Origin of the sequence: Halorubrum vacuolatum (genome assembly GCF_900188065.1) — an archaeon.
Classification (GTDB): Archaea; Halobacteriota; Halobacteria; order Halobacteriales; family Haloferacaceae; genus Halorubrum; species Halorubrum vacuolatum.
On the sequence record NZ_FZNQ01000007.1, the window covers coordinates 55,991 to 111,827 of the forward strand.

At 66.1% G+C, this 55,837-nt stretch carries 53 protein-coding genes, 2 tRNA genes and 1 pseudogene (2 of these 56 cut by a window edge); 26 read left to right on the forward strand and 30 right to left on the reverse strand.

All coding sequences use genetic code 11. From position 1 onward, the window contains the following. From pheS to CHB65_RS08325, 3 genes are all read right to left on the reverse strand, one after another. Window positions 1-1,264: the 5' portion of a phenylalanine--tRNA ligase subunit alpha gene (gene pheS, locus CHB65_RS08315; protein ID WP_089384600.1), read on the reverse strand. 260 nt of this gene lie to the left of the window's left edge; 1,264 of the gene's 1,524 nt are visible here — the first part of the coding sequence; its start codon is at window positions 1,262-1,264; the stop codon falls past the left edge of the window. 93 nt (window positions 1,265-1,357) lie between these two features. Then, window positions 1,358-2,011, reverse strand: coding sequence for a M48 family metalloprotease (locus CHB65_RS08320; RefSeq protein ID WP_089384601.1), 654 nt, complete (start codon window positions 2,009-2,011; stop codon window positions 1,358-1,360). Window positions 2,012-2,095: 84 nt separating this feature from the next. After that, on the reverse strand, window positions 2,096-2,587 hold the full coding sequence (locus CHB65_RS08325) for a zinc ribbon domain-containing protein (RefSeq protein ID WP_089384602.1): 492 nt from the start codon (window positions 2,585-2,587) through the stop codon (window positions 2,096-2,098). A 2,534-nt stretch (window positions 2,588-5,121) separates the two neighbouring features. Between CHB65_RS08325 and CHB65_RS08330 the strand changes: the two genes are divergently transcribed. The 7 genes from CHB65_RS08330 to CHB65_RS08360 all read left to right on the forward strand — a co-directional run bounded on the left by CHB65_RS08330 (window position 5,122) and on the right by CHB65_RS08360 (window position 12,791). Further along, the gene (locus CHB65_RS08330) at window positions 5,122-6,639 is read left to right on the forward strand and encodes a FlaD/FlaE family flagellar protein (RefSeq protein ID WP_394335413.1); all 1,518 of its coding nucleotides are present in this window, start codon (window positions 5,122-5,124) and stop codon (window positions 6,637-6,639) included. Continuing rightward, window positions 6,629-7,141, forward strand: coding sequence for a flagellin (locus tag CHB65_RS08335; RefSeq protein WP_089384604.1), 513 nt, complete (start codon window positions 6,629-6,631; stop codon window positions 7,139-7,141). Before CHB65_RS08330 ends, CHB65_RS08335 begins: the two co-directional genes overlap by 11 nt. Before the next feature lies 1 nt (window position 7,142). Beyond that, window positions 7,143-7,637 carry a flagellar protein G gene (locus CHB65_RS08340; protein WP_089384605.1) on the forward strand — a complete coding sequence of 165 codons (495 nt, stop codon included), beginning with the start codon at window positions 7,143-7,145 and terminating at the stop codon, window positions 7,635-7,637. A 2-nt stretch (window positions 7,638-7,639) separates the two neighbouring features. Further along, window positions 7,640-8,392 (forward strand): ATPase domain-containing protein, encoded by a 753-nt coding sequence (locus CHB65_RS08345; protein WP_089384606.1) that lies wholly within the window; start codon window positions 7,640-7,642, stop codon window positions 8,390-8,392. 103 nt (window positions 8,393-8,495) lie between these two features. Further along, on the forward strand, window positions 8,496-10,169 hold the full coding sequence (locus CHB65_RS08350; protein ID WP_089384607.1) for a type II/IV secretion system ATPase subunit: 1,674 nt from the start codon (window positions 8,496-8,498) through the stop codon (window positions 10,167-10,169). A 41-nt stretch (window positions 10,170-10,210) separates the two neighbouring features. Continuing rightward, complete coding sequence (gene flaJ / locus CHB65_RS08355; protein ID WP_089384608.1) at window positions 10,211-11,947, forward strand: archaellar assembly protein FlaJ; 1,737 nt, start codon at window positions 10,211-10,213, stop codon at window positions 11,945-11,947. Between the two features lie 112 nt (window positions 11,948-12,059). Continuing rightward, window positions 12,060-12,791 (forward strand): hypothetical protein, encoded by a 732-nt coding sequence (locus tag CHB65_RS08360; RefSeq protein WP_089384609.1) that lies wholly within the window; start codon window positions 12,060-12,062, stop codon window positions 12,789-12,791. A 13-nt stretch (window positions 12,792-12,804) separates the two neighbouring features. Here the strand turns inward: CHB65_RS08360 and CHB65_RS08365 are convergent, their stop codons facing one another. Then, window positions 12,805-13,983 carry a CBS domain-containing protein gene (locus CHB65_RS08365; RefSeq protein WP_089384610.1) on the reverse strand — a complete coding sequence of 393 codons (1,179 nt, stop codon included), beginning with the start codon at window positions 13,981-13,983 and terminating at the stop codon, window positions 12,805-12,807. 78 nt (window positions 13,984-14,061) lie between these two features. On the opposite strand from CHB65_RS08365, the gene CHB65_RS08370 reads away from it, so the two are divergent. Beyond that, window positions 14,062-14,448 (forward strand): cupin domain-containing protein, encoded by a 387-nt coding sequence (locus tag CHB65_RS08370; RefSeq protein ID WP_089384611.1) that lies wholly within the window; start codon window positions 14,062-14,064, stop codon window positions 14,446-14,448. 82 nt (window positions 14,449-14,530) lie between these two features. On the opposite strand, the pseudogene CHB65_RS08375 reads toward CHB65_RS08370, so the two are convergent. Continuing rightward, a pseudogene (locus CHB65_RS08375) lies at window positions 14,531-14,920 on the reverse strand (YegP family protein); the annotation flags it as partial. Between the two features lie 320 nt (window positions 14,921-15,240). Between CHB65_RS08375 and CHB65_RS08380 the strand changes: the two are divergent. The 5 genes from CHB65_RS08380 (at window position 15,241) to CHB65_RS08400 (ending at window position 20,267) form a co-directional block, all read left to right on the forward strand. Continuing rightward, on the forward strand, window positions 15,241-16,425 hold the full coding sequence (locus tag CHB65_RS08380) for a metal-dependent hydrolase family protein (protein ID WP_179213620.1): 1,185 nt from the start codon (window positions 15,241-15,243) through the stop codon (window positions 16,423-16,425). Between the two features lie 133 nt (window positions 16,426-16,558). Next, entirely contained in the window at window positions 16,559-18,214 is a 1,656-nt protein-coding gene (locus CHB65_RS08385) for a CTP synthase (RefSeq protein WP_089384613.1), read from the forward strand. Further along, window positions 18,214-19,131 carry a glutamine-hydrolyzing GMP synthase gene (gene guaA, locus CHB65_RS08390; RefSeq protein ID WP_089384614.1) on the forward strand — a complete coding sequence of 306 codons (918 nt, stop codon included), beginning with the start codon at window positions 18,214-18,216 and terminating at the stop codon, window positions 19,129-19,131. The genes CHB65_RS08385 and guaA overlap by 1 nt, the downstream gene beginning before the upstream one ends. Continuing rightward, on the forward strand, window positions 19,131-19,508 hold the full coding sequence (locus CHB65_RS08395) for a DUF7126 family protein (RefSeq protein ID WP_089384615.1): 378 nt from the start codon (window positions 19,131-19,133) through the stop codon (window positions 19,506-19,508). Before guaA ends, CHB65_RS08395 begins: the two co-directional genes overlap by 1 nt. Before the next feature lie 96 nt (window positions 19,509-19,604). After that, window positions 19,605-20,267, forward strand: coding sequence for a DUF7119 family protein (locus CHB65_RS08400; RefSeq protein WP_089384616.1), 663 nt, complete (start codon window positions 19,605-19,607; stop codon window positions 20,265-20,267). 23 nt (window positions 20,268-20,290) lie between these two features. Here CHB65_RS08400 and CHB65_RS08405 read toward each other — a convergent pair whose 3' ends face one another. Beyond that, window positions 20,291-21,655 (reverse strand): M20/M25/M40 family metallo-hydrolase, encoded by a 1,365-nt coding sequence (locus CHB65_RS08405; RefSeq protein ID WP_089384617.1) that lies wholly within the window; start codon window positions 21,653-21,655, stop codon window positions 20,291-20,293. A gap of 121 nt (window positions 21,656-21,776) precedes the next feature. On the opposite strand from CHB65_RS08405, the gene CHB65_RS08410 reads away from it, so the two are divergent. Further along, window positions 21,777-21,850 (forward strand) — tRNA-Lys (locus CHB65_RS08410). A 240-nt stretch (window positions 21,851-22,090) separates the two neighbouring features. On the opposite strand, the gene CHB65_RS08415 is transcribed toward CHB65_RS08410, so the two are convergent. Continuing rightward, entirely contained in the window at window positions 22,091-22,273 is a 183-nt protein-coding gene (locus CHB65_RS08415) for a hypothetical protein (protein WP_089384618.1), read from the reverse strand. 385 nt (window positions 22,274-22,658) lie between these two features. On the opposite strand from CHB65_RS08415, the gene CHB65_RS08420 reads away from it, so the two are divergent. Further along, complete coding sequence (locus CHB65_RS08420; protein WP_089384619.1) at window positions 22,659-24,839, forward strand: S9 family peptidase; 2,181 nt, start codon at window positions 22,659-22,661, stop codon at window positions 24,837-24,839. Window positions 24,840-24,845: 6 nt separating this feature from the next. Here the strand turns inward: CHB65_RS08420 and CHB65_RS08425 are convergent, their stop codons facing one another. The 3 genes from CHB65_RS08425 to larE all read right to left on the reverse strand — a co-directional run bounded on the left by CHB65_RS08425 (window position 24,846) and on the right by larE (window position 26,384). After that, window positions 24,846-25,106, reverse strand: a complete 261-nt coding sequence (locus CHB65_RS08425) for a glutaredoxin family protein (protein WP_089384620.1) — start codon at window positions 25,104-25,106, stop codon at window positions 24,846-24,848. A gap of 81 nt (window positions 25,107-25,187) precedes the next feature. Then, window positions 25,188-25,391, reverse strand: coding sequence for a hypothetical protein (locus CHB65_RS08430; RefSeq protein ID WP_089384621.1), 204 nt, complete (start codon window positions 25,389-25,391; stop codon window positions 25,188-25,190). A gap of 84 nt (window positions 25,392-25,475) precedes the next feature. Next, complete coding sequence (gene larE / locus CHB65_RS08435) at window positions 25,476-26,384, reverse strand: ATP-dependent sacrificial sulfur transferase LarE (protein WP_089384622.1); 909 nt, start codon at window positions 26,382-26,384, stop codon at window positions 25,476-25,478. Between the two features lie 176 nt (window positions 26,385-26,560). On the opposite strand from larE, the gene CHB65_RS08440 reads away from it, so the two are divergent. Further along, window positions 26,561-28,597 carry a MutS-related protein gene (locus tag CHB65_RS08440; RefSeq protein WP_089384623.1) on the forward strand — a complete coding sequence of 679 codons (2,037 nt, stop codon included), beginning with the start codon at window positions 26,561-26,563 and terminating at the stop codon, window positions 28,595-28,597. A 2-nt stretch (window positions 28,598-28,599) separates the two neighbouring features. Here the strand turns inward: CHB65_RS08440 and CHB65_RS08445 are convergent, their stop codons facing one another. The 6 genes from CHB65_RS08445 to CHB65_RS08470 form a co-directional block, all read right to left on the reverse strand. After that, window positions 28,600-29,238, reverse strand: a complete 639-nt coding sequence (locus CHB65_RS08445) for a DUF7500 family protein (protein ID WP_089384624.1) — start codon at window positions 29,236-29,238, stop codon at window positions 28,600-28,602. Between the two features lie 51 nt (window positions 29,239-29,289). Further along, entirely contained in the window at window positions 29,290-30,072 is a 783-nt protein-coding gene (locus CHB65_RS08450; protein WP_089384625.1) for an archaellin/type IV pilin N-terminal domain-containing protein, read from the reverse strand. A gap of 202 nt (window positions 30,073-30,274) precedes the next feature. Further along, complete coding sequence (locus tag CHB65_RS08455) at window positions 30,275-30,994, reverse strand: archaellin/type IV pilin N-terminal domain-containing protein (RefSeq protein WP_089384684.1); 720 nt, start codon at window positions 30,992-30,994, stop codon at window positions 30,275-30,277. Between the two features lie 182 nt (window positions 30,995-31,176). Next, window positions 31,177-31,977 carry an archaellin/type IV pilin N-terminal domain-containing protein gene (locus CHB65_RS08460; RefSeq protein WP_089384626.1) on the reverse strand — a complete coding sequence of 267 codons (801 nt, stop codon included), beginning with the start codon at window positions 31,975-31,977 and terminating at the stop codon, window positions 31,177-31,179. 4 nt (window positions 31,978-31,981) lie between these two features. Beyond that, entirely contained in the window at window positions 31,982-32,689 is a 708-nt protein-coding gene (locus tag CHB65_RS08465) for an archaellin/type IV pilin N-terminal domain-containing protein (RefSeq protein WP_089384627.1), read from the reverse strand. A gap of 179 nt (window positions 32,690-32,868) precedes the next feature. Then, window positions 32,869-33,204 carry a hypothetical protein gene (locus CHB65_RS08470; protein ID WP_089384628.1) on the reverse strand — a complete coding sequence of 112 codons (336 nt, stop codon included), beginning with the start codon at window positions 33,202-33,204 and terminating at the stop codon, window positions 32,869-32,871. Window positions 33,205-33,392: 188 nt separating this feature from the next. On the opposite strand from CHB65_RS08470, the gene CHB65_RS08475 reads away from it, so the two are divergent. Continuing rightward, a complete protein-coding gene (locus tag CHB65_RS08475) occupies window positions 33,393-33,731 on the forward strand; it encodes a helix-turn-helix domain-containing protein (RefSeq protein WP_089384629.1) in 339 nt (112 codons plus the stop codon). Window positions 33,732-33,815: 84 nt separating this feature from the next. Here CHB65_RS08475 and CHB65_RS08480 read toward each other — a convergent pair whose 3' ends face one another. Further along, window positions 33,816-34,544, reverse strand: coding sequence for an RAD55 family ATPase (locus CHB65_RS08480; RefSeq protein WP_089384630.1), 729 nt, complete (start codon window positions 34,542-34,544; stop codon window positions 33,816-33,818). 248 nt (window positions 34,545-34,792) lie between these two features. Between CHB65_RS08480 and CHB65_RS08485 the strand changes: the two genes are divergently transcribed. Next, on the forward strand, window positions 34,793-35,356 hold the full coding sequence (locus CHB65_RS08485) for a HalX domain-containing protein (RefSeq protein WP_089384631.1): 564 nt from the start codon (window positions 34,793-34,795) through the stop codon (window positions 35,354-35,356). A gap of 93 nt (window positions 35,357-35,449) precedes the next feature. Here the strand turns inward: CHB65_RS08485 and CHB65_RS08490 are convergent, their stop codons facing one another. Further along, window positions 35,450-36,913: a DHH family phosphoesterase gene (locus CHB65_RS08490; protein ID WP_089384632.1), complete on the reverse strand. Its 1,464-nt coding sequence runs from the start codon at window positions 36,911-36,913 to the stop codon at window positions 35,450-35,452. Between the two features lie 144 nt (window positions 36,914-37,057). On the opposite strand from CHB65_RS08490, the gene CHB65_RS08495 reads away from it, so the two are divergent. The 3 genes from CHB65_RS08495 (at window position 37,058) to CHB65_RS08505 (ending at window position 39,912) form a co-directional block, all read left to right on the forward strand. Further along, window positions 37,058-38,353: an O-acetylhomoserine aminocarboxypropyltransferase/cysteine synthase family protein gene (locus CHB65_RS08495; RefSeq protein WP_089384633.1), complete on the forward strand. Its 1,296-nt coding sequence runs from the start codon at window positions 37,058-37,060 to the stop codon at window positions 38,351-38,353. After that, window positions 38,350-39,624 carry a homoserine O-acetyltransferase MetX gene (gene metX, locus CHB65_RS08500; RefSeq protein WP_089384634.1) on the forward strand — a complete coding sequence of 425 codons (1,275 nt, stop codon included), beginning with the start codon at window positions 38,350-38,352 and terminating at the stop codon, window positions 39,622-39,624. Before CHB65_RS08495 ends, metX begins: the two co-directional genes overlap by 4 nt. Before the next feature lie 72 nt (window positions 39,625-39,696). Next, a complete protein-coding gene (locus CHB65_RS08505; RefSeq protein WP_089384685.1) occupies window positions 39,697-39,912 on the forward strand; it encodes a hypothetical protein in 216 nt (71 codons plus the stop codon). 49 nt (window positions 39,913-39,961) lie between these two features. Here CHB65_RS08505 and CHB65_RS08510 read toward each other — a convergent pair whose 3' ends face one another. The 5 genes from CHB65_RS08510 to CHB65_RS08530 all read right to left on the reverse strand — a co-directional run bounded on the left by CHB65_RS08510 (window position 39,962) and on the right by CHB65_RS08530 (window position 43,350). Continuing rightward, complete coding sequence (locus CHB65_RS08510; RefSeq protein WP_089384635.1) at window positions 39,962-40,192, reverse strand: hypothetical protein; 231 nt, start codon at window positions 40,190-40,192, stop codon at window positions 39,962-39,964. Between the two features lie 53 nt (window positions 40,193-40,245). Further along, on the reverse strand, window positions 40,246-41,376 hold the full coding sequence (locus CHB65_RS08515) for a glycosyltransferase family 4 protein (RefSeq protein ID WP_321166745.1): 1,131 nt from the start codon (window positions 41,374-41,376) through the stop codon (window positions 40,246-40,248). A gap of 2 nt (window positions 41,377-41,378) precedes the next feature. Then, a complete protein-coding gene (locus CHB65_RS08520) occupies window positions 41,379-42,149 on the reverse strand; it encodes a GTP cyclohydrolase III (RefSeq protein WP_089384636.1) in 771 nt (256 codons plus the stop codon). Between the two features lie 139 nt (window positions 42,150-42,288). Next, window positions 42,289-42,975, reverse strand: a complete 687-nt coding sequence (locus CHB65_RS08525; protein ID WP_089384637.1) for a DUF5828 family protein — start codon at window positions 42,973-42,975, stop codon at window positions 42,289-42,291. A gap of 150 nt (window positions 42,976-43,125) precedes the next feature. Beyond that, window positions 43,126-43,350: a hypothetical protein gene (locus CHB65_RS08530; RefSeq protein WP_089384638.1), complete on the reverse strand. Its 225-nt coding sequence runs from the start codon at window positions 43,348-43,350 to the stop codon at window positions 43,126-43,128. Between the two features lie 209 nt (window positions 43,351-43,559). Between CHB65_RS08530 and CHB65_RS08535 the strand changes: the two genes are divergently transcribed. After that, entirely contained in the window at window positions 43,560-44,252 is a 693-nt protein-coding gene (locus tag CHB65_RS08535; RefSeq protein ID WP_394335414.1) for a hypothetical protein, read from the forward strand. Between the two features lie 54 nt (window positions 44,253-44,306). Here CHB65_RS08535 and CHB65_RS08540 read toward each other — a convergent pair whose 3' ends face one another. From CHB65_RS08540 to CHB65_RS08555, 4 genes are all read right to left on the reverse strand, one after another. Next, a complete protein-coding gene (locus CHB65_RS08540) occupies window positions 44,307-46,187 on the reverse strand; it encodes a carbon starvation CstA family protein (protein ID WP_089384639.1) in 1,881 nt (626 codons plus the stop codon). Window positions 46,188-46,376: 189 nt separating this feature from the next. Next, window positions 46,377-47,336: an ArsA family ATPase gene (locus tag CHB65_RS08545; RefSeq protein ID WP_089384640.1), complete on the reverse strand. Its 960-nt coding sequence runs from the start codon at window positions 47,334-47,336 to the stop codon at window positions 46,377-46,379. Beyond that, complete coding sequence (locus CHB65_RS08550; RefSeq protein WP_089384641.1) at window positions 47,336-47,632, reverse strand: hypothetical protein; 297 nt, start codon at window positions 47,630-47,632, stop codon at window positions 47,336-47,338. The genes CHB65_RS08545 and CHB65_RS08550 overlap by 1 nt, the downstream gene beginning before the upstream one ends. A gap of 89 nt (window positions 47,633-47,721) precedes the next feature. Then, a complete protein-coding gene (locus tag CHB65_RS08555) occupies window positions 47,722-48,318 on the reverse strand; it encodes an IMP cyclohydrolase (protein ID WP_089384642.1) in 597 nt (198 codons plus the stop codon). 143 nt (window positions 48,319-48,461) lie between these two features. Between CHB65_RS08555 and CHB65_RS08560 the strand changes: the two genes are divergently transcribed. Beyond that, window positions 48,462-48,534 (forward strand) — tRNA-Gln (locus CHB65_RS08560). A 125-nt stretch (window positions 48,535-48,659) separates the two neighbouring features. On the opposite strand, the gene cgi121 is transcribed toward CHB65_RS08560, so the two are convergent. The 3 genes from cgi121 to thrC form a co-directional block, all read right to left on the reverse strand. After that, complete coding sequence (gene cgi121, locus CHB65_RS08565; protein ID WP_089384643.1) at window positions 48,660-49,250, reverse strand: KEOPS complex subunit Cgi121; 591 nt, start codon at window positions 49,248-49,250, stop codon at window positions 48,660-48,662. Beyond that, entirely contained in the window at window positions 49,247-51,751 is a 2,505-nt protein-coding gene (locus CHB65_RS08570) for an ATP-dependent DNA helicase (protein WP_089384644.1), read from the reverse strand. The genes cgi121 and CHB65_RS08570 overlap by 4 nt, the downstream gene beginning before the upstream one ends. A 359-nt stretch (window positions 51,752-52,110) precedes the next feature. Next, entirely contained in the window at window positions 52,111-53,394 is a 1,284-nt protein-coding gene (thrC, locus tag CHB65_RS08575; RefSeq protein WP_089384645.1) for a threonine synthase, read from the reverse strand. A gap of 113 nt (window positions 53,395-53,507) precedes the next feature. Here thrC and CHB65_RS08580 point away from each other — a divergent pair, with 113 nt between their 5' ends. The 3 genes from CHB65_RS08580 to CHB65_RS08590 form a co-directional block, all read left to right on the forward strand. After that, window positions 53,508-53,765: a DUF7561 family protein gene (locus CHB65_RS08580; protein WP_089384646.1), complete on the forward strand. Its 258-nt coding sequence runs from the start codon at window positions 53,508-53,510 to the stop codon at window positions 53,763-53,765. A 237-nt stretch (window positions 53,766-54,002) separates the two neighbouring features. After that, a complete protein-coding gene (locus CHB65_RS08585; RefSeq protein WP_089384647.1) occupies window positions 54,003-55,118 on the forward strand; it encodes a pyridoxal-phosphate-dependent aminotransferase family protein in 1,116 nt (371 codons plus the stop codon). Window positions 55,119-55,314: 196 nt separating this feature from the next. Further along, window positions 55,315-55,837, forward strand: the beginning of a protein-coding gene (locus CHB65_RS08590) for a DUF2157 domain-containing protein (RefSeq protein ID WP_089384648.1). It continues 704 nt past the right edge of the window; the window shows 523 of its 1,227 coding nt (coding positions 1-523); the start codon lies at window positions 55,315-55,317; the stop codon falls past the right edge of the window.

Genomic DNA, 55,837 nt, shown 5'->3' on the forward strand with positions numbered 1-55,837 from the left:
GCTTAAACCGGATGTCGGTGATGCCGAACTGCCGGTAGAATTCCTCGAAGGTGCCCATCAGGTCCCGCACCGAGAGGTCCTCGGCCATCACCCACCCCTCGATCTGGAAGAATTCAAGCAGGTGTGTCGGATCGAGCGTGTCGTTCCGGTAGACCTTCTCGACGGAAAAGTATCGTTGCGGTGGCTCCAGCTCCGCACCGGCGTACCCCGAGAGGTAACGCATCGACAGCGACGTGGTGTGTCCACGGAGCGCAATCTCGCGGGCGAACGTCTCCGACCATGGTGAGTGGTACCCATCCCCGTCAGGTCCGACACCCTCACGATGGGCGGCCTCAACCCGTTCAAGCAGTGCCTCGGGGATCTCCGCCATCGGATCCACATCGAGCCCGAACCGGTCCCAGTGGGTCCGTGCCGGGTGGTCCTGCGGCATGAACAGGCAGTCGTTGATCCAGAAGTCGGCGTCGGCGTGTGGCCCCTCCATCTCCTTGAACCCCATGCCGACGAGGACGTCCTTTACGCGGTCGGCGGTCGCCCGCAGGACGTGTTTTCGCCCGCCGGTCACCGTCGGCGCGTCGGCTTCCACGTCGTACTCGGCGAACTCGACGTCGCGCCACTCGCCGCTCGCGAGCAACTCGGGCGTGAGCGCTCCCACCGTCTCGGCGGCCTCGACACCTTTCATGAGCGCGTCGACACCTGCGTCGGTCAGCGTTACGGCGCGGGTCGTCCGCTCGATGACCTCGATGAGCCCGCGGGAGGCGAGCCGGTCGCGGACGTCGTCGTCGATCGTGGTCCGGTCATCGTCGGCGTCGCGGTCACCGGCGAGCGCGGCGAGCGCGGCCGCCTCCGGGTCGGCGTCCGGCTCCGCGTCGGGGTCGATCGATAGCTCGCCGGCGTCGATCGATCCGAAGCCCTTTCGCGAGAAGTTCGCGAGCGCGATGTCGACCTCGTGGCCGTCGAGGTCGGCCGATCCGATCGCCTGTCCCATCGGTACGGAGTCGTCGGTGGCTCCACGCTCCCGGGCGGCTCGATAGAGCCGTACCTCGGGCAGCGCTTCCTCCACGTATTGCCGCCCCTCAGCGGTCAAATCGGCGGTTTCAGTGGTCGTCTCCGTTACCGAGACCAATCCCGCATCACGGAGGTCGAACGCGGCACCCGTAACCGTCTCGGGTTTGAGGTCCGTCTCCGTCGCGAGGTCGTCGATCGTCCGTTTGTCCGTCGCGCTCGCGGCTTCGAGGACCGCGAGTTGTCGTTTCGGGAGTCGCATTCGAGTTGTGTTACTACGTGCGTGGCTGGTTGGTAATGGTTCCGGGACGTCGCGGCGGCGTCGCCTTCGAAGTCGGCGTTCGGCCGGTGGGCCTCAGCGATCCCCCCGCTCCCGCAACGCCGCGATCCGATCGCCGAGCGGCGGCTGGACCTCGAACCACGTCGACCAGTCGCCGGTCTCCGGTTCCACGCCCCGCAACGCGGCCACGCGCTCGAAGGCGTCCGCGACACGGTCGGCGCCGACCGCGTCGGCCGCCCGGTCGTCGGCGACGTACTGCACCCGTCGCCCGGCCCAGAAGGACGCGAGTCCGACGAGGATGACGGCGAAGAAGCCGGAATCGAACGGGATGATCGTCGTCACGATGCCCGCGAGCAGCGCGACGACGACCGCCACGGCGACCGCGCGAAACTCGCCGTAGTACGTCTCGACGCGGCCGGCTTCCGCGGCGAGCAGACCGAGCGCGACGTCCTCGTCCATCCCGTCGAGCACGTAATCGGTCACGAAGAGAACTCGGCGACGTGGCGGTCCGCGGACCGCGACGTCGACGGAGTCGTCGCCCTCCGTCTCGACGACCGCGACCCGATCGACATCGAGACCGGTCTCCGCGCGGAGCGCGTCGAGATACGCGCGCTCCGTGCTCGTCGGCGTTCGGAGGTCGCGGAATCGGTCGTTCACGTAGAGCGGTCCGATCTCGACCGCGAGGAAGGCGACGACCCCGACGACGGCGACGAACGCGACCGTAAGCATCACGTTCCGGTCCGACGCCGAGCGGGTAAAAGGGACCGATCGGGCGCGTCCCGGCGTGTTCCTCCGTCCTGACGGGCCGCGGGCTCACAGCAACACGAGCAGGAGGATACCGAGGACGACGAGGATCGCGTAGAGGCCGACCATCACCTCGCGTTTTAACGGGCTCCCGAGCGGCTCGGCGGTGAGCCGCCTGATCGGCGGGAGGATCGCGATCCCACCGAGCAGCAGCAACCACGCACCGGGACGGGTGATCTGGGTAAACGCGACGGCGACGGTCCCGTATCCGAGCACGTAACAGGCCCGTCGCCAGAGCCGTTCGCGATCGGATAGCTCCGCTTCGACGGCGGCTTTTACCCCGTCGGCTCCCCCCGTCGCGGTTCCGCCAGAACCGCTGCCGTCCGTCGCGGCCGATCCCCTGCCAGTGTCCATCCCGGACTCCGCGATCACCTGTTCGGCCTGTCGCTGGACGTATGTATCGAGTTCCTTGGCCGCGTCCTCGGTCTGTGGTGCGCCGCACTCGATGCAGTATCGAGCCGAGTCGTCGATCGACGCGCTACATCGGGGACAGGCCTTCATCCTCATCGTGAGGGGGGTTCGCGGCGGGCTTAATTCTTCCTCACGCGTTCAGCGGGTCGATCCCCTCGACGTCAGGCGATCGTTCGGAACCGGCGGGTCGGAAGCCGCTGTTTCCTTCTCCCGACTGATAATCGGGGAGGCACGCTTTAGTCCCGGACGGCTGGAGCCACAGGTGAACACGGTTCGCCGGTTCCGGTGTCGCGTTGACGACGCGTCGTCGATAATTCCGGACCGGCGACCTCAAAGACGATGGCAGGCACTCACCACTCAGATGACACACGCCGGCGAGGACCCCGTGGTCCCGCTTTCCCCTCGACCGCCGGCCGCCGCCTTCGCCGGTTCCTGACCGTCACGGTCGTGATCGGGTTCGCGATCCTCCTCGCCGCCGCGACGCTCGCACCCGTCGTCGCGGCGGAGAACGTCTCCGTCACGCTCGACGACGGTGACGACGTCGCCGGCGCGGGGACGACCGAGACCCACAATTTCACCGTTGACGCCGCCGAGTTGAACGGGTCGACGACGGTGACGCTTGATTTCGGGGAGGCGTTCGACGGCGATGGGTCCGGCTCGATCGATGACGTGGAGGCGGTGTCGGCGACGGGCGACGAACACAACGCTTCCACGCTCGCCTCGTCCGACGGAAACGTGACCGTCGAGGTCGATCCCGCTACCGGGGACGGGAACGTCTCCCTCACGATCCCAGTTGAGGTGACACACCCCTCCGCCGGCGACGAGCACGCCATCGACGTAACCGTCGAGGACGGCGACGGGACGCGTACGGCGGAGACGACCCTGATCACGCACGAGCTCTCGGTGACCGTCGGCGACGACGAGGTTGCGGCCGACGGGGACGACGCGAACACGACGCTCACCATCGAGTCCGTCGGCTCCGACGTGGACTCGACGCCCGCGATCGTCTCGACCCGAAACGACGCCCTCTCGGAGCGTGCGCTCTTTCGGGTCCTGACCGGCGGCGCGGATCCGGCGGAGATGGAGGATGTCAACAAGAGTGAGCTACAAGACAAGCCATCTGCGGGGAGCGTCGACGACCTCAACTGGACGTTCGGACCGGACGACGAACTGGGGGTCATGGGGTATGCGGACGAGAGCGACAGCGTCGTCGTCTTCAGCAACGAATCGACCGCCGGGGGAACGATCACCTTCGACGTCTCGGCCGTCGACCCGCCGAACGCGTACGACTTCGACGTCGAAACCGTCGAGACGGAGGCGACGGCGACGGAGACGGTGACCGTCGCGGAGGTCGATCGCTCCGGCTCCTTCTCCGCGGACCGGTATGAAGCGCCGGCCGGCGAGCTGGTCGAGTTCTCGGTGAGCCTCGACGGTGCGGACGAGGGCTACGTCGTCCTCGGCGGGGACCGCCTCAGCGATCCCGACGTGCCGACGGGCTACCTCGACGTGCTTCACGTCGAGGACGGCGCCACGATCGAGGCGAACACCCGGCTCATCGGTACGGACGCAAGCAGCGAGGACGTCTATGGCGACGACGGCGTCGTCAGCTACGCCCAGGAGTACGGCCCCGACGTCGACGCGGACGACACGGACACCTTCGATGGGCTTCGGTTCGAGGATGCCGACGGCGACTCGGTCGGCCGCTCGCTCACTGATTTCAGGGGCGCAGCCGCGAGCGGCGGGATCGTCGGGCCGTTGACCCCACAGCGCTATCGGCTCACGCTCGGGACGGGCGACGCCATCACCGTTCGCTCCGACGACATCGTCGCGCCCGAACACTCGCTCGACCGGTCCCATCTCGTCTTGACCGAGCCAGAGTTCGGCGAGACGGTGTCGATCGCCACCGCCCCGGGTGGCCCCGCCGGCGCGGACGCCGCCGAGGACGACCCGCTTTCGGACGCGATCAACCGTTCGCAGATCACCGAGGGCGATCGACTCGTCATCGAGTTCGAGGCGACCGGCTTCGGCGGCGCGTTGACACAGCTCGCCGAGGAACATCCGGATCACGAGGACGGACGGGAGGCGGTCCACGAGGACGGCGAGCTCCGTGCGGACGTGTTCAACGACCTCCTTGAGGCAGAAGAGGGGCTCTCGTTATCGGTTACCCAGACGAACCCCGGGCGGAACGAGCCGCGGTCACGGCTCGACCTCTCGTCGGTCTCCAGCGGGGACGCCTTCCTGTTCGTCGAGGAACCGGACGGTGGTGCCTCCGGGGATGCGTCCGCCATCGGTACGTACACGCTCGTGATCGACACCCGTGGCAACGCCTTCGACAGGACGCCCTCGGCGGGCGAGGAGTTCGAGGTCGAACTCGCCGTCGAGGGCGACTCGGACGAGCGATACAAGTTCGACTCCTCCGACGGCAGTCCCCCCGGTCCCTTCGCCGCGCAGTCGGCGACCGACGACGATGTCGACCAGCAGTTCCCGTACTTCGGGCCGAAGGACGCCGGATCGACGGCGACGGCGACGATGCCGGCGGATTCGATGGCGGTGATGACCTCTTCGGTGGCGGCGGGTCGGGCGGTTCCGGCGGCTCCGGAGGCGGTTTCGACGACTTCGACGGCATGGACGAGTGGGACGACGGCTTCGAGGACGACGAGGGTGGCGCCGACACCGACGAGCTGGAGAAACGTATCGACGACCTCGAAGCGGAGGTCGCCTCGCTTTCCTCGACGGTTTCGACCGTTCGCTCCGAAAACGAGGAGATCTCCGGGACGGTCGCGGACATCGAGGAGGACGTCCGAAACCTCCTCGACATCTACGAGATGGTGACGCGAGGGATCAACCCCTTCGTCGACGAGTCGAGCGGCTTCGACGAACTCGGCGGTGGCGGCTCCTTCGGCCTCTTCGATGACGCCGAAGAGGAGGACGAAGCGCCCGAACTCGATGAGGACGTCGCGAGCGCGGATGCGGATGGCTTCTTCGACGAGGAGCTCATCGAGCCGGGCGACGACGGGGACTTCGACGACTTTGACGATGATCTCGACGGCGAGTTCGACGACGAACTCGACGACGACCTCGATGACGTGGCAGGGGAACTGGACGACGCGACGAACGAACCGACGGACGAGGGAGACGACATGAACCACGACGGCAAGAGCTTTAGCGAACTCAAAGAGGAGTACGACGCCGGGGAGGCCGACTGGGCCGACGACGGCGACGAAACGGGGATGGACGACGATCCGTTCGATGCGGAGGCGTCGCTCGATGACGATCCGTTCGACGACGGTGCCGGATTCGAGGATGACGCCGGATCCGAGGACGACATCGATGCCTTCGACGAACCGGCGGCCGAACCCGCCGGTGGCGACCCCGCGGAGATGAATGAGGGCGGCTTCGAGTACGTCCAGCGCGACGACCTCTCCAGCCCACGACGGAAGCCGTACCTCACGTCGCTGCCGGGCGATTACATCGGGGACCTGCTCGTGATGGAGTGGCTGGAGTTCCTCGTCGCCGCGAGCGACGTCACCGACGCGGTGCGGGCGATCAACTACTACGAGCGGATCGAGTGGATCTCCCCGGACGCCGCGGACGGCCTCCGTGATTTCCTCTCCGGCTTCGGCACGGTCGACCGCAATATCGTCGACCGGCCGGGAACCGCCCGGCTCGTCCGCGAACACCACACCCGCAGCCTTCGGTACATCACCCAGCTCAACGGGACGAGCCCGCAGACCGTCCTGCTCGACCGCTGGGACGACCTCGCCGGTGGCTCGCTCGTCGGCGGATCGGTTCCGGATCCGGCCCCGCGTCGCCGGCCGAGGGGACGGAGCCGACAGCACGGTGACGCCCCCGGCGGACGGCAAGCCGCGCCGCGGACGACCGACGCCGCGCCGCAGGCGGCACGCGATGCATACGATGACGCGCGGACGGCACGCGACAGTGAGGGCGACCACGGGGTTCGTGACGGTTCGAACGGCCACGACACGCCGCGGGAGGACAACGGCGCTCACGAGGCACAGCCCGCGGGACGCGACCGTACGGGTCGCGAGGCGAACGGCACGTCGCCGCGCCCGATGAACGACCCGAACCCGCGTTCCGACCGCGCCGACCCGGCCGACGGAGGGTGGGACGATGGGTATTAGCGTCTCGGCATCCACCGCGATCATCGTCGCGGGGTTGTTCTTCGCGTTCACCGCGTTCTACCCCGTCGCAGCCAACGGCTTCGATCGCGTCACCGACGCCACCCACGAGGTCAACGAGCGCGCGCTGGAACAGCAGAACACGGACGTCTCGCTCGTCTCGGCCATCCTCTTCGAGGGCGAGGAGGACGCTGCCGACGAGCTCGTCATCGAGGCGGACAACGACGGGTCGGCCGGTCAGGTCGTGAGCGACACGACGCTGCTCGTCGACAACGAGTACGTCGCGCTCGATGCGGTCGACACGTCGGTTTCGGACGGCGAGGATGAAAGCGCCACGACCGACCTCTGGCTTTCGGGGGAGACGCTGACGATCACGCTGACCGACGACGCGCTTGATGGGGACGTGTCCGATGTCGCCCGCGTCGTCCTTGTGACCGAATCGGGCGTCCAGGCCGCCGCCGAGGTCGAACCGGAAGACGACGAGGAGAACGGAGGCGAGGAGTAACATGGCAAGCGTCCCAGTCTCCCATCTCATCCTCTTCGTGGCGAGCCTCGTCATCGCCGCCGGCGTCGTCGGCACGGTGACGACGGGTGTCGACCGGGTGAGTTCGGCGGTCGACGACGGGAGCCTTGATGCGACCGAGGAGCTTCGGACCGACGTGACGATCATCTCCGATGCGAACGCGGGGGTGTACGATGCAGATGAAGACGAGGTGACGCTGTTAATAAAGAACACCGGCACCCAACGGCTCGCGCCGGACGGCTCCGATATCGATCTCGTCCTCGACGGGACGTTCGTCCGTCCCGACGCCATGGAAGGGGAGGTCGTCTCCACGGAGGGCTCGACCGCTTGGGGGCGCGGCGACGTCCTGGAGTTAACGATCGACCTTGATGACGCCGATATCGATCCGCTTGAGCAGGACGGGGAAAGCGACCACCGGATCCACCTCACCGTCAATGGCGACGAGGAGCTGTTCCAGTTCCGCGTTGGAGGGGACTGATCATGGCGCGTGACACGAACCTGCTCTCGCTCGGCTTGGAGGACCGCGACCGGCTGAACAAGGAGCTCGGCGGCGGCATCCCGCGCGGCAGCATCGTGCTCATCGAGGGCGATTACGGCGCGGGCAAAAGCGCCATCTCCCAGCGGTTCTCCTACGGACTCGTCCAGGAGGGTGCCTCGGTCACATTGCTGTCGACGGAGCTGACCGTCCGCGGCTTCATCGACCAGATGCACTCACTGGAGTACGACATGGTGAAGCCGCTGTTAAAAGAGGAGCTCCTCTTTTTACACGCGGATTTCGACTCCGGTGGAGCCTTCTCGGACGACGACGGTGAACGCAAGGAGCTGCTCAAGCGGCTGATGAACGCCGAGGCGATGTGGCGCTCGGACGTCATCTTCCTCGACACCTTCGACGCTATCTTCCGGAACGACCCCACCTTCGAGGCGCTCGTCCGGAAGAACGAGGAGCGGCAAGCCGCCCTGGAGATCATCTCCTTTTTCCGGGAGATCATCTCACAGGGAAAGATCGTCGTGCTCACCGTCGACCCGTCCGCGGTCGATGACGACGCGATCGGCCCGTTCCGTTCGATCGCCGACGTCTTCCTGGAGCTGGAGATGGTCGAGGTCGGAACCGACATCCGCCGGCAGATCAACGTCAAACGCTTCGCGGGGATGGGCCAGCAGGTCGGCGACACGATCGGCTTTTCGGTCCGCTCCGGCACCGGCATCGTGATCGAAAGCCGGACGGTCGCCTGATCGTGTCGCCGTGGGTCCACCGCCACGGCCGAACGGGCGGGACTCGCCCACAGGGCGGGTTCGGGACGCATCGAGAGACGAACGACATCTCACAAGGCGATAAATGACAGACCACGGGACCGCGAAACCCTCGGATGAACTACGAAAGGCCGCCATGCGGCGTCCCCACCTCCGGGAACACCTCCGCGAGTTCAAACAGATCACCGGGGAGTTCCCGCTGTTCATCGAGGAGCCGAAATCGGAGTACGAGTCGGACCGGCCGAACGTGCTCTATCCGGTCGGCGGTCCGATCTACTGTCACGTCTACGGCGACATCGGCCAGCAGACGAAGTACTACGCCATCGAGCCGGAGATGTCCGGCCCGCAGGCGACGGTCCTCGACCAGGTGAAAAACAAGCTGCTCACCGTCAGCGGCAACCATCAGGCGCCGGAGTCGGAGGCCGAATACGACGACCTGATCGAACAGCTGTTGGAGGACGTCACCCACGTCGAAGGGCGACAGGACGGGTGGCGCTGGCTGATCGAGCGTGTGCTCAACTGGGGGAAACTGCCCGTCACCGAGGCGACCTACGAGGACATTCGCTACCGGCTCAACCGGGATATCGTCGGGCTCGGTCCGCTCGAACCCGTGATGCGTGACCCGGCGAACGAGGACATTCACGTCATCGGCCCCCACGAGTGCCACGTCGATCACGGCACGTTCGGGATGTTGGAGACGACCGTCGATTTCGGCACCCGAAAGGCGTTCGACAACTGGCTTCGCAACATGGGCGAGCGCATCGGCGACCCGCTCTCCGATGCCGATCCGATCGTCGACTCGACGCTGCCGGACGGCTCACGTATCAACATCATCTACTCCGATGACGTCTCCGTGAAGGGCTCCTCGCTCACGATCCGGCAGGGCGAGGACACGCCGCTTTCGGTCAACCAGATCACCAACTGGGGGACGCTCTCGCCGCAGCTCGCGGCGTACCTCTGGCTCTGTCTGGAGAACGAACAGACGGTCTTCGTCGTCGGGGAGACGGCGTCCGGGAAGACGACGACGCTCAACGCCATCCTCTCGTATATCCCCCGGGACTCGAAGATCTATACCGCGGAGGACACCGCCGAGGTCATCCCGCCGCACAACACGTGGCAGCAGCTCTTGACCCGTGAGGGCGGCGATGAGGGATCCTCGGACGTCGACATGTTCGATCTGGTCGCCGCCGCGTTGCGTTCGCGTCCCGACTACATCATCGTGGGTGAGGTTCGTGGGGCGGAGGGGCGGATGGCCTTCCAGGCCGCCCAGACGGGTCACCCCGTGATGCTCACGTTCCACGCGTCCGACATCGTCTCGATGATCCAGCGGTTCACCTCCGAGCCGATAAACGTCCCCGAGACGTTCATGGACAACGCGGACGTCGCGCTCTTCCAGAACCGGGTGAAACAGGGCGACGACGTTCTCCGTCGGGTGACGAGCGTCCAGGAGATCGAGGGCTACTCGAAGGAGATGGACGGCGTCGTCACGCGCGAGGTGTTCAGCTGGGATCCCGTCGAAGACGAGATCGTCTTTCAGGGGATGAACAACTCCTACGTCCTTGAAGAGCAGATCGCGACGCTGCTCGGCTATGCGGACACCCGTGACATCTACGATGACCTCGCGTTCCGCGCGGAGCTCATCGAACGGATGATTCAGGAAGGGATCCTGGGCTATCACGAGGTCAACGAGGCGATCGACTCCTTCCAGCGCGACGGCGTCGAGGGACTCCCCTTCGATATGCATCGGAAGATCGGGTGATTCAGTGCCGATGAGACGACTCCAATGGTGATCTCGCTCCCATGTCAGTAAAACAGGCTGGAAACTCGGTCGCGACCGCGATGGCGGTCACCTCCGAGCTGTTGGAGTCGTACGACCAGCTCGACATCTCGAAACGCCAGTATCTCGGCTACGTCCTCGTGCCGGCGGTCGCGCTGTTCGGCGTCACCGTCCTCGCGGGCCTCTTCGCGCCGTTGCCGCTCGCCGCGCGGGTTCCCATCCCGATGATCGGGGGGTTGGCGGTCGTCTCGGCGGTCGTCTACCCGAAGATCTACCTCTCCAGCCGGGAGAACCACATCGACAACCAGCTCCACCTCGTGATGACACATATGACCGTGTTGTCGACGACGAACATCGACCGCATGGAGGTGTTTCGGACGCTCGCGGCCGAGGAGGAGTACGGCGTCGCCGCCGAGGAGATCGGCCGGATCGTTCACCTCGTGGATACGTGGAACCAGAGCCTCGATGACGCGTGTCGCCGTCGGGCGAAGAAGGTCCCCTCCGAGGCGATGGGCGATTTCTTCGATCGGCTCGGCTACACGCTCGGGGCGGGTCAGCCCTTGGAGGACTTTCTCGTCTCCGAACAGGACGTGATGCTCTCACAGTACGAGACGCTGTATGAGTCCTCGCTGTCGAATTTGGAGGTGATGAAGGACCTCTACATGTCGATGATCCTCTCGGTGACGTTCGCGCTCGTCTTCGCCATCGTCCTCCCGATCCTCACCGGCAACGACCCGACCGCGATGGTCGCGGCCGTCATCGTCCTCTTCGTGTTCGTCCAGCTGGGCTTTTTCGTCGCGATCCGTGCGATATCGCCGCATGACCCCATCTGGTATCACCCCGAGGAGCGTTCGCCCGGCGATCTCAAACTCTGGGGGTCGCTCGTCCTCGGCGGCGTCGCCTCGCTTCTGCTCATCGGGATCACCGCCGCGGGCATGTTCGGGTACGGACCGGGCTTGCCGGGGCTCCTGTTCTTCCTCGACACCGTTCGGCTCCCGTTGTATCTGGCGGTGCCGATCACGCCGCTCATCGTGACGGGGTTCGTCCTTCGGCGCGAAGAGCAGGCGATCACCGCCCGCGACGAGGAGTTCCCCTCCTTCATTCGGGCGCTCGGGGCGACCGAGAGCGCGAAGCAGTCGACGACGACGGACGTGTTGACCACGCTCCGTGACAAGGACTTCGGGACGCTCTCGCCGGCGATCACCCGGCTGTACCGGCGGCTCAACATGCGGATCAGTACCGAGGGGGCGTGGCGTGCGTTCTCACGGGATACGCGCTCGTATCTCATCCAGAAGTTCTCCGAGATGTACCTCGTCGCCCGCCGCATGGGTGGGGAGCCGAAACAGCTCGGTGAGCTGATCTCGAAGAACATGAGCGCCGTCAACAACCTTCGCGAACAGCGCCGGCAGGCAGCGGTGACGTTCATCGGACTCATCTACGGGATCACGGCGGCGGCGACGTTCGCGTTCTTCATCGGGCTGGAGATCGTCGCGATCCTCGCCGAGCTGTCCGCGGATTTCGAGCTGGATCAGATGGATATCGGCCAGATCATCTACCCCGGCGCGTACGACATTCCGCTCATCGAGTACCTGCTCCTCACGGTCGTCATCTTCAACGCCGCGCTCTCCTCCCAGATGATCCGCACGATCGACGGCGGCAACCCGGCGAACGGCTACATCCACTTCGTGTTGCTCACGTGGCTCGGCGCGCTCACCGCCATCGCGACCCGGACGCTCGTCAACGCGCTGTTGACGATCTGAGGTGGTGGCGCTCCGATCGCCATCCGGCTGATAACCGGCATGGAGGCGCGTTGCAATCCGTTAACACTTATTTGTCGAATGATACTTGTGTCCGGATGGCAAACCCTGGCCCATGCAAACAGCGCTTAATCGGGTGCTCATCCCGATCGATGTCTCGGGGACGGTTTCGCTCGGCGGACCCCTTATCGAGACGTTGCCGCTGGCGGAAGCCGTCCTGCTCGGGTACTGGCCCATCCCGGAGCAGACGACGGCCAGTCAAGCCCGCAACCAGTTCGGAACCGAAGCCAAACAGCGATTGGAGGCCGTTGCGGATCGCTTCTCGGATCGAGACGTCGAGGTACGGACGCAGTTGGTGTTCACCAGGGACCGTCGGGAGTTGATCGATAGAGCGACCAACCAGTATGCGTGTCAATCCGTCCTGATCCCCGGGACGGAACCGCCGCCGTCGGGGACGACACGCGGCATCGTCCTCGTGAAACCGGATGCCGATCTCGAACGGATGGTTACCACCCTCGGAACGTTGTTCGGCGAGACCGGCGTCGAACTCCGCTTGTTCCACGCCGTCGAGGATCAGGACGAACGGTTGTCTGATTCAACGGAGTACATGCTTCGAGGCATGGTGGATCACCTCGCTGCGCTCGGAATCGACCGTGAGCGACTGACGTGGGACCAATCGACGGACCGTGATCGCCTCGATGTCATCCTTTCTGAAGCCGCCGAGTACGACTTCATTGTTTTGAGCGAGACGCAGCCAAACCTCCGGGAGCGGGTCTTCGGGACCGTTCAATCACAACTCGCGACGACCACGGGCAAACCACTTCTCACGGTTCGAGCCCGTGACTGACCCGTTCTTGTAGTTATAAGATCCGTCCGTCCTCGACCGCCGAGCGTCCCCGGAGCGCGCTCGGTGTTCCACCCGTCTGGATGACGTTGAACGCCGTCATCAGGTCAGATCGGGAGATAAGTCCGACGAGGTCGCCGTTCGCGTCGATGACCGGCAGCCGTCCAACGCCGTGGCGCTGCATCAGCTGGAGGGCCTCCAACGCGTCGGTTTCGGGCGTGACTGAGGCGATCTCGGTCACCATCACGTCGCCGACGCGGTAGGCGTCGCGTTCGACCTCACGGACCTCGCGGGCGTCCTCCAGGGTCACCATGCCGACGAGGTCGTCGCGGTGCAGGACGGGATAGCCCGTGTGCCGCTCGCGGAACATCCGGTCCATCAACTCGGCGACGCTCGTCTCCTCGGTGACGGTATGTAACTGCTCCCGTGGGGTCATCACGTCGTCGACGCGGACGTCCTCGAAGGCCGCTTTAAGTACGGTCTGTTGGGCCTCCCCGGAGGCGGCGATGTAGATGAAGAAGGCGAGCAGGATGAGGATCACGTTGAACGCGAACAGCCCGAAGATCGCCATCATGAACGCGAACACCTTGCCGACGGCCGCGGCCCGCTGGGTCGCCTGTGCGTGCGGCTGATTCCGGGCCATGAGCGCGCGCAACACCCGTCCGCCGTCCATCGGGAACGCGGGTAGCATGTTGAAGACGGCGAGCACGATGTTCAAAAGCGCCAGATAGCCGAAGACGAACAGGGTGGCGTTCGCCCCCGCAGGCGCGAGCACGAAGACGACGTAACAACCGACGCCGACGGCGACGCTGACGATCGGGCCGGCGACGGCGATCCAGAACTCGTGTTTCCAGTCCTCGGGGAACTCCGCGAAGTTGGCGAGTCCGCCGAGCAGCCAGAGGGTGATCGACTCGATCTCGTAGCCGTAGCGCATGGCGACGAGCGAGTGACCGAACTCGTGGAGAAGGACGCCGCCGAACAGTCCGAGCGCGGCCGCGAGTCCGAGCAGCCACGGAGTGTAGCCGGCGCTCACGGCCGCGACGTCGATGCCGACGCCCATCGTCTCGTTCATCAGATCCGCGATCGCCGCGACCTCGGAGCCGATGAGAAAGGCGAACAACGGCAAGACGATGAGAAACGTCCAGTTGAGCCGGATCGGAATCCCGAACGCCGATCCGACGTGAATGCCTCGCATGTCGTTCGGTTGGGGCCGGCGTCGCTTTAAACGTCGGGTGGACGGCTGTTTATATACCGTGTGTTCGAATCCATCGGTATGACCGAACCATCCAATATCGAGCCAGCGGCCGTGATCAAACGCGGCGACGACATCGACTACGAACCGGTCGGTGCCGCCGAGGGACTCACGAAGGGCGTGCTGATCGACGCCGCAGACGGCGCGCCGAACTTCGCGATCCGTCGATTCGAACTCGCCCCCGGTGCGTCCGTCCCCCGGCACACCAACGCGGTCGAACACGAACAGTACGTCCTCGCCGGCGAGTACGTCGTCGGGATCGACGAGGAGGAATACACGGTCTCGGCCGGCGATTCGCTTCTGATCCCCGCCGGCGTCGAACACTGGTACCGCAACGAGCACGACGAGCCCGGCGCGTTCCTCTGTGCGGTCCCCAACGGCGACGACGAGATCGAACTCGTGGAGTGACGGTATCGCGATAGTATATAAACCGATCCCGACCGGACGGCCGGATATATAAATAGAAGGCACCCCGGTCGCGCTTGCGGGCCTACTCGACCGTCTCCTCGCCGGCGTTGGGCGCGTGGGCCTTCACGTTGGTGACGGCCTCAACCGCCCCGGATCGGGAGCCGTAGCCCTCGCCGGAGTCGGCGACGACGTTGCCGTTCCGGTGGCGGAGCCGCCAGCGCCACTCGCCCGCGTTGTCCTCGTAGATCTCGAAGGCGGCGGCCCCGACATCGAGGATGTCCGCGTCGGCCGCATACTGCTTAAGCCGTTCGACGGCGTCCTCGACGCCACCTTTCGAGGCGTAGCCCTCGCCGGAGTCGGCGATGAGGTTGCCGTTCCGGTGGATGAGCCGCCAGCGCCACTCGCCCGCGTTGTCCTCGTAGATCTCGACGGTCGCGTCGCCATCGTCGCCGGTCGGCTCGCCGATTCGCCCCGCGTACAGGCCCGCAAGCGGACCGGATGGTGTCTGATCTGCCATGTTCTTTCCGATACTCCTCCGATCATTTATATATGTTTGTGATAACCACCCACATTCTCCACGCTTCGTGATAGCCCTGCTCTCACCGATGTGGCCGGTTTTCGACACCGTCTGTTTGAAAACATAACAGTCTGGTTACCTGACTACCCCGTTTGATACGCTGCTTCCGGCAGGTGCACGGGACCGTCACCGTTCCGACTCCCTTGTCGGGATGACTGTCGCCCCGGGGTTCCGCGATCCAACCATTTAGGCCCTCTCCGGGGGAGCTATCGGGTATGTACGTACTGACCGGTGGCGAGGTGGCGGACGTCGACGGCACGCGACGGGCGGACGTCGCGCTCGCGGACGGGGAGGTCGTCGCCGTCGGCGAGGACGCCGCGGAGAAAGCGGCTGAAGCGGCAGCGGGCGGGGAGGAGCCCACCCATGTCGACGTCTCCGGGAACGTCGTCGCGCCGGGGCTCATCGACGCCCACGTCCACGTGATGATGGACGGCCGCCCGGACGTCGCCACGGCGGTCGGCGAGAGCGACTTCACGGCGAGCTTTCGGGCCGCCCAGAACCTCCGTGCGGCGCTCGCCGCCGGCGTCGTTGCGGTGCGCGATCTGGGTGCCCGTGGGACGCTCGCGCTCGATGCGGGCGCGCTCGTCGAAGACGGGGTACTCAGGGGCCCCCGCGTCGTCGCCTGCGGACACAACGTGATCATGACCGGCGGGCACGGCCACTGGTTCGGCCGGGAGGCGGACGGCCCCGCCGAGGTCCGCAAGGCGGCCCGCGAGCAGCTCAAAGCCGGCGCGGACGTCCTCAAGTGTATGGCGACCGGCGGCGTCCTCACCGAGGGAGCGGTCACCGGCGCGCCGGAACTCACCCCCGAGGAGCTGGCGGCGTTCACCGACGCGGCCGCCCCCACGAACACCCCGACGGCCGCCCACGCCCACGGCGACGAGGGGATCGCGAACGCGGTTCGTGCGGGGATCACGAGCATCGAACACGGGACGTTTATGAGCCGGGAGACGGCCGAGTTGATGGCCGACCGTGGTACCTACTGGGTCCCGACCGCGAGCGCGTTACACGGCATCGTCGACAACGGGATCGAGGCGGGGATCCCCGCGGATGCCGTCGAGAAGGCCGAGGAAGCCACGGATGCCTTCGCGGACGCGTGGGAACACGCCATCGACGCGGGCGTCACCATCGCGATGGGGACCGACGCTGGAACCCCGTTCAACACCTTCGAGGGCATCGCCGGCGAGCTGACCTACATGGTCGAGTACGGGCTCTCACCCGCCGAGGCGCTCGAAGCCGCCACCGTCAACGCCGCCGAACTGCTCGGCTTGGCGGACACCGGACGGGTCGCGGTCGGCTATCGCGCCGACCTCGTCGTGCTCGGGGGCGACCCGAACGCCGACGCCGGCGCGTGGGCCGAGCCCGAGTCGGTATTTTTCGGCGGCGAGCGAGTCGTCTGAGGGTATCCATCGCGCCGGACGCGATGGTTCAAGGTCGCGGTTTTCCCGCCGTGATCGCTCCCGGATCTTGACACCCGTTCACGCGGTCCGGTCCCTCCGAAACGGTTTTGCTGGCCCCTACCCCACGGTCGGTATGCCGACGGATCCCGATACGGGGTACGACCCCTCGCTGGGTCGGAAGTTCGTTTTCGTGACGGGGGGCGTCATGTCCGGGTTGGGCAAGGGAATCACGGCCGCGAGCACCGGCCGACTCCTCGCCAACGCGGGCTTCGACGTGACCGCCGTAAAAGTCGATCCCTACCTCAACGTCGACGCCGGGACGATGAACCCATACGAGCACGGCGAGGTGTACGTGCTCAAAGACGGCGGGGAGGTCGATCTGGACCTGGGGAACTACGAACGGTTCCTCGGGACGGACATGACCTTCGATCACAACGTCACGACCGGAAAGACCTACGAACACGTCATCGAGCGCGAGCGCGCCGGCGACTACCTGGGCAAGACGGTCCAGATCATCCCGCACGTCACCGACGACATCAAACGGCGCATCCGGGAGGCCGCCGAGGGCTCGGACGTCTGTCTCGTCGAGATCGGCGGGACGGTGGGCGACATCGAGTCGATGCCGTTCCTCGAGGCGCTTCGACAGTTCTCCCACGAGGAGGACCCAGAGGACATCCTCTTTACGCACGTCACGCTCGTTCCGTACTCGAAAAACGGCGAGCAGAAGACGAAACCGACCCAGCACTCCGTCAAGGAGCTTCGCTCCATCGGGCTCCAACCGGACGTGCTCGTCGGGCGCTGTGCCGAACGGCTCGATCCGGACGTCAAAGAGAAGATCGCGCTCTTTTGTGACGTGCCCACCGACGCCGTCTTCTCGAATCCCGACGTCGAGGACATCTATCACGTCCCGCTGTCCGTCGAGGACGAGGGCCTCGATGAGTACGTGATGGAACGGCTCGGATTGACCGACGAGGCGCTCCCGCGCGAACAGCGGTCGACGGAGTGGCGCGAGCTGGTCACCCGCGAGCGAACCCACGAGATCGACGTCGCGCTCGTGGGCAAGTACGCCTTAGAGGACGCCTATATGTCGATCTACGAGGCGTTGAAGCATGCGGGTATCCAGATGGAGACGGAGGTGAACGTCCAGTGGGTCGACGCCGACGAGACCCGCGATCACCACCTCGAACGACTGGAGGCGGCTGATGCCGTCGTCGTCCCTGGGGGATTCGGCTCACGGGGGACGGAGGGGAAGATCGACGCGGTTCGCCACGCCCGCGAGAACGACGTGCCGTTCCTCGGGCTCTGTCTCGGCTTCCAGATGGCGGTCGTCGAACACGCGCGTAACGTGCTCGGCATGACAGGGGCGCACTCGGCCGAACTCGATCCCGAGACCCCGTACCCCGTTATCGACCTGCTTCCCGAACAGCACGAGACCGAGGAGATGGGCGGCACGATGCGGCTCGGCGCCCATGAGACGCAGATCGAACCGGACACGCTCGCGGCCGAGGTGTACGACGCGACCGCCTGTACGGAACGGCATCGCCACCGCTACGAGGTGAACCCCGAGTACATCGCCGACCTCGAAACCGAGGGGCTCCGCTTCTCGGGTCGGACCGGTCGGCGGATGGAGATCCTCGAACGCGAGGATCACCCGTTCTTCTTCGGCACGCAGGCGCATCCGGAGTTCCGGTCGCGACCCGACCGGGCGAGTCCCCCATTTGTCGCGCTCGTTGAGGCGGCGCTCGAATCGACGGACACAACCGAGCGGAACGCGGACGCCACGATATAATGGTCGAGACGGACACCTTCATCGACGAGGCGGTCGCGGAGATCGAGGCGGCGATCGGCGACGCCAACGCCGTCATCGCGCTCTCGGGCGGCGTCGACTCCTCGGTCGCCGCGACGCTCGCCCACCGAGCGATCGGCGACCGACTCACCCCCGTCTACGTCGACACGGGGCTCATGCGTAAAGGCGAGACCGACGAGATCCGCGAGACGTTCTCGTTCATGGACTCCCTGCGGGTGATCGAGGCACAGGATCGCTTCTTCGAGCGGCTCGCGGGCGTGACGGACCCCGAGGAGAAACGACACGTCATCGGCGAGGGCTTCATCGCGGAGTTCGAGGACGTCGCCCGCGAGGTCGACGCCGACTACCTCGTGCAGGGGACGATCTACCCGGACCGGATCGAATCGGAGGGGAACATCAAATCCCACCACAACGTCGGTGGCCTCCCCGAGGTCGTCGATTTCGAGGGGATCGTCGAGCCGGTGCGTGACCTCTACAAAGATGAGGTTCGCGAGGTCGCCCGCGCGCTCGGATTGGAGGAGGTCGTCTCCGAGCGGATGCCCTTCCCCGGTCCCGGGCTGGCGGTGCGGGTCGTCGGCGAGGTGACCCCGGAGAAGGCGGCGGTGGCCCGCGAGGCCTGCCACGTCGTCGAGGAGGAACTGGAGGAGTACGAGCCATGGCAGGCGTTCGGGGCCGTCCTCGGCAAGGCGACGGGGGTGAAAGGCGACAACCGCGTTCACGGATGGGTCGTCGCCGTCCGCGCCGTCGAGAGCCGTGATGGAATGACCGCGCGCGCCCAGGAGATCGACTGGGGGACGCTCCAGCGGATCCAGAGCCGGATCACCGGCGAGAACGAGAACGTCGCGCGCGTCGTCTACGACGTCACCCACAAGCCGCCGGCGACGATCGAGTACGAGTGATGTCGGGACTCACCATGCTCGTGGTCGGCGACGACCCGCACGGCCTCGGCGAGGAACTGGAGGCGCTCGACGTGACGATCACCCGAGTCGCGGTACCGGTCACGGGCGAGACGATGACGGACGCGGGCCTTGCGGACGCCGCGGTCGTCGTCGTCACCGAGATGTCGGAGGCGGCCGCGCTCGCGGTCGCGAAGGAGCACAACCCCGCCGTCCGGGCGGTCACCTATTCGGGCCGCTCCCTCCCGGCGTATGCCGCCCGCGTGACCGATCTCGCGGTCGACCCCGACCTCGTTCCGGTGGGGGTCGTCGCCGAGGAGCTGGTCGCGGAGGCGACCGGTGAGGGCGTCGGGACGGCGCCTGAGGAAGCGACCGACTGATCGCTCCCACCACGCGTCATGTTCATGCCGTCCGAATCACCTGCGGCTTCTGCCCACGCTCCCCCCGCTTATGTATCAGGCGACGTTTGATCACGTATGACCGAGGAATCGGGCGGTGACCGTCGCTCGCCGGTCGGATCGCCCGTCGTTCGCGCGGACCCGGAGATCACCGGTGAGCGGGCCGCGGAGGCGGTCGGATTTGATCCCGATGACCCAGAGAGCGTCGCGCTCGCCGCGGAGACGGTACGTCGGTTCGCGACCGGGGACGTCGCGGACGGGGACCACGTGTTGATGTTGCGCGGGGCGGCCGCCTGTGCCGCGCTCGTGCGCGGCGTCGGGTCATACAAGGCGGCCGCCGAGCGGGCCGGTGACGGCGTCTCCGTCTCCTTCATCAGAAAGTGGGCGCGGGTCCACGACCTCCCGCAGGCGATCCGCCGCCACGTCGCCCGCGGGGATATCGCGCCGAGCGCGGCGAAACACGTCGCCCGCGTCGCCGGCACGGACCGCTACCTGCTCGCGTGGGCGACGCTCGATGCCGATCTCACCGTTCGGGAGGTCCGGTCGGTCGTCTCGGCGGTCCATGATGGGACCGACGCCGTCACCGCGCTTTCGGAGCGCGGCGTCGACGTCGGCGAACTGACCGTCCAGCTCCCGGTGGATGCGTACGTCGAACTCCGCCGTCGGGCGTCGATGGCGAACGCCGATCCCGGAGCGATCGCCGGGGAGGCGCTCGAAACGTACTTTTCGACGGACAGTTGAGCGAGCCCCCCGACCTCGGTTCGTTATCTCCCCCCGCCGTTTCTGTCCATCTCCGCGAACGCCATGACGGCCGCCGCGATCGCCTCACGACCCCGCTCCACCTCGCTCCAGCGGATCGACTCGTTCGGGTAGTGCGCCTCTCGGATGTCGCCGGGGCCGAAGAGGACCGCCGGGATCCCGGCGTCGACGAAGTGGCGCGAATCGGCCCCGTAGGTCGCCCCCGCGGGTTCCGCGTCCGGGACCCCCGCTTTTTTCGCCCCAGCCCGGACGGCCTCGACGATCGGCTCGTCGGGGTCGATGGCGCAGGGCTCGAACTGGACGGAGAAGCGCTCGAAGGTCGGCGGATGGTCGCGGAGCCACGGGTCGTCCGCGACGATGGCGTCGAGTCGGTCACGGAAGGTCCGCTCCGCTTCGGCGACGGTTTCGCCGGGGGCGACGCCGATCCGGAACTCGGCGGTCAGCGATGCCGGGACCGTGGAGGCCCACGATCCTGCCCGGACGGTCCCACAGACGACGGGATACGGGACGGGGAAGTCCTCATACAGCGGGTGAGCGTGCGTCTCGGCGCGCTCGGCTTCGAGCTCCATGAACGCCCGGCGGATCCGTTCGAATCGCGGGAGGACGTCCTCGCCGTGCCAGCGCGCGGCGGCGTGGGCGCTCCGGCCGGTCAGTTCCAGCCGGGCCATGAGGCTCCCGCCGCAGGCGATCACCGGGGTCAGGTCCGTGGGCTCCGCGACGATCGCCGCGTCGCGCTCGAACGGATAGGGGTTCGCAAGCGCCGCGGTCGCCGCGCCGTAGCCGCCGTCCTCCTCGCCCGCGACGGCCTCGACGACGATTCGGAGGTTCAGATCGCGCGCCCCGGATTCGACCGCCTCGCGCACGTCGAGGGCGGCGCCCACACACGCGGCGACCCCCGATTTCATGTCGGTGGCCCCGCGTGCGGTCAGCGTCTCACCGGGGTCGGTTCCCTCGAATCTCTCGCCGTCTTCATCCTGATCGCCCCCGTGGCGGGTCGGTTTGAACGGGTCGTTCTCCCACGAGTCGGCCTCGGCGGGCACGACGTCGAGGTGGCCGTTGCAGACGATCGTCGGGTACTCGTCGCCGGCGGCTTCGGTGTCGGGTGCATCTGCAGCCGTCGGATCGAGGGGTGCCTCGCCGAGTGCGAGGACGCCGGCGACGCTTCGGCGGTCCTCGACGTCGATCGCTGTGGGGTCGTCGGGGAAGGAGGGATGGGCCGCGAGCAGGTCGGCGTCGGCCTCCCAGGTGTACGTGTGAAACCCGAGGGCGTCGAGGCGGTCGCGGAGCCAGTCGGCGGCCGCGGCCTCCTCGCCGGCGGTCGACCGGAATCGGCAGAGCCGGTCGGTGAATCGGCGCAGGTCGAACTCCATGGTCGCGGCGATGCGGTCGGCGGCCCTAACGGTTCTGGTCGGGGTGGGGTGGGTGGATCGGCGGCGTCGACTGCCCCCCTTTCTAAACGCTTATGAGGGCGCTGGCGCTAGGGAGGAGTGCGGGCCGGTAGCTCAGTTAGGGAGAGCGTCCGGCTTTTAACCGGACGGTCGGGGGTTCGAATCCCTCCCGGCCCGCTTTCTCGCGGCGAGCAACCCCGCGAGCCGCGAGGTTGTCGAAGAGGGGGGGATTCGAACTACGCGAGACGAGCGGAGCGAGTCTCGCCATCGGGTTCGAATCCCTCCCGGCTCGCTTTCTCGCGGCAAGCAGATTCTCTGTTTAAACGAAGAGAGGATATTGGTTGTCGATAGAACCGGGCGTTTATGAATCGACACGGTTGCGTAGGCCCTGCTGTGGTTGTGTTGACGCTCCCACTTTTAAGAGTGGCCGACGCCCATCGCGGTCCGGCACTTTCGGCAGCGGAAGAACGTTTTGTTACTGCTGTAGACGCTGATCGATCCGTCGTCCGAGACCTCCATCTCGGATACCTCTTCGCTTTCGAGATCGTCCGCCGATTCGATCGTTTCGCCGCACTGGGGACAGGTTAACGGTCCTGACATACCCTGCACTACCACGACAGTATACAAGTAGCTGCCACGGATGTGTGTCACTCACGCACAGACGAGAGATCGCTCACTGGAGCGCTTGGATAGCCCCGTCAGATCGGCTCCCGGTGCCACCCCCTCAATCGCAGCCTCAGTTCCCCACAGCCTCAGCCCTCCCCAGCCTCGCAGCCGGCGGACCGCCAGCACCGCTTGGCGGTCCGCCGACTGCTCCCTCGCGCTCGGTTCACGCCCTTCGGGCGCTCACCGGACCGCGCCAACCGCGCCGGAAATATATAAGCGGCGATCCTCGCGCTCGTAAATATATAACTCCGAGTCCGCAACGGTCGGTTCCGCCTTCCGCCTCCCGACGCCTTTTGAGGGTGCCGTGGAAGGGGGATGTATGCAGCCCGTGACCGCGGCGGACTATCACGAGATCGCGAAACCGGCGGATCCTCGCCTTTCGCCCGACGGCGAGCAGGTCGCGTTCCTCCGAAAACAGGCGCTCGATGACGAACGAACCGAGTCGACGGTCTACCTCGTTGACTGCGACGGTTCACGCCCGCCACGTCGGCTCACCCTCGCGGAGGGCGTCGACGCCGAACCACGCTGGAGTCCCTCGGGCGACCGCCTCGCGTTCACCTCCACGCGCGGCGAGGACGACCGCAGCCAGCTGTGGATCCTTCCGATCGACGGCGGCGAGGCCCGTCGGGTGACGAACGTGGTGGGCGGCGTCTCCGATATCGCGTGGTCGCCCGACGGCGAGCGCCTCGCGTTCGTCCAGTCGGTGACGCCCGAGGACCGTGAGGAGGGTCGTGACCTGTCGGTTCCGGACGACTACGAACCGGCGGATCACCCCGACCCGCGCGTGATCGACCGGACGGTCTACCGGACCGCCCAGCAACACTTCGACGGCCGGCGCCCCGGGATCTATCTCGTCGACGCGGACGCGACGGTCGAGGGCGCGGAGGCGGACGACGACCCCGCGATCACCCGCCTCACCGACCGCGAGGCCGACTTCGGCTCGCCGGCCTTCGGCGACGCCGAAACGCTCTATTACACCGAGTCGGTCGGCGAGGACCCCGACGACTCCTATGCGATCGCGATCCACGCACACGACCTCGCGAACGTCGCCTTCGGGGACGACGAAACTGGCGGGGATGACGGCGACGACGGGGACGGCGACGGCTCGACCGAGGACGACGCCGTCGAACGGATCCACACCACCTACGGCTGGGGAACGCCGCTCGCGGCGACCGCGGACGGTCGGGTCGCATTCGCGCACGTCGAGCCGGATCAGGCCTCGCTCAGACAGACCGATCTGCAGGTGTTCGATCGCCACTCGGGGGAGGTCGTGAACCTCACGGCCGACCTCGACCGCGGCCTCGGCTATGAGGCGGCTCCCATGTGGGGCCCCGACGACGACACTCTCTATTTTTCCACCGCGGACGAGGGCGCGGTCGCCGTTTGGGCCGCCCCGGGCGACGGCTCCGTCGATCCCGAGCGGGTCGTCCGAAAGGGGATGGTTTCGGGTGCAACGGTCGCGGGCCCCATCGATGCCGGGCCCGAGCGCGTGACGGTCGCGTTCGCGACGAGCGAGTGGGACCATCCCGGTGATCTCTTCGTTTACGACGCCACAGCCGACGAGACACGTCGACTGACGACGCTGAACGCCGCGTTCCTCGCCGAACGACACGTCGGCGAACCCGAGGAGATCCGGTTCGACTCGGACGGAACGGAGATACAGGGATGGGTGTTGACGCCGCCGGACGGGGGTGCCGATCCCGATCGAGAGACGCATCCGCTCGTCGTCGAGGTGCATGGGGGGCCGCACGCGATGTGGTCGCCGTCGGGGACGATGTGGCACGAGTTTCAGACGCTCGCGGCCCGTGGCTACGTCGTCTTCTGGTCGAACCCGCGCGGATCCGCGGGGTACGGTGCCGAACACATGGCCGCCATCGAGCGCGACTGGGGCGCGGTGACGCTCTCGGACGTCATGGCGGGCGTCGATGTCGTCGCCGAACGCGCGGACGTCGACGAGGAGGACGTCTTCCTCACCGGTGGCTCCTTTGGCGGGTTCATGACCGCGTGGGCGGTCGGCAACACCGATCGCTTCCGTGCGGCCGTCGCCCAGCGGGGCGTCTACGACCTCACCGGCTTTTACGGCTCGACGGACGGCGCGTACAAGCTGTTGGAGGGCGACTTCGATACGACCCCGATCGAGGAGCCGGCGTGGCTCTGGGAACAGTCGCCGACGGGTCACGTCACGGACGTCGACACGCCCACGCTCCTCATCCATGCCGAGGACGACACCCGGACGCCGATCTGCACGGCCGAGCTCTATCACCGGCTGCTCCGCAAGAAGGGCGTCGAGACGCGGTTCGTTCGGTACCCGCGCGAGGGTCACGAGCTGTCACGATCCGGCGAACCCGGCCACATCGTCGACCGGATCGAGCGGATCGCCCGTTGGTTCGACGGCTACTCCACCCACCACGACGCGCCGAAGGCGCTGGATCGACCGGAGGGGGAGGGGTTAACCGCCGAGGCGGACGAGGCCGATTCGGCGGCTGAAGACGACGAATAATCGTCCTCACGCCGCCGCGAGCAGCTTCAACCGCAACCCGCGCTCGTCGACCTCGTATTTAAACGCCGGTCGGCCATCGACGAGCACGTACGGCACCCGTTCGCCGTACTCAGCGGCGAGTTCCGGGTCGTCATCGACATCGACGAGGTCGACCTCGACCGACACGTCGAGCCCGTCGGCGACGCGCGTGACGGTCTCGTGGGCGACCTCACAGAGCGAGCACTCGTCGCGGGTGTAGATCGTGACGCGGACGGCGTCGTCGCTCATGGACTCCCTGTCGTCCGGGCGGACCTCAACGGACCTAAAGCTCCCGGCGTCGGCCCGGCCCGCCCCGCGTTCTCCCCGGGTTCACTCGGCATCGGCGTCGACGACGAACTCCACGTCGCCCGCGATGACGGCGCTTAAGATCACCGCCGTCCCCACCACGAGCGCGACGACGAGCGTGGTGAGCGAGATGGTCATCGGGTCACCGCCGATGCTGACGCCGACGAACGCCCCGACCGACCCGCCGACGCCGCCCGCGATCACCGCGAGCGTCTTCGCGTCGTCCATATAACATGACTTCGCTCATCCGGGTAATAACGGTTCGTGTCGGGTTCTCCGGTCTGATAACCGGATCCACCGCGCTCGCCGCGGCTATTCGTGTTCGAGGTCGAAGTCGGCGTCCTCGGTTCCGTCACCATCGACGGCCTCGTTCGCGGGGCTGACGCTGCCGGTTCGGTAGCCGGCTAGATCGATGGTGACGTAGTCGAACCCGAGATCGGTGAGTCGCTCCCGTGCGGCCGTGGCGAAGGCCGGATCGAGCGCGCGTTTCAGCTCGTCGGGGGCGATCTCGATCCGGGCGAGCCCGTCGTGATCGCGGACGCGGAACCCCTCGAAGCCCCAGTCGCGGAGCACCCGTTCGGCCCGCTCGACCCGCGTCAGTCGCGCCTCGGTCACGGCGAGCCCGGTCGGGATCCGTGAGGAGAGACACGCCATCGCCGGCTTGTCGGCGACGGAAAGCCCGTACGCCTCGGCGATTGCGCGCACTTCCGTTTTGGTGATTCCGGCATCCAAAAGCGGCGAGACGACCGACAGCTCCTCGACGGCCCGGAGCCCGGGACGGTGGCCCTCGCCCGGATCGTCGGCGTTCGTCCCGTCACAGACGGTCCCGATCCCGATCTCGCGGGCGGTCTCGTACATCCGGCCGAGCCGCATCGTCCGGCAGTGATAACAGCGGTCGCCGTCGTTGGCGACGAAGTCCGGATCGTCGAGTTCGGAGAAGGAGACGACCTCGTGACGGATCCCGATCTCCGCGGCGACGCGGCGGGCGTCCGCGAGCTCGGCGGCCGGCAGCGTCTCCGATCGGGCCGTGCAGGCCACCGCGTCCTCCCCGAGTGCGTCGTGGGCGAGGGCGGCGACGACCGCGGAGTCGACGCCGCCGGAGAAGGCGACGAGCACCCCGTCGTGTTCGCCGAGTCGCTCACGGGCGGCCCTCGCCTTCTCGGCGGTCTCCGGATCGAGCCGATCCGCCCCGGCGGCGAGGACCTCCCCGTGTTCGTCCATGGGTTCGGTTCCAACGGATGGAATAAAAAGGGCGTCGGCCGGGTTGCGGATCAACGACGTCGGCCGGGCAACCGCTCGACGACGACGTTCGTCCGGGAGCCTAACCCCGCGCGGCGGAATTCGTCGACGATGCCGACCCGTATCCTTTTGCACCTTCCCGCGATATCCGCGGGTAGATGGACCTCGAGGCGATCCCGGGCGTCGGCGAGAAGACGGCCTCGGCGCTGCGGACGCTGGAGGACCCGGAGACGGTCGTCGAGTCGGGTGACGTCGCGGCGATCGCCCGCGCGCCCGGCGTGAACGAGGCGCGGGCGGCCCGTATCGCTCGCGGAGCGATCCGCCGGCGACACGACGATCTCGGTCGGCTGCTCGCGACCGACCGCGCCCGGGAGATCTACCGCGATGCGGTCGGACTCCTTCAGGACCGGACCGTCACCGACTACGCCGCGAAGCGGCTGGAGACGTTCTATCCGAGCGGGTCGGCCTCGCGGATCGCGGAGGCGCAGGCGTTCGTGACGGCGGCGATGGAGCGGGAGCCGACCGCCGCGGTGCTCGATGCGCTCGCCGACGTCGAACCGCTCACTACGCCGCCCACCGTCCGGGTGCGTGACCGGTGTCTCGCGACCGCGGACGCGGAGACGTACGCGAAAGCGGAGGCGGCGATGCCGGAACTCTCCGTCGAGACGGTGGAGAACCCGCGTGATATCTCCGAACTCGCCCGCTCGTACGCGACGGTGATCGTCTTGGACGAGTCGTTCGCGGGCCTCGACGTCGAGGGCGACGTCCACGTCCGACCGGACGCCCTGCAGACGCCCGCCGAAACGGTTCCGGAGCGGCTGCTCTCGTTTTTCGCGGCGAACCGCGACCGGCTGCTCGCGGCCGCACGCGTCCACGAGGCCGCGGGACTGGAGCCGGCGGCCGACCTCGACCGCCTGCGCGACGCGCTTTCACGACTCACGGACGACGCGACGATCGTCGGCGACGACGAACTGGGCCGGCTTACCGATGCCGTCTCCGACCTCGATGCCGCCGTCGCCACGGCGGAGTCCGTCGCGGACGATCGACTTCGGGACGCGATCCGCGAACGCGACGTCACCATCGAGGGGACCGACTTCCTCTCGCTCGTCGAGCAGGGCGCCCGCGTGGACTCGTTGCTCGACCGTGAGCTGGCCGACGAGTACGACGCGGCGCTCCGGGCGGCCCGCGAGCACCTCGCGGACGCGCTCCGACTCGACCCCGGTGAGGCCGAACTCGCCGCCCGGGCGTTTCCCGAGGGCGACCCCACGTTCCCCGTGACCGCCGATGATGCCGCGGTTTCCCAGCTGCGGACCGAGCTCTCCGTCGCCCGCGACCGTCGAGCCGCCCGCCTGAAGGCGGCGCTGGCGACCGACCTCGGGGAGCTTCGCGACCCGGTCGAGACGCTCGTGGCGGACGCGCTCGAACTCGACGTCGAACTCGCCATCTCCCGATTCGCCCGCGACTACGACTGTGTCATGCCGCGGGTGGTCGATCCGGCCGGCGACGGCGAACGCGATACCGACGCCGACGCCGGCACCGGGTCCGTCGACACGACACGCGGCTTCCGTATCGAGGGCGGTCGCTCGCCCCTGCTGGACGTCGAGTTCGAGGCCGTCGACCCCGTCGCGTACGAGGTGCGCGGGGTCACGCTCCTTTCCGGGGTGAACTCCGGTGGCAAGACCTCGCTGCTCGACCTCGTCGCGCTCGTGGTCATCCTCGCGCACATGGGGATGCCCGTGCCCGCCCGTTCGGCGACCGTCGAGCGTTTCTCGGAGGTCCACTACTACGCGAAATCACAGGGGACGCTCGATGCGGGCGCGTTCGAGGCGACGCTCCGTGACTTCGGGGACCTCGTCGCCGGCGCGACCGGCCGGTTAGTGCTCGTCGACGAGCTGGAGTCGATCACGGAGCCGGGTGCGTCCGCGAAGATCATCGCGGGTATCCTGGAGGCGCTCGACGGGCAGGACGCGACGGCGGTCTTCGTCTCACACCTCGCCCGGGAGATCCGCGAGGCGGCGGCCGCGCCCGTCGCCGTCGATGGCATCGAGGCGACTGGGCTCGAAGACGGCGAGTTGCGCGTCAACCGATCGCCGAAGAAGGACCACCTCGCACGGTCGACGCCGGAGCTCATCGTCGAAAAGCTCGCCGAGGAGCGCGGCGACGACTTCTACGGCGACCTCTTAGAGAAGTTCTGATCCTATTCCAGCCGCAGCCCGCCGGCCTCCTCGGCGGCGCGGATCAGGTCGGCGATCGAGTCGTCGGGCGAGAGTCCCTCGCTCGCGGCGAAGCGTTTGAGCGCGACGGTCGGGATCTCGACGGGGGTGTCGGCGGCGACGAGCAGCAGTCCGAGCGCCTCCGGCGGCGGGGAGTCGCCGCCGGCGTTGGCGGCGAACCACGAGACGAGCGCGTCGAAGGTGTCGGTGACGTCGTTCGAGACCATGCGGTTGCGGCTGGTCTCCCCGCGGGCGTGGAGGGTCGCGTCGAAGCCGTACGCGAAGCCGTCGTCGTCGAAGGAGCTCGCGAGCCACCGGCTCACCGCCCGTCGGTCGACCTCGCCGCTCGCGGTTGCAGGCCGTGCGCGATGGCCACCGCCCCCGCCCGCGGTGCTCGCGCGTGGGTCGGCTCCCGTGGGTTCGCGTTCGCTGGCGTGTTTCGGTTCGGCGGGGGTCTCGAAGCCGGAGTCCTTCGTGAGGGGATCGGGTGGGGGCGTGCCGTCGACGTTCGGGCGGCCGCTCGTGCCGACGACGTAGCGGCCGTCGTCGATCTCCGCGACGCGCTCGTCCTCGGTGAAATCGAGGTCGTCGGGCGTCGCCGGCGACTTGTCGTCGTCACTCATGGGGAACGATAGCGCGCGACAAAAGAAAGCTGTTCCGGGGGTTCGAGACGCTTACAGCGCGACCGCGTCGCGGTCGATGAGCGAGTCGGGAACACGGACCTCCTCGATGGTGGTCGCGCCGGAGGCGGTCGTCAGGCGGACCTCCATCGTGTCGCCGCCCTCGAGGTCACCGGCCCAGGCTTGATCGCCCTCAACCGAGTCGTCATTAACTTCACTGACGTCATTGTTATTCATCGGAACGCCCTCCTCGAAAGAGAAGTAGACGTTACTACTGGTGTCGTCATCCTCAAATGCGTAGCCAGCAAAACTGATCTGGTACCGGTCACTCGAACTGGTGATCACCGAATCCTCACCGTCTCCAGTAATTTCACTGATGGCAACCGGTGCTTCAGTGTGGTCCGCATTCGAATCATCTGCATCGAGTGTGCTGCCCGGGTCATCGACCCCATCTCCAAGGACGACCTGCTCGACGCCGTCGTCAGTGATGAGTTCGGCGGTAACGTCCTCGAGATCGATGTCGTCCGCGCCCGGTGCTTGCGTTACGGTTAGGTCGACCCCATATAACGCGAGGTCGTCACCATCGGCACCTTCCGAGCTGTCGATATCATCATCGGTGATCTCGGCGACCTGTCCAGTCGCGGACTGGACCTCGATACGATCACTCACTTGACTGGAACTCTCTTCACCCGTTGCCTCCGCTTGCGTTTGGAGGAAGCCAGCGGTGTTGATGAGCACGCCGGCGGCGATCGCCGCGACAAGCACCATTGCGATGAACACAATGAGGGTGCCGATACCCACCTGACCGCGCTCCTCATCCGTTATAAACTCGAACATGTTGGTTGTGTGCGCCCGAAACTTTTCTGACGGGCTTATTTTGAAGGATGCTGATCATCTACTTAAGATCCCGGTGCCAGCTATTTATTCTGATAACGCTCGACTGAGCACGCCACGTTTCGACGTTACGATCCTGGTGCGACGGATCCGGTTGTGCGGCTCGTTGGCACAGGCGCTTAAAAAGTATTAGCGGTGAATGCCGTTACAGCGAGACGGCGTCGCGGTCGATGAGCGAGTCAGGGACACGGACCTCCTCGACGGTGGTCGCGCCAGCGGCCGTCGTCAGACGGACTTCCATCGTGTCGCCACCCTGAAGGAAGCCTTCCCAGGTTCCTTCGTCGGGTGCAATATCGTCTGCCCCCTCTTCAAAGGCACCATCGTCCATGTCACCCTCGTTAGCACCATCGAAGTCGATAATGTACCGATCACCGTTATCGGTAAGGACGTTATCATCACCGTTCCCGCCCAGTTCGGAAATGTGAGTGATATCCTCATCGTCGCCGCCGTCTTGATCAAGGACAACTTGATTGACGCCGTCGTCGGTGATCATCTCGGCGGTGACTTCATCCAGATCAATGTCGTCAGCTCCAGGTGCTGCGGTGACGGTCAATGACACTTGACTGATAACGGAAGTATCAGGTGATTCACCACTACCTACCTCGCCACTACCGTCGACTGCCTCGAAGTCCCCGCTGTCAAACGTTCCTTCCGTCACGATACCAGTCGCACTCTGCACTTCAAGTCGGTCGCTCACTTGACTTGCACTCTCTTCGCCCGTTGCCTCCGCTTGCGTCTGGAGGAAGCCAGCGGTGTTGATGAGCACGCCGGCGGCGATCGCCGCCACCAGCACCATCGCGATGAACACGATGAGTGTGCCGATACCCACCTGACCGCGTTCCTCCTCCGTTATAAACTCGAACATACGTTTTGTGGCTCGATGCCCGCGCACGCGAGCACTACTCGAAAGGCCGTTGTCATCATCAATAAGCGTACGGTGCCGATTATCATACGTGATTTCAGCTCATTCGATCACGGGCGATATCGGCGGTGGCTGCACCGCTCAACGTGGTCGTAGTCGTGTATAAAAAAGGGAACAGTGCGCGTCTACAGCGCGACGGCGTCGCGGTCGATGAGCGAGTCGGGGACGCGGACCTCTTCGATCGTGGTCGCGCCGGAGGCGGTGGTCAGACGGATCTCCATCGTGTCGCCGCCTTCGAGGTCACCGGCCCAGGCTTGGCTTCCTTCGCGCTCGTCTACGTCATTACTGATTCCGTCGTCAGTCGGGACAACATCCCTGAAGGAGTAGAAGACGTCGTCCTCACCCTCTTCTTCGAGCGCGTATCCAGCCAATCGGATCTGGTAACGGTCACTCGAGTCGGTGATCACGTTATCATCGCCGGACTCGGTGATGCTGTCCACGTACACGGGTGCTACTGTCTCGATGTCGCCAATTTCATTAATATCGTCAGCGGTCGCGGCATCGGCATCTTCCAGTGGGACGCTAGGATCATCCACACCGTCACCGAGAACGATCTGCTCGACACCCTCATCGGTGATGAGTTCGGCCGTTACATCATCGAGGTCGATGTCGTCCGAGCCCGGTGCCTGTGTCACGGTGAGGTCGACCCCGTACAGCCGCAGATCACTTTGTCCTTCCGAGCTCTCGATTTCATCGCTATCGTCGAACCCGCCAACGAGCCCGGTCGCGGACTGGACTTCAATGCGGTCGCTCACTTGGCTTGCACTCTCTTCGCCCGTCGCCTCCGCCTGCGTTTGGAGGAAGCCAGCGGTGTTGATGAGCACGCCGGCGGCGATCGCCGCGACGAGCACCATCGCGATGAACACGATGAGTGTGCCGATACCCACCTGACCGCGCTCCTCTTTGTCTGTAATAAATTCGAACATGGTCTTAGAGTGAGACGGCGTCGCGGTCGATCAACGAGTCAGGGACACGGACCTCCTCGACGGTGGTCGCGCCGGCGGCCGTGGTGAAGCGAACCTCCATGGTGTCGCCGCCTTCAAGATGGCCGACCCAAGACCCGGCGTCTTCACCGTCTTCTCCGTATTCCGGACTGCTACTTAGGTCGTTGAAGATACCACCGTCACTGCCATCCACCTGATACCCAGCGAACGAGACGGTGAAGCGGTCGCTACTATCGGTGATGACGTTGTCGTCACCCTCGACGTTGAGCCCGTCGATCTCGACGAGTTCATCATCATCGAGCACGACTTGGTTCACACCGCTGTCGGTGATGAACTCGGCCGTCACGTCTTCGAGGTCGATATCATCGGACCCTGGTGCCTGTGTCACGGTAAAGTCGACAGTATAAATACCGTCGAAATCAGCGTCATCATCTCCGGGCTCTTCCAGTGATGAACTTCCGCCATCTTCGTCAATCCCCGCAACCTGTCCGGTCGCGGACTGGACCTCGATACGGTCGCTCACTTGGCTCGCACTCTCTTCGCCCGTTGCCTCCGCTTGCGTCTGGAGGAAACCAGCGGTGTTGATGAGCACGCCGGCGGCGATCGCCGCGACGAGCACCATCGCGATGAACACGATGAGGGTGCCAATACCCACCTGACCCCGCTCTTCCTCGTTTGTGATTGCTTCGAACATTTTGTCTCTCTGCAACGACCCGCATCTGCCCGGCGGGCGTTATCGGAGACGAGCCCGTTTCCATACTTAAAGACTCTCCACAAAATATCACACCGGATAAACCGACGCAGTCTAGCGGTTTTCAGGTATATTTCGGGCCGTAAAAACGCGAGTAAACAGTCCGGGACGCCGCCCGTTTCTCACTTCTGAAACTTGGTGAGATCGCTCTCGGGGATCACGAACTCGCGTGTGCCCGGTTCATAGACGACGAGGCTGACCGCGACGAGCGACGTCGCCGCCGCATACAGCCCGGTGTTCACCGCGAGCAACGCGACCGGGTTCGCGACCGTCCCGGCGAACCAGAGCGCGGGCGTCCCGACCGCGGCGGCGACGATCAGCCCGAACCCGGCCATCAACGCCGCCATCGACCGCCGCCCGGACTCACGATACGCCGAGACCGCGAACGCAAAGAGCACGCCGCCCGCGAGCGCCAACACCGTCGTCGTCACCACGTACGTCCCCGCCAACGGATCCATGCATCCATTCCCCCCACGAACGCTATAAAGCTCCGGTATCGAGTATCAATATCGATACGGAAACGAACGCGGAGTTTGTTAATCCCCATCGTGTCTGAACAAAGCGTCTGACGGCCCGCTCGAACCGCATATCCGGGGAATCGGCACCGACACGCTTTTACGTCTGACAATCATTTCTGATACCGAGAATGACGGGGGAGAACCTGATCACGGTGCTCGGCAACAAGTACAACACGGACATCCTGAGCGCGACCGGCGAGGCGAAATCGGCACAGGATTTAACCGAGGAGCTGGACGTCCCGATCGCGACCTGCTACCGCCGGATCAACGAACTCGAGGAGGCGGAGCTGCTGGAGCTCCACGACCGCCCGCTCTCGGATGAGCACCGCCGCGTGAAGGTGTATCGCCGGAAGGTCGACGGCGTCGAGGTCGACTTCCGCGACGGCGTCACCGTCGAGATCGAGGAGCGCTCGGCCGTGAAGAACCGCCTCGACGACGTCTGGCGGAACCTCTCCTCGCCGGAGTAACGCCCCCGTTTCTCCTCTCCGTCGCTTCGCGCGGTCTCCACAACCTCCGTGCCGTACCCCCGATCATCCCGAGTTGCCGCCCGTTCAGAACGACGGGCTGTCGGTTCGACCCATCATCGAGAAGCCGGCCGCGCGCTCGTGGATGATGATGCCGCCCTGGCCGATCTCCATCGGGAAGATGTCGGTATCGATCTCCTGTTTCCGCATCTTTGCGACCCAGACGTATCGGTTGACCCCCGATTCCGTCGGCGTCTGGATGAAGTAGATGTTCCCGTCGGTGAGGAAGTTCTCCAGGCCGACCTCCGTCTCCGGGAACACCGCCCCCTGCTCGTTGATGAGCAACGAGGTGAGCCCGTTCGCCTTCAGGATGTCCGAGAACTTGAGCAGGTAGGTCCGTTTCTCCTGTTCGTTCTCGAAAAAGAGCTGGAACATCGAGAGCGAATCGAGCACGAGCCGGTCGAAGTCGCCGTCCTCGATCGTCTCAAGCAGTCGGTCGACCGCCGTCGAGAAGTCGGCCTCACGCAGCATCTGCCGTTTATCAAGGATCACGATGTCGCCGTCGTCGACGTGCTCGCCGAAGGATTCGAAGCCGACCGATTCCGCCGCCGCGCGGATGTCGTCTTCGTCCTCCTCGAAGGAGACGTATACCCCGCGTTCGTCGTACTCGGAGACCCCGGTATAGAGGTACTGGATGCCGAAGATGCTTTTTCCGGTGCCCGGGTTGCCGGAGACGAGGACCGTCGACTGCGCCGTGATGCCGCCGGAGAGGATCGAGTCGAGTCCATCGACCCCTGTAGGGACGAGCGATGACATATCTACGTGATATACACGACCCCCTCATATAAAGGACCAGCCGTTACGTCGACGACCTCCCGGGCTGTCGACGACCTCCCGGCCCGTCGGCTGCTCATCCCCTCCCTCCGCCCGATCGCATCATTCCTCCCGGCGCTCGCTTGGGTCACATCGCCCACGGGCTAACGCCGATAGCTTTATTCCTCAACACGACGCCTACAACTGTATGCGCGGTGAAGCATCTTCCGTCGGACCGACGGTGATCGACGGTGGGTAAGCCGAACGTCCTCGTCGTCGAAGACGAGGCCGACATCGCCGCCCTGTATGCCGGCTTCTTGAGGGAGCGGTACTCGGTCACCGTCGCAACGACCGCCGCCGAGGCGATCGACGTCGTGGACGAGTCCTTCGATGCCGTGCTTCTCGACCGCCGCCTCCCGGACGGGAGCGGCGACGAGGTCCTCGAACACATCCGCGATCGCGAGCTCGACTGTCGGGTCGCGATGGTGACCGCGGTCGAACCGGACTTCGACATCATCGACATGGGATTCGATCTGTACCTGACGAAGCCGGTGAGCCGATCCAACCTCCTCCGGGCGATCGAGACGCTTCTGGCCCGGACCGAATACGACGACTTGCTCCAGGAGGCGGCCGCGCTCGCCAGTAAACGCGCGGTGCTCAAATCGGAGAAACCGACGGCACAACTGGAGCGCAACGAGGCGTACGGCGAACTGCTTGAGCGTCTTGAGGCGCTCGATGCCGACATCGACGACCTCACGGAATCCTTCTCGATGGACGATTATCGCGCCATGTTCCGCGACATCGGCGAGGCCTGATCCCTTCTCCGTCCCCGTTCACGTCCGCTCCACACTCCGCTTGCAACCGCCCCACGCTTCGTTCGCGTCCGTTTTCCTCGCCATCGACTGGCCTCAGGACAGCTGTTCGCCGACGAGTCGGTCGGCCTCCGCGAGGAACGCGTCCCGCTCCGCGGCCGGGATGGTCGCCCCCGCGGCGACGTCGTGGCCGCCGCCGTCGCCGCCGACGGACCGACTCGCCGCCTGCATCACCGCCGAGAGGTCGAGCCCGTCCCGGACCAACACCCCGGATCCACGGGCTGAAACCTTCAGCTCCGTCGCGTTCGCCTCGGCGAAAGCGAGTACCGGCTTCGAGCGGTCGACGGCCGGGGATCCGACAGCCATCCCCGCGACGATCCCGACGATCGTCTCGCGGATACGGCTCCCGGCGTCGAACCACTGGAGGTGCTCCTCGTGGGTAACGCCCTCCGATTTCACCCACTGCAGCCCCTCCGAGAGGTTCCGCCGGTGGGTTCGAAGCAGCGAACGAGCCTCCGCTAACGCCGTCCCGCGGTCGCCGAGACAGACGGCGAGTCCCACGTCGGCGCGCTCGTAGCGGGCCGTCGCGTTGAGCAGCGTGGAGAACTCGCTGACGTCACGGAGCTCCGTGCCGGGCTCCTCCTCGGTGAGCGTGTAGGAGGTGCCGACGAGCGTCTCGATCCGGTCCGCGGGCACCCCCGAACTCACCGCTCGTCGGATCAACGCGGAGACGAGCGTCCGCCGCTCGTCGGCGTCGAGGTCGACCCAGCGTCGCCACTCCCCGTCCGAGCGCACCTCGATATCGAGGTCGGTGAGGAACGCGACCGCGCCCGCCTCGTCGTTCGAAATACCCGGAATCCGGACGTCGGAGGCGTATTCGAGGAGCTTCGGCAACGGGCGTGTCTGCCGTCCGTACAGGTCGATGTCGGTCCGCTCCTCGAGTACGCCCGCGGCGACACCCTCGGCGACGATCGCCCCGTTGGCACCGACGAGCCCGTCGCGGCCGTTCTGCATATCCCCGACCGCCCCGACGACCGCGAGCGCCGCGAGATCTCGATTGTCGACCGGTGGACCCCCGACGTCTTCGGCGGCCTCGGCCGCCAGCGCCCGCGCGAGGAGGTAGCTCGCGCCGGCACCCGAAAGCTCGCGCGCGCCGTTGATGCCCTCCAGCAGTGGGTTGAGGTGGAACTCCGTGTCGACGTCGGCGGGTTGGTGGTGATCCGCGATGACGGGGACGAACTCGCCGGCGGCCTCGTGTTCGGCGATGACGTCGAGCTGTCCCGAGCCGAAGTCGGTGAAACAGACGACCTCGTGCTCGCGGGCGGCGATGCCGGCGATCGATTCGGCATCGAGCTGCTTTTCGAAGACGACGTCGTGGTCGATCCCGGCCCGTGCGAGCGCGGTGGAGGCGATCCCGGCGCTCGTGAGGCCGTCGGCGTCGATGTGGGAGGCGAGCAGCACGCGGTCCGCCTCGAGCAGTCGTCGCGCACACGCGTGCGCCCGCTCGGCGAGTGCTGGAACCGGCGGGTCGCCCGGGACCGGGGTATCGGCGGCGGCCATTATCCGAACGTGGCGCGTCATCGCGGATAAACCCACGCCTCCGATGGGGAACGCTCCGCGGACACGCGATGTGCCGTCGACGTGTCCGGCAGCGCTTGCCGTAACTGACAGTTATAGATGTATAGAATGATATGCACTGCATACATGACACGTGGGTTCAGCACCCGGAGTCTCCACGCCGGAGGCGAGCCGGATCCGGCGACCGGGTCGCGCGCGACGCCGATCCATCAGACGACCTCGTTCGTCTTTGAGGACGCCGACGAGGCGGCGAGGCGGTACGCGCTACAGGCCGACGGCCACATCTACTCGCGGCTCTCGAACCCGACGGTTGGCGTCTTAGAGGAGCGGCTCGCCGCGCTGGAGGGCGGCTCCGGCGCGGTCGCGACCGCGAGCGGGATGGCCGCGATGGATGCGCTCACGACCGTTCTCGCCCGTGCGGGTGACAACATCGTCGCCAGTTCGGAGATGTATGGCGGTACCTCAGCGTATCTGACGACTATCGCGAACCGCCGCGGCGTCGAGGCGCGGCTCGTCGACACCCTCGCGTACGACGCCTACGAGGAGGCGATCGACGGGGACACCGCCTACGTCCACGTCGAGACGATCGCGAACCCCTCGCTCGTCACGCCGGATTTCGAGCGGCTCGCGTCGATCGCCCACGAGCACGCCGTGCCGCTCGTCGTCGACAACACCTTCGCGACGCCGGCGCTCTGTCGTCCCTTCGAGCACGGCGTCGACATCGTCTGGGAGTCGACGACGAAGTGGATCACCGGCAACGGCACGACGGTCGGCGGGGTCGTCGTCGACGGCGGCGTCTTTCCGTGGGACCATCCCGACGCCGACTACGACGAACTCTCCGGGGGGTCACCAGCGTTCCCGATCGACTTCGTCGAGCGGTTCGGCGACGCCGCCTTCGCGAACGTCGTCCGTCAGCGTGGGGTGCGCCCCACCGGCGGTCAGCAGTCCCCCTTCGACGCCTGGCAGACCCTCCAAGGGCTCAACACCCTCCCGTTGCGGATGGAGCGGCACTGTGAGAACGCCCGCGCGGTCGCGGCGTTCCTCCGCGATGACGACCGCGTCGACTGGGTCACCTATCCCGGCTTCGAGGATCACCCGACCCACGCGGAGGCGACTCGATATCTCGACGGCTACGGCGGCATGGTCACCTTCGGCGTCGCCGGCGGCTACGAGGCGGCGAAGACGGTCTGTGAGTCGGTCGAGCTGTCGAGTTTCCTCGCGAACATCGGCGACGCGAGGACGCTCGTGATCCACCCCGCCTCCACGACGCACGCCCAGTTGAGCCGAGAGGAACAGATCGCCGCCGGCGTCAGTCCCGACATGCTTCGGCTCTCCGTCGGCATCGAGGACCCCGAGGACGTGATCGCCGATCTCGATGCGGGGCTCGCGGCCGGCGAGTCCCCGCCGGGGGTGTCCCCATGAGCACGACACCGAGCGACCACGGCGTCGCCGCGCTCGGCTCGTTCACCTTCGAATGCGGGCAGTCGATCCCGGAACTGGAGGTCGCCTACGAGACCTATGGCGAGTTCGACGGCGAGAACACGGTGTTGATCTGTCACGCGCTCACCGGCAGCCAAAACGTCTCGCGGACGCCACACGCCGAGGACGCCGGGCAGGCCGGACAGGCCCGCGCGTGGTGGGACGACGTCGTCGGGCCCGGCAAGGCCATCGACACCACGAAGTACTACGTCGTCTGCGCGAACGTCCCCGGATCCTGTTATGGCACCACCGGGCCCGCAAGCGAGCGACCCGCGGATCTCGACCATCCGACCTCGCCCGATCACGACCGCTGGGGGACCGCCTTCCCGCCGGTACAGGTGGAAGACTGGACGCGCGCGCAACGCCGCCTGCTCGATCACCTCGGCGTCGGCCGGCTCCGGGCGGTCATCGGCGGCAGCGTCGGCGGGATGAACGCGTTGGAGTGGGCCAAACGCTATCCCGACGATGTCGATCGGCTCATCGTCGTCGCCGCCGCGGCACGTCTCGACGCCCAGTGTCTCGCGCTCGATGCGATCGCCCGGCGCGCGATCCGGGCGGATCCGAACTGGAACGGGGGCGACTACTACGGCGAGGACCGACCGGATCCGTCCCATGGGCTCGCGATCGCCCGACAGATCGGGCACGTGATGTACCTCTCGAAGGCGTCGATGGAGCGGAAGTTCGGTCGGCGGTCGGCGGGTCGCGACTCGCTCTCACGCGACGACGGTGGGCTCGGGCTCCCGACCGATCCGGCGGGGACCTTCTTCCCGTACCGTGAGGTCGAGTCCTATCTCGACTATCAGGCGGAGGGGTTCACCGATCGGTTCGATGCGAACAGCTACCTGTATCTGACGCGTGCGATGGACGAGTACGACCTCGCCGCCGGCTATACGACCGACGCGGAGGCGGTCGCCGCCTTCGAAGGCGAGACGCTGCTTGTGAGTTTCACGGGCGACTGGCACTTCACCGTGTCACAGTCCCGGGCGCTCGCGGACGCCTTCCGCGAGGTGGACGTCCCGGTCGCCCACCACGTGATCGACTCGGACCACGGGCACGACGCCTTCCTCGTCGAACCCGAACGGGTCGGTCCGCCGATCCGGGACTTCCTCGCGGACGGGGTCGAGGGCCGTGCCGTCACCGACGAGGACGACGATGGGGACGATCCCCCGGCGGTCGATCACGCCCCCGTCCATTCGAGCCTCTTCGGTGGATGATCACGGCCGTCCCTCCGGGGTCGGCCGCTTCGATCCGAACGTTCATGGCGGGCGCTGGCGATGGAAGGGATGATGTCCGAGGAGGATCCAACCGTGCCGATCGTCTGTACCGAATGCGGGACGGAGACGCGCGTGCCCCTATCGGACGTTCCGGACGCGCTCTCGCGGCACAACGACGGCAAACACGACGGCGAGGAGGTCGCGGAGGTCGACCCGGTGTTGAAGGATCGCCTCGCCGATCTCGTCGCCGAGGATCTCGGGCTGTTCGACGAGCCGCCGGACGGCTAGCTTCGTTCGGCCAACGGGTCGGTTGCCCGGATCGGTCGCCCGAGCCGACTCAGTCGTTTTCGGCGAGTGCGCCCCGTGGGTTCCCCTTATGATGTAAGTTTCGGTTATCCCACTTCCTGACGGTCGTCGCCGGGATCACTTCCTCGACCTCCGCCCGTGGCCGACCCGTGTAGCCGTGTCCGGAATGCTCCGCACAGTGGGCCATGGCGTCGTGTGCGCCCTCCCAGGGGCCCGCCTCGCAGTCGTCATCGGTGCAGACGAACACTACGTCGTGTGGCATGGTTATCACGCCGTTTCGTTTCAGTCACAAAAACCTTGTAGCGCAAATTATCTTCACTGATAACGATCGGGACGATCGGCGACACCCGCGAGAAACCGACGGATCCGATCACAGGTGTCCTCCCAGTTCGGGTGCCGTTCGAACGTCTCCCGTGCCGCCCGGCTCATTCGACCGAGACGGTCGCGGTCGCGGATCAACGGTTCGATCGCGTCGGCGACCGCCGCCGGATCCTCCGGCGGGATCAGCGCGCCGTTCGTATCGTTGACGAACTCCTCGGCTCCCCCACGGGCGGCGGCGATCGCCGGCAACCCGAACGCCATTCCCTCCAGATAGACGATCCCGAACGGCTCGTATCGCGACGGGACGGCAAGGACGTGCGCGTCGCGAAGCTCCTCGCGCAGTCGCTCGTCGTCGACACGGCCGAGAAACGAGACCGCCTCCGCGACCCCGCGGCGCTTCGCCAGCGTCCGGGCGTCCGCGACGCATTCGGGGTCGACGGCGGTATCGCCGACGACACGGAGCTCCCACGGTGCGTCGATCCGTGCAAGCCCCTGGATGAGCGTCTTTACCCCCTTTCGTGGCGTCACGTTGCCGACGAAGACGACCCGGAACGGCTCACCCCGAAGGTGCTCGGCCGACGGCGACCGTCCGGTTCCGAGCCGGTCGCCCGCGGGTGGGGCGACGACGTCGTGCAGCTCGGCGCTCGGTGTGCCGACGAGCGCGGCGACCGCCCCGCGCGTCGCCGAACTGTTGTGAATGTAGCCGTCGACGCCCCGCAGATACGCGCGTTCGAGCGCCGTCACCGTCCACACACGCATCCGTGCCGTCGCCGTCGTCCCGCCGCGCCACGGTCGCCGTGTCGCCGCCGATCGGAGGTAGTGGACGAGCGCGATAACGGGGGTGTCTCGCAACCGGCGATTGCACAGAACCACCGAAGGATGACAGAACGCGTCCTGCACCACCACGTCGCAGGCGCGAAGGCGATCGACGAGCCCCGGCGTGGCGTTCGTCGCGATCGCCCGGCGGTACCGCCGCTCCGGCAAGGAGATGACGTCAACGTCCAGTCCACGTCCTCGGAGGTGGTCCACGAGCCGACGGTCATAGAGGTAGCCTCCCGATCGCTCGTCGAGCTCGCCGTACACGACGAATCCGACCCGCAGGGGGCCATCGCCGCCGCCGGCCATGCTCAATCGCCCGCGGCGGGCGCTCCGAACAGTTCGACGCTGGTGCCGTCGTGTCTGCAGTCCTCCAAGGCGTGTTTGGCGGCGAAGCCGGCCTCGTGTGCGGAGGACCCGCGGCCGACGCCCACCTGTAAGGCCACCTCGACGTCCGCGGCGACGTGATCGACGGCGGCGTTGAAGGCGCGCTCCGGGAGGTCCGGACAGACCGCGATCACGTTGTCGCCGCCGACGAAGAACGCGAGCGCCCCGTGTTTTCGGCGGAGATAGCGCATGAGCGAACCGTACGCGGCTTGGATGGTGCTGTACGTGTCGAACTCGTTGAGACGGTCGGTGTATTTGCCCGTCGCGTCCACGACGTCGAAGTGGGCGATCTGTATGTCCGACCGGTCCGTCTCCGAGAGGTACTCACCCGAGAGCACCTCGGTCCGTCCTTCGTCCTGTGCGCTTCCTTCGATCTGGAGGCGCTCGTTCGCCGCCTCGAGCGCGTCGATGGGTCGTGCTGCGACGCCCGTCGCGAGGCTGATGCTGACCGGATAGCGGTTGCCGATCGACTCCTGGAGGGTCGCATGTGCCGCCCCATCGACGCCGTTGGTCACGGCGATCATGTTGTCGAAGCGCGTCGAAAAGACGTACGCGTCCCGGTGGCCGAGGAACTGTGCCACATCGGCGAACAGGCGGGACTGTAGCGTCTGGAGATCCATCTCCCGACGTGGCTCCGGCGTGACCGTCCACGGCCCGTAGTTGTCGATCTGGACCAGGGTCACCTGAATCGTCACGGTAACACGACCTATGTGATACCGCCGCTTTACACTTCTGTTATCACGGCGCCGTGATGGGTATTATATTTTAGACATGCACGTGGGTCGTTCCGGCCGTCTCGGCCCCGTTGGGCCTTTCGGCCCGTCGTTCACCACGTCAGGTCGTCGTCGACTCCGTTCCGCCCTCTTTCTCGGGCGGTTCGACGCCCTCGGCGGCGGCGACGTTCTCGGTCTCCTTTTCGGCCTCGACGTGCCAGCGGTCGACCTCGGACTCGTACTCGGCGAGGATCCGGCTCACCTCCGATTTCAGCTCGTCGTCGTTGACGTTCACCTCGAAGACGAACGTCTGTCCCTCCTCGCCTCGCCCGACCTGCTGGATGTTGGCGCTGACGAGTTCGTTATCGAAGTAGTAGGGGGCGATCTGGGTCATCACCTTCCGATAGACCGTGTCCTCGACTTTTCGGATCGCCTTCCGACCGACGGAATCGGCCGCGCGGGCGACGTGTTCGATCGAATCGCTCCATCGGTCCACGGCGACGTCCGCCTCGCCGTTTTCGACCTTCTCGTAGGACTCCGAAATCTTTTCACCGGCGGTCTGGAGGTCATCGCCGGGACTCCTTCCGGCGCGTTCTCCCTCCCCCCGATTCACCGATGCCTGCTCGGCCGTCTTCGCCGAGACGTCCTCGTCGATCCGTTCGTGGGATTTCGGCCGCCAATCGTCGAAGTCGTGGAAGGCGTCCCCGTCGACGCCCGCCTCACGCAGCGCCTGCGTGATCCGCTCGCCGTGCTCGACGACGTCGCCCCAGTCGCCGCGCGCTTTGAATCCGGAGATGCTCTCTTCCATCGGTTGGGCGTCATCTATGCGGTGGACCGGTATAAGCTTCCCCGAATCGAACCGTGCCGGTGGATGCGGGGTGGGGGCGACGGAATGGACACGCCGGTGGTCGATCGCGGGGCTTCGAAGTGACGGTCACGACTGTAGTCGTGTGGAACGTCACTTATTGTACATAAGGCGCGTACCGAACCGGTCGACGCGCGTTTTGATCCCCTCTATCCATGCGGCCGGGGAGACACGGCGAAGTTCGTCCTCGTCGACTTCAATACGGTCGTCGGCGAACGGATCCGTCGCCTCGATCTCCTCGGGCGTTTTGTCCATCTGAGCGACGTCGACGACGGTCGACGCCGAACACCGTCCACACTTTTCGACGTCCTTTGGCATACGTACACATGCCTACGCGTTCGATCGTGATTAACCCACCGCTCAGCGCCTGTATCGCAGGTGCCCGTCCGATCCCACCTCCCGCCACGTGCACGGTCGACGTCCCCGGATCGACGACGGCTTTTTGCCCGTCGACAGATACTCCCACGCATGGACCATTGCATCGTCGATCGGTCGGCCCCACGGATGACCGAACCACCCACGCCGCGATGAGCGATATCGACGGCGGGGATGACCCGCCCGCGTACACAGGGGACGATCCGTCCGCGTACGCTGAAGAGGGTGCCGTTACCGGTCGAGCGGACACCGGGCCCGGTGAGGAGGGGGCCGACGAGGGGACGGCCCGTCCCGAGTGGGAGGACGGCTACCTCGACCGCGTCGCCGAGCGGTTGATGTACAACTACGACCTCGAGCGTGGCCACGCAGCCGGCGGCGAGAGGTTCGATCTCTACGGCCGGATGGAGCTTCACAGCCAGAAGCACTTCTTTCACCCCTCGTTCAACTTCGCACATCACGAGACGGTGGAGCATCTCTTCGCCCGGCGTGTAGACCGCCCACGCACGACCGATCTCAATCGGCTCATCGAGCTCGGCCACGACCTCGCCGACGAGCGCGTGGAGGCCAACGAGGAGCACTACGGGACGGAGTTCACGTTCGTGCTCGTCGCCGAGGAGATCACCGACGACGTGGCCGGATACGTCGACGGGTTCCGTGACCGCACGCTGTTGAAGTACGGCTATTTCGGCCACTACGAGGTCAATCTCGTCGTCGTCGCGCCCGAGGACGAACGGCTCGTCGCGAGCGAGCAGGCGGACGTGGCGACCGCGTTCCGCACCTGGGCGCCCATCGAACGCGAGGAGCCGACGATCCTCGACCTCATCGCCAGGCGGTTCCAAGTCTAACGGCGTGGACGGCGGCGAAAAGAGATCCGAACCGCAGGGTCGGTATCGAACCGTTCAGTCGTCCGATTCGGTGCCGCCGTCGGCGGCGACCGCCTCGTCGGCACCGGCTCCCCGGACGTTCTGATAGTTCCTCCATCCCATCCGCAGCAGGCCGATCGCGAGCCCGAGCAGGATCAGGATGATCGCGATCTGTGCGACCGCGGCGATCTGTCCGATCAGGTCCTCCGCCGGGGCGGCCGTCATGCCGAGTAACGTTCCGCCGAGGATCTGGTAGCTTGCGAGCCACGCGAGGCCGGCGACGGTGATGGTGACCATCAGCGCCATCGGAAGCCCGGTGGAGTAGAGCTGTTTGGTATCGCTCCAGTTCGCGAGCCAGATGGTGGCAACGAGCAGCGCCATCGCGGCCAGCAGTTGGTTCGCGCCGCCGAACAGCGCCCACAGGTCCTCCCAACGGCCGGAGCCGAGCAGGAAGAAGGCCACGACCGTGATGACCGTCGTGTTGACGTAGCGGTTCGCGGCGAACTCCTCGACCTGCGTCTGGGGCGTGCCGACGATCTCCTCGAGCATATATCGTCCCAGACGGACCGCGGTGTCCATGCTCGTCAACAGGAAGCTCACTAACACGAGCGCCATGAACACCGATCCGATCGCGAAGGGGATACCGAACGCGCTGAGGATCGCGCCGCCGCCCGTCGCGAAGTTCGGAAGCGCGAGCCCGATCCCGCCGTCGGCGGCGGGGATCGCGACGATGGCGACCGCACAGAGCGCGACCGCGGCGAGCAGCCCCTCCGCGAGCATGCCGCCGTAGCCGATCAGCCGCGCGTCGGTCTCCTTATCGAGCTGTTTTGCGGTCGTGCCGGAGGAGACCAACGAGTGGAACCCACTGATCGTCCCGCAGGCGATGGTGATGAAAAGCAGCGGGAACAACGGCATCAACGCCGGAAGCAGGTCGGCCTGTGCGAGCGGACCGCCCTGTCCGAAGAAGCCGTACCAGGCGCCGATGGCGAACTCGAACGTCATCTGGTTGCCGGTCTCCGGGTTGATCGCGTCGGCGCCGGTTCCGGTGATGAACGTGCCGACGATGACCGCGAGCAGCGCGCCACCGACTCCCGTGTACAACAGGAACGACGACAGGTAATCACGCGGCTGTAACAGCACCCAGACCGGAAGCACGCTGGCGATCGCGCCATACACAAGCGTTACGAGCACCCACGCCGCGATGTTCTCGGAGCCGAGGAACGCGAGCGGGAACGCGTCACCGAGCAGCACTATCGTGCCGGCCGGATAGTCGCCCGCGACGAGCGCGACCGGGTACTGGATTCCCACCCACACCGAGGCGAACACGCCGGCGACGAACAGGATCGTCCCCGGGATGAACGGGAGATTAAGTTGGTAGAGCCATACGCCGAACACCAACGCGAGCGCGATGTAAATGAAACTCGCGGTCGCGGACTGCGGATAGGCGTCGAACACGACGGCGATGACGAGCGCGAACACCGCCACAACGAGGATCGTGAGCAGGAACGCGAACCACAACAGCATATTCTTGCCCTTCTCGCCGATGTACTGCCCGACGATGTAGCCGATCGACTTCCCCTCGTGGCGGACGCTTCCGGACAGCGAGACGAAGTCGTGAACCGCACCCATAAGCGGGTTACCGATGGCGACCCACAGCAGCGCCGGCGCCCAGCCCCAGATCAGCGCCGCGGTGATGGGTCCGACGACGGGCGCCCCCCCGGCGATGCTCGAGTAGTGGTGCCCGAGCAGCACCGGTTTCTTCGCGGGGACGTACTCCTGACCGTCCTCGTATTTGTGTGCCGGCGTCTCCGCGGCTTCGTCGAGCTCGACGAAGTTCGCGAGGTAGCGGCCGTACACGAGATACGCGGCGGTGAACATTCCCAGAATGATTCCGACGATCCAGATTATCCCTGCCATGTTACGTCCGGTGGCATGGGCTACCATATCATAAATATATCTCATTGTTCATGACATTATGGACCGGATTTCGGAATTAAAGAAAACGTGGTCGGGTGAGGTGAGATCGGCTGGCGGCGATATATGATCACTGAGTTTGTGTAAGAGGAGATAAACTATCCCCGGCGATCATCGCCATGTCGTCTCATCTCAGAGGTCGGTATCGACGTCGAGCTCGGCGGCGACCTCGCCGAGCAGATCGCCACGCACCTCCTCGGTCCGTGATTCGATCTCGGCGACGAGCGGCGGATCGAAGCCCTCCCGAACCTGGGAGAGCCGCTCGCGCTCGGTGGCGACGCGGTCGCGAAGATAGCGGGCCCCCCGACCGTTCTCGTCCGGGTCCGGTCCGGGGGTGAGTTTGTTGGCGACCAACCCACGGACCGAGAGGTTTCTGTCGGCGAACCCGTCTATCGCCCGCCCGGTCTCGTTGACCGACAGTTGGTCCGGATTCAACACGAGAAAGAAGGCGGCCTCGGAGCGAAGCGCCTCGCCCGCGTACTCGAAGAACTCCTTTCGCCGCTGTAGCCGCTCCAAGACGGGGTCGCCCTCCATCATCCGACGCGGCTCCATCTTGCCGATCGCCGCCTTCTCGAAGAGGTCGATCGACTGTCGCCGCTTGTACATCAACCGATCTATCCACCCCTCCAGAAGCTCCGGCAGTCCGAGCAGCCGAAGCGTCGATCCCGTCGGAGCCGTGTCGAACACGACGCGGTCGTACGGTTCGCTCTCCTCGCGCATCACCTCGATGAAGGCGTCGAACAGCGCCGCCTCATAGGCTCCGGGCGTTCCGTGGGACATCTCCAGCTGGCGGTTGATCTCCGAAACCATCGCGGCCGAAACCTGCTCGGAGAGCGCCTCGCGGATCCCCTGGAGATGTCTCTGGACCTCCTCTTCGGGATCGATCTCCATCGCGTCGAGGTGATCGATCCCATCAACCGGCTCAGGGTCGTCGCCGAAGGGCTGATCGAAGACGTCGGTGACCGAGTGAGCCGGATCCGTGGAGACGACGAGCGTTTCGACGCCGTCTTCGGCACACTTCCTCGCGTACGCACACGAGACGGTCGTCTTGCCGACCCCGCCCTTTCCGCCGAAGAAGACGAACGGCTCCATCAGAAGTGGTACTGCTGGCCCTTTCGCTCGATGAGGCTCTCACGGTCCCAGAGACGCCGCTCCCACGCCTCGAACTCCCGCTCGAGATACGGAAGGAGCTCGGCGGTGTAATAGGAAACGGGCGAGGGGACGCCGAACGCGTCGGGGAAACACGCGAGCATGAATTCGTCCTCGGCGTCCTCGGCCTCCTTTTCGATCTTCTCGTAGGCCGGATGGGTGATCATGCCGTGATACAACCCGCGAAGCCACTCCTCAAGGTGCTCCCGGAAGATGGCGATCCGGTCGGCCAGCGTCATGGATCGACACGTTGTGGGGGGATCGGTAAAAGCTGTCGCGGTCGGAAGGGATCGTCCGTCCGACCGGTTCCGCTAACGGCGGTCATCGATCACTCTTCGTCGCCGTTGGCGAACCCGAGCGTCACGCCGTCCGCGTCGACGGTCACGCCGGCCGCACAGACCGGATGCTCGAAGTCGGCTCCGAGCACCTCGACCGCGGCGTCGGCCGCCGTGGTTGCCGAGAGCGAATATGGCTCCGGCGAGTCGCGCTCGTAGGTCGCCACCAGCGTCGGCTCCGAGACGGTCTCGATGAGCAATGCGTCACGGCGAACCGTCCCGATCGTCGCCGTCTCCACGCCGACGACGCCCGCGATCCGTGGCGTGTCGTAGTCGTCCTTCTCGAAGTCGAGCGCCAACAGCGCGGTCACGAGCGCGTCACGGGCCGGATAGCCCAGTTCGAGCTTTTCGGCGATCGGATCGACGTGCGAGCCGTTCCCAACGACGGCCAGCTGCTCATCTGTCGGGGTCGTCACCGCCCGAGCACAGTTATACGAGACGTAGGGATTCTCCGTTTCCGGTGCGTCGGATGTCGGGCCCACGGTCAGGAGTCCCTCGCGCTCCACGACGCGACGGTTCGGAAACGAGCGGGACGAGACGCGGTAGGCGCCGACGCCGGGTCCGACGACGGCGAATCGGCCGATGTACATACATGAACGTGGACAAAGTAGTGCTAAAAGGTGGCGATGTATCCATGTTCGAGGCTCTCTCACCGGCCGTCCTGTGAACTTATCACACGGGCGCGCCGACGCGCAACGCTTACAAACACCCACTGGCTACGGAGTTATGCTGCAGTCCATTGGGGTAGTGGCCAATCCTGTCGCCTTCTGGGGGCGACGACCCTGGTTCGAATCCAGGATGGACTACTTCTCACGCGTTCGTGACCGCCGACGAACCCTCCTCTCATCGCTTTTTCTCTCCCAACCCTTCGTTTCATCTGGAGGATCAATCCCAATAGGGGCGTGCGGTTTGGACTGGAACTAGGGGGGTGTCACTTTTCGACGTCGAGCAGGGCGATCCGTTCGTGGACGATGGCCTCGAGATCGCCGGCCGTCGCGCCGATCTCGTGTTCGGTAATCGAATACCAGTCGGTGACCGCCTCCGAATCGAACCGTCGCGACGTTTCGGTCGAGTCCCGCCCGTGTGCGTCGACCAGCAGTGTTTCGACTCGTTCGACGGCGGCGGTGAGGTCGGCATCCGGCCGTTCCGCACGCGGTACCTTCCCGAAGTCGGCGACGACGACGATCACGTCGCTCCGACCCTCGGGGACGCCGAGCCGCAACGCTTGGTCGATCTGGCGACGCCCGGCAGCATAGAGCAGTATCTCGACGGCGGGGTCGCGCGCGACCGCCTCGTCGCGAGCGATCGCCCGTGCCGCGAGCCGGGTGGCGAGCCGTAACGTCTCCTCGGAGACGATCAGGTCGGCGTCGAACGCCTGTATGACCGCGCCCGTTTCGTCGGTGATCTCCCGGATGGACCCGAGGAACTCGTCGAGGTCGTCGACCGCTGCCGTTCCGGAGATGATTCTAACCGATGGATCCGGTGTCGACGCGTCGAGCGACGGTGTACCGGCGTCGATCATCCGAAATCACCGAGGTTGGCCTGACCGCTGCCGTCCTCGTCGCTCGCGGACCCGGCGGTCGCCGCCGCCGAGGCCGACCGATCCGCTCGAACGCCCTCCATCGAGGGGTCTTCACGGCCGGCGTGTTCGAGGATCCGCTCGGCCGTCCGCTCCCGCCCGCGGAGCGCACCCAACACGACCGCCTTCTCCGCCTCCCGAAGGTCGACACGGCTCTCGATACCTGCCTCATACAGTCGACGAGCGCGCTTCCGTCCGATCCCTCGGACGCCGGCGAGGTCCAACAGCTCCTCGCGGACGCCGTACTCGACACGTTTCCTCGCCTCTCGAACCGCGAGGACCGCGTCGCCATCGACGCCCTCCACGTCGCGCGCGAGCGTCTCCGCCGCTCGAAGCAGCCACTCCGCCGTCTCGACTTTCCCGCGGACGTCGCCAGGGCCGACGCCGTAGCGCTCGGTGATCCGATCCTCGTCGACCTCGCTCGCCCAGTCCTCCAGCAGACGGGCGGTCTTCAGCGAGGCGAGCCAGTCCTCGAAGTTGACGTCGTCGTATGCAGACGGCGCGTCCCCGAGCAGTTCCTCCTCGCGTTCATATAGGAGCTCCTCGTACGTCTCGCGGTCGCCGGATTTCAAGTAGAGCTCGTAGGTGTCCGGCGTCCGGCTAACGAGGTGATAGAGTCCGAGCGGCGTGAGTTCGCGGGCCGCCCCCTCCGTCTTCTCCTCGCCGGCGCTTTCGCCATTCGCGCCCCCCGCGCCCGCGCCGGTCTCGGCCCCGGCGTCAACGTCCGACAGCGAGTAGGTTCCGAACGGCCCGTCGTCACCTTCGCCCTCGCTGGTTTCGATCCCATCTCCATCGCCCTCGACGCCGGTCCCCGAGAAGGCGTAGTCGGCGGATCGGTCGTCCCCGCCGTCCGCACAGGCTTCCCGAAGGCCGTCGATCATCGTCGCGGCGCTCATCGGATCGAGGTAGAGCCGGGAGACGGTGTGGCCGATCCCCGTCGCGGTGAGCGTCTCGCGGTTTCCGCTCCACTCCCGTTCGATGAACCCGTTTATTTCCAGGTACTCGAGCACCCGATCGGTGACGCTTTCGAGCCGCCCCGCGTCGTCGGTCTGGGTCGCATAGAGGGTGTTATCGAGGAACTCGAGTAACCCCTCGCGGGTCGAAGCGAACCCGGAGGCGACGGTGGCGAGGACGTGTGTCCGGAGCGCGGGTTCGACGGCGAGCTTCGAGCGAACGGGTTCGGCCTCCGCCCAAATGTAGCGATCGAACAGTTCGTCCATCGTGTCGGCGCTGGACGCGAGCAACACCGCCTCGCCGTACGGGTCGAGCCCCGGCCGTCCTGCGCGGCCACACATCTGGTGGACCTCCAGCACGTCGAGCGGTTTCATCCCGCCGTAGTCCCCGTCGTATCGTCGCCAGTCGCGCACGATCACCCGCCGTGCGGGGGTGTTGACCCCTGCTGCGAGCGTCGGCGTCGCACAGACACACTTGACGAGTCGGTCGCGGAAGGCGTCCTCGATGAGCGACCGATGCTCGCTCGCCAACCCGGCATGGTGGAACGCAGCCCCCTCCTCGACGGCGCTCGCGAGGTCGGTGGACGTTTCGGTGTCGGAGACGTCCCGAAGTTCCGATGCGAGCTCACGCAGTTCGTCGCGCTCGTCGTCGGTCAGCCGGCTCGCGGTCACCTCCCCTAACCGGCGTGCCGCGGATTCCGCGTTGCGGCGTGAGTTGACGAAGACGAGCGAGGAACCGCCCTGCCCGTCGGCCTCAGTATCGAGCGCGTCGGCGACGAGCGCGGCCGTTTGGTCGCCGCCGCGGTCGACGCGTACCTCCCGTTGGCTCCCGTCGTCGAAGTTGATCGCGTTGCCGTAGTGGACGCCGACGCGGAGGTCGATCGGTCGCCAGTCGGATTCGACGAGTTCGGCGTCGAGCCAGTCGGCGATGACGTCCGCGTTGCCGACGGTCGCCGAGAGCGCCACCGTCTGCAGGCCGGGATTCACCCGTCGGAGCTTCGCCAGCGTCACTTCGAGCGTGGGGCCCCGATGCGAGTCGTCGACGAGGTGGACCTCATCGCTCACGACACAGGTCAGATCGTCGATCCACGGCGCGCCGTTTCGGACGAGCGAGTCGACCTTCTCGCTCGTGGCGACGATGATGTCCCGCGTCGCGAGCCACTCGCCGTCGGAGTCGTAGTTGCCCGTCGAGACGCCGACGGTGACCCCGTGATCCTCCCAGCGTTCGAACTCGGCCTTCTTCTCGCTCGCGAGCGCGCGAAGCGGGACGATGTAGAGCGCCTTGCCGCCGCGTTCGACCGCCGAGAGCATGGCGAGTTCGGCGATGAGCGTCTTTCCGGACGCCGTAGGGACCGCGGCCACGAGGCTTTCGCCCTCAAGGATCCCCGCCTCGACGGCCGCCGCCTGTGGCGGATATAGCTCCGCGACGCCCTCCGCCTCCAACGCGTCGCCGACGCCCGCGGGAAGGCCGGAGAGCGAACTCGGCTTCATACGTGCCGGTTGTTCCCGATCCGGTTTAACACGTCGGAAGGATGGCGTGTGGAACGTGTTTTTATCTTTGAATGGTGTGGGCACTCCTGGTCGATTCGGTATATTAGGCGGATCCTGCACCATTGGAGACGTTGGTTCAACCACCCGCGAAAGCCCCGACGCGCTCGCGGTGCGAGGCGACGCAAGAACCGCAGGGAGGGAGCGGAGCGACCGAGCGAGGATCGCAGCGAGCCGCAGCCCGCGAGCGCGTCGCCCCTTTCAGTCCCACCCCGTGGGGTGTCGGGGTCGATCCCGAGCCAAGGGCAGCGGGCTCTTCGATTGTGGTATATAAATGATGATCCGATATGGCGGTGCCTGCGTTAGCCGCGAATGTGTTTGAGGACGGCGTCGACGTCGTTCGGCACCGGCTCCGGATCGCCGCCGGCCTCATAAGCCGCGTCGGGATCTTTTAAAAGGTGTCCGGTGGTTAGACAGACGACGCGCTCGTCGTCATCGACGACGCCCTGTCGGCGGAGCTTTTTGAGGCCGGCGAGGCTCGCGGCGGAGGCGGGCTCCACGCCGACGCCCTCGACGGCGAGATGTCGTTGGGCGGCCGTGATCTCCACGTCGCTCACGGCGATCGCCGTCCCGCCCGTATTTCGGATCCCGGGAAGCGCCTTCGGCGCGTTCACCGGGTTGCCGATACGGATGGCCGTCGCACGCGTCTCGACCTGCTCCCAGCGACGGACCTCGTCGGCTCCCTCCTCGATCGCCTCGACCATCGGCGCCGCACCCTCGGCCTGCACGCCGGTGAGCTTCGGGACGTCCTCGGGGTCCAACGCGCCGGATTGGACCAGCTCGCGGAAGCCTTTATAAATCGCCGAGGTGTTCCCCGCGTTCCCCACCGGAAGCACGATCCGATCGGGATAGACGCCGTAGTCGGCGTGGAACTCCTCCAGTATCTCGAAGCCGATCGTCTTCTGGCCCTCCAGCCGGAATGGATTCAGCGAGTTGAGCAGGTAGACCTCGCCGCGGGCGGCGAGTTCCTGAACGATGTCCAAGCAGGCGTCGAAGTTGCCGTCGACCTCCAGGATTCGCGCGCCGTGCAGGCTCGCTTGGGCGATCTTGCCCGCCGCGACCTTCCCCTTCGGCAACAGCACCAGCGTCTGCATGTCGCCGCGGCCGCCGTAGGCGGCGAGCGCGGCCGAGGTGTTCCCGGTCGACGCACACGCGAGCGCGTCGACGCCCAGTTCCTTGGCGACGCGGACCCCCACGGTCATCCCGCGGTCCTTGAACGAGCCGGTCGGATTCATCCCCTCGTGTTTGATCCGAAGTGCCTCCACGCCCACGGCCTCCTCGATCCGCGGGACACGGTGTAACGGCGTACCTCCTTCCGGCAGGGTGACGCCGAGATCGAACGGAAGCGCCTCACGGTAACGCCAGACGCCTCGGTCGGGTCCCTCCGAGTCGGCTCCCTCGCCGAAATCCTCGAACGTCGGCGGGTTCGCGTAGCGGACCTCAAGCAACCCGTCGCACTCGTCGCAGGTGTACCGGACGGCCTCGAAGGGCGCGAACGTCTCCTCGCACTCGATACAGGCGAGCCACGTTCCGTCGTCGGCACACGCCGGTGCCGACGGCGTCGGATCGTCGATAGCGAGACTCATTGGCGGCCCTCCGTCCCGCCGGCCCTTAAGCCGGCCGATGCGGGCGACGTCCACCTGCCCACGTTCCCCGTCGAACACACCTCGCTTATGCGTGCGCAACCCGTACCTCGTCCATGGCCTCGGAGCCGTGCGACGTCTGTGAACGTAGCGTCCGGATCGCGGGCGGGATCGGCGACCTCTGGAACTTCGCGTTCGAGTCGACACAGGGGTTGACCCTCGAACTCTCCGACGGCTCGGAGTTCTTCCTCTGTTTCGACTGTATGGAGGAGCTGCCGGGCGACCACGAGCCGACCGCCGAGGACGTCGCCGAACTCAAGGAGCGAACCGAGCCGGTCGAGGAGGACGGAAACAGCTTCTGGCACTGGCGATAACCGTCGCCAGTCGGCATCATCGCACGCGTTCTCTCGTGACTTCCTGAAGCCGAGCGATACGCGCGCCGGCGTATTTGATATCGCGTCATCTAGTTTATTGATTCGAACGCCCCCGTCCGCCTCCCCCCGATCGAACGGGCCACGGACGGCCCCCCGCGTCGACCCGTGGGAGTCCCTCACGGCGCATCACAAACACCATACGCTCCGGCCACGCGGGTTAGGGTATAGGTGGTTTCAGTGACCAAGAAACAGGATTACACGGACGACTACCGGGATAAGACGCTGTATTTACCGGGCCCGACGGAGGTCCGCGAAGACGTCATTGAGGCGATGGCCCAGCCGATGTTCGGCCATCGGATGGATCGGATGACCGACCTCTATACGACCATCGTCGAGGACACGAAAACGTTCCTCGATACCGACAACGACGTCATCATCCTCACTGCCTCGGGGACCGAGTTCTGGGAGGCGACGACGCTCAACCTCGTCTCACGGGACGGTCGCGTGCTCTGTCCGACTTCCGGTAGCTTCAGCGAACGCCAGGCCAACGTTACTGAGCGACTCGGCCGCGAGGTGGACCGGATCGAGTACGAGTGGGGCCGGGCGGTTAAACCCGAGGACGTCCGCGAGGCGCTCGAGGCGAGCGAGGAGGGCTACGACGCCGTTACCGTCGTGATGAACGAGACGTCGACCGGCGTCCGAAACCCGATCGAGGAGATCGGCGACGTCGTCGCCGAGTATCCGGACACCTCCTTCGTCGTCGACGCCATCTCCGCGCTGGGTGGCGATTACGTCGACATCGAGAAACACGGGATCGACGCCATCTTCACGTCCGTCCAGAAGGCGTTCGCGATGCCGCCGGGGCTCGCGGTCTGTGTCGTGAGCGACGATGCCTACAAACGGGAGGCCTCGAAGGGCACCTCCTCGTGGTACGGTGGGTTCCGCCGCTGTCTCGACTACTACGACCGGAAGGGTCAGACCCACTCGACGCCCGCCATCCCGCTCATGTTGGCCTACCGCGTCCAGATGAAACACATGCTGGAGGAGGGCCACGCCGCTCGCGACGAGCGTCACCGCGAGATGCGCGCATACGTCCACGACTGGGCTGACGAGCACTTCGATCTCTTCGCCGAGGAGGGCTACGCCTCACAGACGGTCACCTGCGTCGAGAACACGCAGGGGATCGACGTCGCGGCGACGATCGAGGAGGTCTCCGAGCGGTATGACATGGTCTTTTCGAACGGCTACGGCGACATCGCCGAGCAGACCTTCCGGATCGGCCACATGGGTGAACACACCGTCGAGAGCGTTCGCGAGCTGACCGACGCCATCGAGGACGTCGCGGAATTGTAAGTAGATCTCTCGCTCTGCGGAACACGCCCGTTTTCGGTCGACTGAGCCGCTTTCTCGGATGGTTACTGATCCGTTGCAGACCCATTATTATATCTCATAGCGCTATATCAAAAGCAGAGGCGAACCGATCCAGTCCGCACGGATCGACCGGCGACTCGCCCGAAGACCTTTCGGGTCGGCTCCAGTGCGTCCATCCATGGACCCCGACGATCTCCGAACTGCCCTCCGCCGATGGATCGACGAAGGGGTGATCGAGGAGTCGACGGCCGAGCGGATCCGTGCGTTCGAGGATCTCGATGAGCCCGCGTCAGTTCGGAACAGTGCAACCGACGAGGAGCCGCTCCCCTCGACCGACACGGAGTCGCGATTGATCACCGATCGGCGCGTCGTCGTTGCGCTCGCGCTGATGGGCGGCGTCCTCGTCGCCGTCGGCATCGGCACCTTTCTGCTCGAACGCTGGGAAGAGATCCCGGTCGCGGGCCGCGTGCTCGCGTTGCTGGCCGTCCCGATCGGTGCAGGCGGTGGTGGCTATCGGCTCCGTCGGCGAGCGCCTCGAACCGCGCACGGGCTCTGGCTGCTCGCCGTGCTCTTTGCTGGCGTCTCGCTTTTTCAGCTGGCGGAGCTATCCGGGGTCATGGACACCCTTGGCTCCACGACCGCCGAACGCTGGCTCCTGCTCGCGTGGACCGCGCTCGCGCTCGTCGTCGCCAGCGGGCTTG

Bases quoted from the DNA above. Each gene is read 5' to 3' on its own strand.
- CHB65_RS08320 (WP_089384601.1), bottom strand. From the start codon at position 2,011: ATGCTTACGGTCGCGTTCGTCGCCGTCGTCGGGGTCGTCGCCTTCCTC.
- CHB65_RS08325 (WP_089384602.1), bottom strand. From the start codon at position 2,587: ATGAAGGCCTGTCCCCGATGTAGCGCGTCGATCGACGACTCGGCTCGA.
- CHB65_RS08330 (WP_394335413.1), top strand. From the start codon at position 5,122: ATGGACGAGTGGGACGACGGCTTCGAGGACGACGAGGGTGGCGCCGAC.
- CHB65_RS08335 (WP_089384604.1), top strand. From the start codon at position 6,629: ATGGGTATTAGCGTCTCGGCATCCACCGCGATCATCGTCGCGGGGTTG.
- CHB65_RS08340 (WP_089384605.1), top strand. From the start codon at position 7,143: ATGGCAAGCGTCCCAGTCTCCCATCTCATCCTCTTCGTGGCGAGCCTC.
- CHB65_RS08345 (WP_089384606.1), top strand. From the start codon at position 7,640: ATGGCGCGTGACACGAACCTGCTCTCGCTCGGCTTGGAGGACCGCGAC.
- CHB65_RS08350 (WP_089384607.1), top strand. From the start codon at position 8,496: ATGACAGACCACGGGACCGCGAAACCCTCGGATGAACTACGAAAGGCC.
- flaJ (WP_089384608.1), top strand. From the start codon at position 10,211: ATGTCAGTAAAACAGGCTGGAAACTCGGTCGCGACCGCGATGGCGGTC.
- CHB65_RS08360 (WP_089384609.1), top strand. From the start codon at position 12,060: ATGCAAACAGCGCTTAATCGGGTGCTCATCCCGATCGATGTCTCGGGG.
- CHB65_RS08365 (WP_089384610.1), bottom strand. From the start codon at position 13,983: ATGCGAGGCATTCACGTCGGATCGGCGTTCGGGATTCCGATCCGGCTC.
- CHB65_RS08370 (WP_089384611.1), top strand. From the start codon at position 14,062: ATGACCGAACCATCCAATATCGAGCCAGCGGCCGTGATCAAACGCGGC.
- CHB65_RS08380 (WP_179213620.1), top strand. From the start codon at position 15,241: ATGTACGTACTGACCGGTGGCGAGGTGGCGGACGTCGACGGCACGCGA.
- CHB65_RS08385 (WP_089384613.1), top strand. From the start codon at position 16,559: ATGCCGACGGATCCCGATACGGGGTACGACCCCTCGCTGGGTCGGAAG.
- guaA (WP_089384614.1), top strand. From the start codon at position 18,214: ATGGTCGAGACGGACACCTTCATCGACGAGGCGGTCGCGGAGATCGAG.
- CHB65_RS08395 (WP_089384615.1), top strand. From the start codon at position 19,131: ATGTCGGGACTCACCATGCTCGTGGTCGGCGACGACCCGCACGGCCTC.
- CHB65_RS08400 (WP_089384616.1), top strand. From the start codon at position 19,605: ATGACCGAGGAATCGGGCGGTGACCGTCGCTCGCCGGTCGGATCGCCC.
- CHB65_RS08405 (WP_089384617.1), bottom strand. From the start codon at position 21,655: ATGGAGTTCGACCTGCGCCGATTCACCGACCGGCTCTGCCGATTCCGG.
- CHB65_RS08415 (WP_089384618.1), bottom strand. From the start codon at position 22,273: ATGTCAGGACCGTTAACCTGTCCCCAGTGCGGCGAAACGATCGAATCG.
- CHB65_RS08420 (WP_089384619.1), top strand. From the start codon at position 22,659: ATGCAGCCCGTGACCGCGGCGGACTATCACGAGATCGCGAAACCGGCG.
- CHB65_RS08425 (WP_089384620.1), bottom strand. From the start codon at position 25,106: ATGAGCGACGACGCCGTCCGCGTCACGATCTACACCCGCGACGAGTGC.
- CHB65_RS08430 (WP_089384621.1), bottom strand. From the start codon at position 25,391: ATGGACGACGCGAAGACGCTCGCGGTGATCGCGGGCGGCGTCGGCGGG.
- larE (WP_089384622.1), bottom strand. From the start codon at position 26,384: ATGGACGAACACGGGGAGGTCCTCGCCGCCGGGGCGGATCGGCTCGAT.
- CHB65_RS08440 (WP_089384623.1), top strand. From the start codon at position 26,561: ATGGACCTCGAGGCGATCCCGGGCGTCGGCGAGAAGACGGCCTCGGCG.
- CHB65_RS08445 (WP_089384624.1), bottom strand. From the start codon at position 29,238: ATGAGTGACGACGACAAGTCGCCGGCGACGCCCGACGACCTCGATTTC.
- CHB65_RS08450 (WP_089384625.1), bottom strand. From the start codon at position 30,072: ATGTTCGAGTTTATAACGGATGAGGAGCGCGGTCAGGTGGGTATCGGC.
- CHB65_RS08455 (WP_089384684.1), bottom strand. From the start codon at position 30,994: ATGTTCGAGTTTATAACGGAGGAGGAACGCGGTCAGGTGGGTATCGGC.
- CHB65_RS08460 (WP_089384626.1), bottom strand. From the start codon at position 31,977: ATGTTCGAATTTATTACAGACAAAGAGGAGCGCGGTCAGGTGGGTATC.
- CHB65_RS08465 (WP_089384627.1), bottom strand. From the start codon at position 32,689: ATGTTCGAAGCAATCACAAACGAGGAAGAGCGGGGTCAGGTGGGTATT.
- CHB65_RS08470 (WP_089384628.1), bottom strand. From the start codon at position 33,204: ATGGATCCGTTGGCGGGGACGTACGTGGTGACGACGACGGTGTTGGCG.
- CHB65_RS08475 (WP_089384629.1), top strand. From the start codon at position 33,393: ATGACGGGGGAGAACCTGATCACGGTGCTCGGCAACAAGTACAACACG.
- CHB65_RS08480 (WP_089384630.1), bottom strand. From the start codon at position 34,544: ATGTCATCGCTCGTCCCTACAGGGGTCGATGGACTCGACTCGATCCTC.
- CHB65_RS08490 (WP_089384632.1), bottom strand. From the start codon at position 36,913: ATGGCCGCCGCCGATACCCCGGTCCCGGGCGACCCGCCGGTTCCAGCA.
- CHB65_RS08495 (WP_089384633.1), top strand. From the start codon at position 37,058: ATGACACGTGGGTTCAGCACCCGGAGTCTCCACGCCGGAGGCGAGCCG.
- metX (WP_089384634.1), top strand. From the start codon at position 38,350: ATGAGCACGACACCGAGCGACCACGGCGTCGCCGCGCTCGGCTCGTTC.
- CHB65_RS08505 (WP_089384685.1), top strand. From the start codon at position 39,697: ATGTCCGAGGAGGATCCAACCGTGCCGATCGTCTGTACCGAATGCGGG.
- CHB65_RS08510 (WP_089384635.1), bottom strand. From the start codon at position 40,192: ATGCCACACGACGTAGTGTTCGTCTGCACCGATGACGACTGCGAGGCG.
- CHB65_RS08515 (WP_321166745.1), bottom strand. From the start codon at position 41,376: ATGGCCGGCGGCGGCGATGGCCCCCTGCGGGTCGGATTCGTCGTGTAC.
- CHB65_RS08525 (WP_089384637.1), bottom strand. From the start codon at position 42,975: ATGGAAGAGAGCATCTCCGGATTCAAAGCGCGCGGCGACTGGGGCGAC.
- CHB65_RS08530 (WP_089384638.1), bottom strand. From the start codon at position 43,350: ATGCCAAAGGACGTCGAAAAGTGTGGACGGTGTTCGGCGTCGACCGTC.
- CHB65_RS08535 (WP_394335414.1), top strand. From the start codon at position 43,560: ATGAGCGATATCGACGGCGGGGATGACCCGCCCGCGTACACAGGGGAC.
- CHB65_RS08540 (WP_089384639.1), bottom strand. From the start codon at position 46,187: ATGGCAGGGATAATCTGGATCGTCGGAATCATTCTGGGAATGTTCACC.
- CHB65_RS08545 (WP_089384640.1), bottom strand. From the start codon at position 47,336: ATGGAGCCGTTCGTCTTCTTCGGCGGAAAGGGCGGGGTCGGCAAGACG.
- CHB65_RS08550 (WP_089384641.1), bottom strand. From the start codon at position 47,632: ATGACGCTGGCCGACCGGATCGCCATCTTCCGGGAGCACCTTGAGGAG.
- CHB65_RS08555 (WP_089384642.1), bottom strand. From the start codon at position 48,318: ATGTACATCGGCCGATTCGCCGTCGTCGGACCCGGCGTCGGCGCCTAC.
- cgi121 (WP_089384643.1), bottom strand. From the start codon at position 49,250: ATGATCGACGCCGGTACACCGTCGCTCGACGCGTCGACACCGGATCCA.
- CHB65_RS08570 (WP_089384644.1), bottom strand. From the start codon at position 51,751: ATGAAGCCGAGTTCGCTCTCCGGCCTTCCCGCGGGCGTCGGCGACGCG.
- thrC (WP_089384645.1), bottom strand. From the start codon at position 53,394: ATGAGTCTCGCTATCGACGATCCGACGCCGTCGGCACCGGCGTGTGCC.
- CHB65_RS08580 (WP_089384646.1), top strand. From the start codon at position 53,508: ATGGCCTCGGAGCCGTGCGACGTCTGTGAACGTAGCGTCCGGATCGCG.